42 protein-coding genes, 1 other RNA gene and 2 pseudogenes (1 of these 45 running past the window's edge) are annotated in these 57,671 nt (G+C 65.2%); 10 read left to right on the top strand and 35 right to left on the bottom strand.

The features are described from left to right. The 13 genes and pseudogenes from BBIA_RS00005 to mraZ all read right to left on the bottom strand — a co-directional run. On the bottom strand, window positions 1-2,036 hold a 2,036-nt coding region (locus BBIA_RS00005), incomplete at its 3' end, for a glycoside hydrolase family 38 N-terminal domain-containing protein (protein WP_476559201.1). A 270-nt stretch (window positions 2,037-2,306) separates the two neighbouring features. Further along, window positions 2,307-2,703, bottom strand: a transfer-messenger RNA (tmRNA) gene (gene ssrA, locus BBIA_RS13615). A 108-nt stretch (window positions 2,704-2,811) separates the two neighbouring features. After that, window positions 2,812-5,685, bottom strand: a complete 2,874-nt coding sequence (gene murC, locus BBIA_RS14730; RefSeq protein ID WP_238548372.1) for a UDP-N-acetylmuramate--L-alanine ligase — start codon at window positions 5,683-5,685, stop codon at window positions 2,812-2,814. A gap of 60 nt (window positions 5,686-5,745) precedes the next feature. After that, window positions 5,746-6,918, bottom strand: coding sequence for a UDP-N-acetylglucosamine--N-acetylmuramyl-(pentapeptide) pyrophosphoryl-undecaprenol N-acetylglucosamine transferase (locus tag BBIA_RS00015; protein ID WP_033495091.1), 1,173 nt, complete (start codon window positions 6,916-6,918; stop codon window positions 5,746-5,748). Between the two features lie 81 nt (window positions 6,919-6,999). After that, entirely contained in the window at window positions 7,000-8,196 is a 1,197-nt protein-coding gene (locus BBIA_RS00020) for a peptidoglycan glycosyltransferase FtsW (RefSeq protein WP_152600614.1), read from the bottom strand. Window positions 8,197-8,299: 103 nt separating this feature from the next. After that, the gene (gene murD / locus BBIA_RS00025) at window positions 8,300-9,730 is read right to left on the bottom strand and encodes a UDP-N-acetylmuramoyl-L-alanine--D-glutamate ligase (protein WP_033495093.1); all 1,431 of its coding nucleotides are present in this window, start codon (window positions 9,728-9,730) and stop codon (window positions 8,300-8,302) included. 113 nt (window positions 9,731-9,843) lie between these two features. Beyond that, window positions 9,844-10,944 (bottom strand): phospho-N-acetylmuramoyl-pentapeptide-transferase, encoded by a 1,101-nt coding sequence (gene mraY, locus BBIA_RS00030; protein WP_033495095.1) that lies wholly within the window; start codon window positions 10,942-10,944, stop codon window positions 9,844-9,846. Window positions 10,945-11,011: 67 nt separating this feature from the next. Further along, window positions 11,012-12,520 carry a UDP-N-acetylmuramoyl-tripeptide--D-alanyl-D-alanine ligase gene (locus BBIA_RS00035; RefSeq protein WP_033495096.1) on the bottom strand — a complete coding sequence of 503 codons (1,509 nt, stop codon included), beginning with the start codon at window positions 12,518-12,520 and terminating at the stop codon, window positions 11,012-11,014. Between the two features lie 115 nt (window positions 12,521-12,635). Further along, window positions 12,636-13,541: a hypothetical protein gene (locus tag BBIA_RS00040; RefSeq protein WP_033495097.1), complete on the bottom strand. Its 906-nt coding sequence runs from the start codon at window positions 13,539-13,541 to the stop codon at window positions 12,636-12,638. A 39-nt stretch (window positions 13,542-13,580) separates the two neighbouring features. Continuing rightward, window positions 13,581-15,344, bottom strand: a complete 1,764-nt coding sequence (locus tag BBIA_RS00045; protein WP_051923587.1) for a peptidoglycan D,D-transpeptidase FtsI family protein — start codon at window positions 15,342-15,344, stop codon at window positions 13,581-13,583. A gap of 38 nt (window positions 15,345-15,382) precedes the next feature. Further along, entirely contained in the window at window positions 15,383-15,856 is a 474-nt protein-coding gene (locus BBIA_RS00050; protein ID WP_033495099.1) for a hypothetical protein, read from the bottom strand. Then, window positions 15,856-16,925: pseudogene (gene rsmH / locus BBIA_RS00055) on the bottom strand (16S rRNA (cytosine(1402)-N(4))-methyltransferase RsmH). Before rsmH ends, BBIA_RS00050 begins: the two are co-directional and overlap by 1 nt. Then, window positions 16,925-17,431: a division/cell wall cluster transcriptional repressor MraZ gene (gene mraZ, locus BBIA_RS00060; protein ID WP_081891742.1), complete on the bottom strand. Its 507-nt coding sequence runs from the start codon at window positions 17,429-17,431 to the stop codon at window positions 16,925-16,927. The pseudogene rsmH and the gene mraZ overlap by 1 nt, the downstream one beginning before the upstream one ends. A gap of 369 nt (window positions 17,432-17,800) precedes the next feature. Here mraZ and BBIA_RS00065 point away from each other — a divergent pair, with 369 nt between their 5' ends. Then, entirely contained in the window at window positions 17,801-20,080 is a 2,280-nt protein-coding gene (locus BBIA_RS00065) for a HelD family protein (RefSeq protein WP_033495101.1), read from the top strand. A 10-nt stretch (window positions 20,081-20,090) separates the two neighbouring features. Further along, complete coding sequence (serA, locus tag BBIA_RS00070; protein ID WP_033495102.1) at window positions 20,091-21,290, top strand: phosphoglycerate dehydrogenase; 1,200 nt, start codon at window positions 20,091-20,093, stop codon at window positions 21,288-21,290. 194 nt (window positions 21,291-21,484) lie between these two features. On the opposite strand, the pseudogene nrdR reads toward serA, so the two are convergent. Together nrdR and BBIA_RS00080 are read right to left on the bottom strand one after the other, a co-directional pair. Further along, window positions 21,485-21,928: pseudogene (gene nrdR / locus BBIA_RS00075) on the bottom strand (transcriptional regulator NrdR); the annotation flags it as partial. 137 nt (window positions 21,929-22,065) lie between these two features. Next, window positions 22,066-22,404 (bottom strand): LysM peptidoglycan-binding domain-containing protein, encoded by a 339-nt coding sequence (locus BBIA_RS00080; protein WP_051923579.1) that lies wholly within the window; start codon window positions 22,402-22,404, stop codon window positions 22,066-22,068. Window positions 22,405-22,555: 151 nt separating this feature from the next. Here BBIA_RS00080 and lexA point away from each other — a divergent pair, with 151 nt between their 5' ends. Continuing rightward, a complete protein-coding gene (gene lexA, locus BBIA_RS00085) occupies window positions 22,556-23,278 on the top strand; it encodes a transcriptional repressor LexA (protein WP_033495103.1) in 723 nt (240 codons plus the stop codon). Between the two features lie 149 nt (window positions 23,279-23,427). Here the strand turns inward: lexA and BBIA_RS00090 are convergent, their stop codons facing one another. From BBIA_RS00090 to hflX, 3 genes are all read right to left on the bottom strand, one after another. Beyond that, entirely contained in the window at window positions 23,428-24,393 is a 966-nt protein-coding gene (locus BBIA_RS00090; protein WP_033495105.1) for a cation diffusion facilitator family transporter, read from the bottom strand. Window positions 24,394-24,695: 302 nt separating this feature from the next. Further along, window positions 24,696-25,658, bottom strand: a complete 963-nt coding sequence (locus tag BBIA_RS00095) for an L-lactate dehydrogenase (protein WP_033495107.1) — start codon at window positions 25,656-25,658, stop codon at window positions 24,696-24,698. Window positions 25,659-25,910: 252 nt separating this feature from the next. Then, window positions 25,911-27,395, bottom strand: a complete 1,485-nt coding sequence (gene hflX, locus BBIA_RS00100; protein ID WP_152600615.1) for a GTPase HflX — start codon at window positions 27,393-27,395, stop codon at window positions 25,911-25,913. A gap of 187 nt (window positions 27,396-27,582) precedes the next feature. Here hflX and BBIA_RS00105 point away from each other — a divergent pair, with 187 nt between their 5' ends. The 3 genes from BBIA_RS00105 to BBIA_RS00115 all read left to right on the top strand — a co-directional run bounded on the left by BBIA_RS00105 (window position 27,583) and on the right by BBIA_RS00115 (window position 33,732). After that, window positions 27,583-28,239, top strand: coding sequence for a class I SAM-dependent methyltransferase (locus BBIA_RS00105; protein ID WP_051923580.1), 657 nt, complete (start codon window positions 27,583-27,585; stop codon window positions 28,237-28,239). Between the two features lie 55 nt (window positions 28,240-28,294). After that, window positions 28,295-32,446, top strand: a complete 4,152-nt coding sequence (locus tag BBIA_RS00110; RefSeq protein ID WP_033495111.1) for a DUF3418 domain-containing protein — start codon at window positions 28,295-28,297, stop codon at window positions 32,444-32,446. Between the two features lie 425 nt (window positions 32,447-32,871). Continuing rightward, window positions 32,872-33,732 (top strand): hemagglutinin, encoded by an 861-nt coding sequence (locus tag BBIA_RS00115; RefSeq protein ID WP_238548378.1) that lies wholly within the window; start codon window positions 32,872-32,874, stop codon window positions 33,730-33,732. Between the two features lie 20 nt (window positions 33,733-33,752). On the opposite strand, the gene BBIA_RS00120 is transcribed toward BBIA_RS00115, so the two are convergent. Then, complete coding sequence (locus tag BBIA_RS00120) at window positions 33,753-34,961, bottom strand: MFS transporter (protein WP_033495113.1); 1,209 nt, start codon at window positions 34,959-34,961, stop codon at window positions 33,753-33,755. Between the two features lie 10 nt (window positions 34,962-34,971). After that, entirely contained in the window at window positions 34,972-36,309 is a 1,338-nt protein-coding gene (gene glnA, locus BBIA_RS00125; protein ID WP_033495115.1) for a type I glutamate--ammonia ligase, read from the bottom strand. A gap of 77 nt (window positions 36,310-36,386) precedes the next feature. Between glnA and BBIA_RS00130 the strand changes: the two genes are divergently transcribed. Next, on the top strand, window positions 36,387-37,835 hold the full coding sequence (locus BBIA_RS00130) for a DUF2252 domain-containing protein (protein WP_033495188.1): 1,449 nt from the start codon (window positions 36,387-36,389) through the stop codon (window positions 37,833-37,835). Window positions 37,836-38,149: 314 nt separating this feature from the next. Here the strand turns inward: BBIA_RS00130 and priA are convergent, their stop codons facing one another. The 13 genes from priA to BBIA_RS00195 form a co-directional block, all read right to left on the bottom strand. Further along, entirely contained in the window at window positions 38,150-38,875 is a 726-nt protein-coding gene (gene priA / locus BBIA_RS00135; RefSeq protein WP_033495117.1) for a bifunctional 1-(5-phosphoribosyl)-5-((5-phosphoribosylamino)methylideneamino)imidazole-4-carboxamide isomerase/phosphoribosylanthranilate isomerase PriA, read from the bottom strand. Window positions 38,876-38,932: 57 nt separating this feature from the next. Then, a complete protein-coding gene (gene hisH, locus BBIA_RS00140; protein ID WP_033495119.1) occupies window positions 38,933-39,580 on the bottom strand; it encodes an imidazole glycerol phosphate synthase subunit HisH in 648 nt (215 codons plus the stop codon). A gap of 43 nt (window positions 39,581-39,623) precedes the next feature. Further along, a complete protein-coding gene (locus tag BBIA_RS00145; RefSeq protein WP_033495121.1) occupies window positions 39,624-40,457 on the bottom strand; it encodes a hypothetical protein in 834 nt (277 codons plus the stop codon). Continuing rightward, the gene (hisB, locus tag BBIA_RS00150; RefSeq protein WP_033495123.1) at window positions 40,457-41,059 is read right to left on the bottom strand and encodes an imidazoleglycerol-phosphate dehydratase HisB; all 603 of its coding nucleotides are present in this window, start codon (window positions 41,057-41,059) and stop codon (window positions 40,457-40,459) included. The genes BBIA_RS00145 and hisB overlap by 1 nt, the downstream gene beginning before the upstream one ends. An 84-nt stretch (window positions 41,060-41,143) precedes the next feature. Then, window positions 41,144-42,316: a histidinol-phosphate transaminase gene (locus tag BBIA_RS00155; protein ID WP_033495125.1), complete on the bottom strand. Its 1,173-nt coding sequence runs from the start codon at window positions 42,314-42,316 to the stop codon at window positions 41,144-41,146. 156 nt (window positions 42,317-42,472) lie between these two features. Continuing rightward, window positions 42,473-43,870 carry a histidinol dehydrogenase gene (gene hisD / locus BBIA_RS00160; protein WP_033495127.1) on the bottom strand — a complete coding sequence of 466 codons (1,398 nt, stop codon included), beginning with the start codon at window positions 43,868-43,870 and terminating at the stop codon, window positions 42,473-42,475. A 176-nt stretch (window positions 43,871-44,046) separates the two neighbouring features. Beyond that, complete coding sequence (locus tag BBIA_RS00165; RefSeq protein WP_033495129.1) at window positions 44,047-45,546, bottom strand: xylulokinase; 1,500 nt, start codon at window positions 45,544-45,546, stop codon at window positions 44,047-44,049. A gap of 108 nt (window positions 45,547-45,654) precedes the next feature. Beyond that, window positions 45,655-46,191 (bottom strand): GNAT family N-acetyltransferase, encoded by a 537-nt coding sequence (locus BBIA_RS00170; RefSeq protein ID WP_238548376.1) that lies wholly within the window; start codon window positions 46,189-46,191, stop codon window positions 45,655-45,657. A 131-nt stretch (window positions 46,192-46,322) separates the two neighbouring features. Further along, window positions 46,323-47,696 carry an aspartate aminotransferase family protein gene (locus BBIA_RS00175; RefSeq protein ID WP_033495131.1) on the bottom strand — a complete coding sequence of 458 codons (1,374 nt, stop codon included), beginning with the start codon at window positions 47,694-47,696 and terminating at the stop codon, window positions 46,323-46,325. A gap of 318 nt (window positions 47,697-48,014) precedes the next feature. After that, the gene (locus BBIA_RS00180) at window positions 48,015-49,142 is read right to left on the bottom strand and encodes an ABC transporter substrate-binding protein (RefSeq protein ID WP_033495133.1); all 1,128 of its coding nucleotides are present in this window, start codon (window positions 49,140-49,142) and stop codon (window positions 48,015-48,017) included. Window positions 49,143-49,151: 9 nt separating this feature from the next. Continuing rightward, window positions 49,152-50,111, bottom strand: a complete 960-nt coding sequence (locus tag BBIA_RS00185) for an ABC transporter permease (RefSeq protein ID WP_051923582.1) — start codon at window positions 50,109-50,111, stop codon at window positions 49,152-49,154. Then, the gene (locus BBIA_RS00190) at window positions 50,111-51,112 is read right to left on the bottom strand and encodes an ABC transporter permease (protein WP_081891734.1); all 1,002 of its coding nucleotides are present in this window, start codon (window positions 51,110-51,112) and stop codon (window positions 50,111-50,113) included. Before BBIA_RS00190 ends, BBIA_RS00185 begins: the two co-directional genes overlap by 1 nt. After that, window positions 51,109-52,227 carry an ABC transporter ATP-binding protein gene (locus tag BBIA_RS00195; RefSeq protein WP_033495135.1) on the bottom strand — a complete coding sequence of 373 codons (1,119 nt, stop codon included), beginning with the start codon at window positions 52,225-52,227 and terminating at the stop codon, window positions 51,109-51,111. Before BBIA_RS00195 ends, BBIA_RS00190 begins: the two co-directional genes overlap by 4 nt. Window positions 52,228-52,483: 256 nt before the next feature. On the opposite strand from BBIA_RS00195, the gene BBIA_RS00200 reads away from it, so the two are divergent. Then, window positions 52,484-52,999: an Lrp/AsnC family transcriptional regulator gene (locus BBIA_RS00200; protein ID WP_033495137.1), complete on the top strand. Its 516-nt coding sequence runs from the start codon at window positions 52,484-52,486 to the stop codon at window positions 52,997-52,999. Between the two features lie 375 nt (window positions 53,000-53,374). Here the strand turns inward: BBIA_RS00200 and BBIA_RS00205 are convergent, their stop codons facing one another. Next, on the bottom strand, window positions 53,375-55,252 hold the full coding sequence (locus tag BBIA_RS00205; protein ID WP_033495139.1) for an oleate hydratase: 1,878 nt from the start codon (window positions 55,250-55,252) through the stop codon (window positions 53,375-53,377). Between the two features lie 254 nt (window positions 55,253-55,506). Between BBIA_RS00205 and BBIA_RS00210 the strand changes: the two genes are divergently transcribed. Together BBIA_RS00210 and BBIA_RS00215 are read left to right on the top strand one after the other, a co-directional pair. After that, window positions 55,507-55,812: a YhbY family RNA-binding protein gene (locus tag BBIA_RS00210; protein ID WP_033495141.1), complete on the top strand. Its 306-nt coding sequence runs from the start codon at window positions 55,507-55,509 to the stop codon at window positions 55,810-55,812. Between the two features lie 46 nt (window positions 55,813-55,858). Continuing rightward, window positions 55,859-57,202 (top strand): metal-dependent hydrolase family protein, encoded by a 1,344-nt coding sequence (locus BBIA_RS00215; RefSeq protein WP_033495143.1) that lies wholly within the window; start codon window positions 55,859-55,861, stop codon window positions 57,200-57,202. 98 nt (window positions 57,203-57,300) lie between these two features. Here the strand turns inward: BBIA_RS00215 and BBIA_RS00220 are convergent, their stop codons facing one another. Continuing rightward, window positions 57,301-57,671, bottom strand: partial view of an aldo/keto reductase gene (locus BBIA_RS00220; RefSeq protein ID WP_420796668.1) — the 3' portion only. The gene runs 541 nt beyond the window's last position; 371 of the gene's 912 nt are visible here — the last part of the coding sequence; the start codon falls outside the window, past its right edge; it ends in the stop codon at window positions 57,301-57,303.

The following is a 57,671-nucleotide window of genomic DNA, read 5'->3' on the forward strand; positions in this document are numbered from 1 at the left end:
CCGTGCGCGGCCTCGCCGTCGTAGCCGGTGGCAAGGTCGGCCGGCAGCACGCGCCACGACGATCCGTCGGCGCGGTACTGGCTGATGCGCGCCTCGCGCAGCACGTCGGCGTTCGGATTGGAACGGCGCAGGGCTGCGCACGCATCGGCGGCGATCTCGGCGAGGCGCTTGAGGTCGCGAGCATAGTCCTCGCGGGCTTCGCGGTGCACCCACGAAATGCCGGAACCGGGCAGGATGTCGTGGAACTGGTTGAGCAGCAGCGTCTTCCAGATGCGGTCCATGTCCTCGCGCGGCCACGCATAGAACGGATCGGCGATCGAGGCGGCGGCGCCGAGGTATTCGACCGTGCGCAGCAGCGATTCCTCCCGGCGACAGCCGCGCTTCATGTCCTGCTGCGAGGTGAGCGTGCCGCGGTGCAGCTCGAGGTACAGCTCGCCCTGGTATTCGGGCATTTCCTCGCCGGCGTTCGCCTCGAGCTGCGTGCGCGCCTTGGAGAAGAACTCGTTCGGGCTTTCGACGCTCACGCGGGAGACGCCTTCGAGGTTCTCGTAGCGATGCAGGTGGTCCATCATGTCGCGCGTGGGGCCGCCGCCGCCGTCGCCGAAACCGAAGAGCAGCAGCGAACGGTCGGCGAGGTCCTTGTCCTGGAAGTTCTTTTCCGCGTAGTCGAGCTCCTGCGCCTTGCACCATGCGGCATACGTGTCGGACGGCGGGAAGTGCGTGAAGATCGGCGTGCCGTCGATGCCGCGCCACAGGAACGAGTGGTGCGGGAATTTAGTGGTGTCGTTCCACGAGATCTTTTGGGTCAGGAACCACTCGTAGCCGGCACGGCGCGCGATCTGCGGCCAGGCGCCCGTGTAGCCGAAGCTGTCGGGCAGCCAGATGCCCTTGGGCTCGATGCCGAGCTTCTCCTTGAAGTAGCGCTTGCCGTAGGAGACCTGGCGGATGAGCGATTCGCCGCCGGGCAGCATGCCGTCGGCTTCGACCCACATGCCGCCGACCGGAATGAACCGGCCTTCCTTGATGCGTTCGAGCATGCGGGCGAAGATGTCCGGATGGTCCTCTTCGAGCCACTCGTACTGCTGGGCGGAGCTCATCGCGTACTTGAAGTCCGGGTCGGCGTCCATGAGGGCGAGCGCGTTGGAGACGGTGCGGGCCACCTTGCGGCGCGTCTCGCGCACCGGCCACAGCCATGCGGAGTCGATGTGCGCATGGCCGATGGCGCTCACCTGCATGGCGGACGCGTTGGAGGGCTTGGCGAGCACGCCGGCGAGTTCGGCTCGGGCCGTCTCGACCGTGCCGCTGATGTCGCGCTCGTCATAGGCGTTGAGCGAGCGCTGGAGCGCCTTGGCGAGCTGCCAGTAGCGCGGCGACGACTTGTCGGCGAGTTCCATGAGCTGGCATGCGACGTCGAGGTCGATGCGGTATTCGTCGAGCTCGCGGTTGAACGAGGTCAGGTCGGCGGAACGGAACACGTACGGTTCGTCGGGCTCGCCGGTGGCCTTCTCGCCGAGTTCGGTTTCGATGAACGGCGGCACGCCGAGCAGCAGCGGGTTGCTCGCGGCTTCGAGGTAGAGGGTGAACGTGCCGTCCTCGGCGACGGGCGTGTGCGCGGTGCCGTCGGCGTCCATGAACGGCACCCAGATGTTGAGCGGGTGCACGGCCTTGAGGGCGGTGCCGTCGGGACGGTAGACGAGGCCTTCGATGTGGCCGCCGCAGGAGTGCTCGTACCAGCCGAGGTCGAGGATGAGTTCGAGCGCCTCGCCGTGCTTCGGATAGCCGGCGGGCACCTGACCGGTCAGGCGGAACCAGACAGTGCCCCAGGTGGTGCCCCATTCGTGGCCGAGTTCGAAAGGCTTGAAGTCGATTTCGCCGCGGTTGAGCTTGGCGAAGAATTCGGCGGACGGCATGGGTTCGCCGGGAATGTCGAACGCCTCGACCGTAAGGCGTGCGACCGACGGGTGAATGTGCGGGTTGACGCGCTGCCGCAGGACGCGCTTGCAGCGTTCGAGCTGCTGTTCGGGTTTCAGAAACATGGTTGTCTGTCTTCACTCCCCTTGGTTGCTGGTGTCGCAGGCCGTTCGGCCACGTCGTTGTGTCCCCTGTGCGAGGGCTGGGCTGCCGCGCCTCGATCGTGCTGCGCGTCTCCGCCGCCGTAACTAAAGCGCTTTAGTACCATTCTGTCCAAGGAGCGGCGGCCTGTCAAGTTCCCCGCCGTCGCGCGTGTTTCGGGTCTCGACGGCATTCATGCCGGCATGAGGGCGGATACGAAAAAGCGCCACCCCTTGTGGGAGTGGCGCTTTTGTTGGTGGAGTCGCGGGGAATTGAACCCCGGTCCGGTGACCGAGCCCGCAGTCTTCTACGTGCGTAGTCTGCTGGCCGTTTGGCAGCTTTTCTGCCCCCGCCTATGTCGCAGACAACGGGCGGCGGGCATATTCGCAGTTAAAGTCCCGATGCAGCCCTGCAACGCAGCTGCATCAGCAAGTCTTCTTAACGACGCTCAGCATCCCCCCAAAGACGAGAGGGAGTGAACGGAGCGGCTGCTCACTGGTTAATCCTGGCGCGAAGCTCAGGCAGCGAGAGCGAACTCAGTGCGGTTAGATTTAGCACTTATTCTTTTGCCGGGGGCATCCACGAGCGGACCCGGCGTTCTCGGCACGCTTCCCTGCGACGAACAGGTCACCGTCGAAACCGATCGACCCCAATCTTGATTTATCAAGCTTCCGCTTGCGCGGATTTTTCAATATACGTCCGCGCAAGCGAAACGGCAAGTTTTCGCGCACGGCATAGCGTGTCGCGCGGCGCCGCCCGTCACTTGATGATCGGACGCGACGGCGCGGACACGTCGACCTGCGTCTTGTCACCAATCACGTTCGGAGCGGACAGGATCTTGTCGACGATCGCCACCTTGAGCTCAAGATCGGACGAATCACCCCACACCACCACGTGTTCGCCGCCGTTGAATTCAGTGGTGATCGAATCCTGCGTGCTCGCGGTCACCTTAGTGATCGACGTGCGCATCGCATCGGGCAGCCCGCCGAGCACTTTGAGCGCCTCCTTGACCGACTTGTTCTCCAGCGACGCATCAACGTCCTTCACCTCGATCACGGGAATGCCCTTGGTGGATGTGTGCCCCACCGTGTTGAGCACGCGCGCCTTGCTGTCCACGGCCACCATCTGCGAATCGGATGTCTTCAGCATGGCGGCGGGCTGTTGGGCGCTGATCTTGACGGCCATACCGTGCGGGTAGCGTTTGGTCACGTCCGCCTCGGTGACGCCCGGAATGTTCGTCAGCTGCGCCTTCACGTCTTTCGCGGAGACGAGCAGCAGCGACTTGCCGGACTGCTTGTCGGCAATGGCGAGGATCTCGCTGCGGCTCACCCATTCGTTGCCGCCGGTCACGCTGATCTCCCCGGTTTCCAGCCGGAGCACGGGAGAGAAGAACAGCAGCCACACCAGCGAGCACACGGCCGCGACGACGGCGACGGCCGCGGCCGCGCGCAGCGCGATCACGCGAGTGCCCGCCTTGCGCTTCTCTTTGAGCCGGGCGTTGAAGTCGATAACCTTCGGACGCGTGGGGATGCCGAGCACGCCGGACGTTTCCCGCAGCGTCTTGGTGACCACGTCCTCGCTGGGCATACGCCGCGCGTCAACGAACCCCCGATCGTCGCGCCGGATGCGACCCGGTTTGCCGGGCGCAGCAACGGACCGTCCGCCGTTCGCCCGTTTGGCACCCGACGTCTTACGCCCGGTCGCCGAGGATGCCGCGCGCGCGGCCGCCGTCCGGTGCTTCGCCGGCATCGATTTGCGGATGGACGGCGACGTTTCCGCGCCACCGTGCGCCGCACGGGAGGCGGATGACCTGCTGACCGGCATGGAACCGGTCGCCGGCGGCTTGCCCGAACCAGACGAGCCGGATACCGATCGCGCGGTGCGGGCGGCATGCGCGTTGCCGCCGCCCCGTCCCAGACCCGCCGACGAAGCCGTGCGGGAGACGCCGTTGCGCGGTACTCCTCCCTTGACGGCCTTCGAGGCTCCGCCCGACGCGGAACGGGCGACGCGGCGGCCCGCGCCGGTCGCGCCGGCGTCTTCGCCGCTGGAACTGACGACCCGTCGCGCCATCAGCGCCCGTCCGCCACSGCGATGCGCTTCAAGCGCGTGCAGCAGCACGTCGTCCATCTGCGTGACGTCGCCGGCGCCCACGGTGAAGATCACGTCGCCGTGATGCGCGCGCATGGCGAGCATCTGCGCCGCGACGCGCATGTCGTCGACCGCGCGGATCCACTGCCCGGCGGGTTCGTGCGCAAGACCGGCGGCCGCGTCGACGATCGTCTGCGCGGTGACGTCCGGGAAATCCTCCTGCTTTTCGCGTGCGGGGAAGATGCCGGTGACGATCACGTCGTCGGCTTTGGCGAGCGCCGCCGCAAACTCCCCGGCGAAGAACTTGGTGCGCGAGAACAGGTGCGGCTGGAACAGCACGCGGATCACCGACTCCGGGTAGCGCCGGCGCGCGGCGTCGAGCAGAGCGGCGATTTCGGTCGGATGATGCGCGTAGTCGTCCACCACGGTCACGTCGGCCACGGTGCCGCGCACCTGGAAGCGTCGGGCCGCGCCAAGGAACGTGCCGGCCGCCTCCGCCGCGCGGTGCGGGTCCATGCCGAGCAGCGTGGCGGCGGTGATGGCCGCGGTCGCATTGCGCGCGTTGTGCACGCCCGGCACGATCAGCGAGACGGGCAGGCGCAGGTCGTCGCCGCCGAGCAGCGTGCCTGGCAGCACGATCGTGAACCGTTCGGCGCCGCTGCCGCTAGCTTCGGTCTCCGATTCGATACGCACGAACGTCGCGCCGTTAAGATCGCCGAGCGCTTCGCGCGGCTGCGTCGAATACGCGATCGCGCGCGCGGCGACGGCCGGGGCGAGCGAGCGCAGCACGCCGAGCGCACCCTCGTCGTCGACGCAGATGATCACGTGTTCGCGTGCGTGGCCCGCGTGTTCGGCGAACGCGGCGTGATAGTGGGCCGCGTTGCCGTAATGGTCAAGATGATCCGGCTCGGCGTTGGTGATGATCGCGATGGCCGGACGGTATTTTTCGAAGCTGCCGTCCGATTCGTCCGCTTCGGCGACGAGCACGTCGCCGTGGCCCGCGTGTCCGCCGTCGAGCGTGGCACCGTCGGGCCCCTGGATGGAGCCGCCGATCGCATAGCTCGGGTCGGCGAGCGCGCCTTCGCCCGCATGTACGAGGATGTGCGCAAGCAGCGAGCTGGTGGTGGTTTTGCCGTGCGCGCCGGCCACGGTCACGGCCCGGCGGCCGTTCATGAGCAGCGCGAGGATGTCGCTGCGGTGCACGATATGTGCGCCGGCGGCATGCGCGGCGACGATCTCCGGATTGCTCGGCTTGATCGCGCTCGAGTAGACGACCGTGCGCGCGCCGGCCACGTTGTCGGCCTGCTGGCCGATTTCGACGCGGATGCCGAGCGATTCGAGGCGGTCGGTTTTGGCACCGCGCTCGCGGTCGGAGCCGTCGACGTCGACGCCTTGCTCGTGCAGCATTTCGGCGAGCACGCTCATGCCGGCGCCGCCGATGCCGATGAAGTGGGTGCGGCCCAGTTCGCCGGCCGTCTGTACTTCACCGAATGCGGCGTGCGTGGGATCAAGGACGATGGTTTCGTCCGTGGTGGTTTCTGACAACGTTTTCTCCTTGGTTTCTGTCATAGGCGACGTGATGGGACCTGAACGTCGTGGCGTGCGTCACCGCGCGATGTCGAGCACAGTGCGGGCCATCCGGTCGGCCGCGTCGCGAATGCCGTACCCCCACGCCTTTTCGCCGAACTGGCGCAGGCGGATCGGGTCGTCCAGCAGGGCGGGGACGTGCTCGTGCACCCAGTCGGCGGTGAAGTCGCGGTCGGCGACCATGAGCCCGCCGCCCGCCTCGACGACGGGCTGCGCGTTGAACCGCTGTTCGCCGTTGCCGATGGGCAGCGGCACGTAGACGGCGGGCAGGCCGAGCGCGGCGAGTTCGGACACGGATCCAGCGCCGGCGCGGCAGATCACGAGCGCGGCGCACGCGAACGCGAGATCGATGCGTTCGAGATATTCGGCGACGTGGTAGTCGCCGCCGGATGCCGCGTCGTCGAACAGTCCCGACAGCGCGTTCTCGCCGGCCTCGCGCGCGACGGTGGCGCGTACCTCGTCGATTTTGCCGCGGCCGGTCAGGTGGATCACCTGCGCGGATTTGAGCAGGTCGGCGGATGCCTCGGACACGGCGCGGTTGAGGCTGAGCGCGCCGAGGGAGCCTCCGGTGACGAGCACGAGCGGGCGCTTCGGGTCGATGCCGAGTCGGGCCGCGGCCTCGTCGCGCACGGCGACGCGGTCGGTTTCCAGTTTCCTGCACAGCGATGCGATGGCCGGGCGCAGCGGCAGGCCGACGCGTTCGATCGTCGCGCCGGGCGCCGGCTTCAGCCCGGTGTTGGCGTACGCGGTGCCGATGTAGGCCGCCCAGCGGGCGCCGAGCTTGTTAGCCATGCCGGCGCGCGCGTTCTGCTCGTGGATGACGATCGGAATGCCCATGCGGTGCGCCGCGGCGTACACGGGCGCGGAGGCGTAGCCGCCGAATCCGACCACCACGTCGGCGTGGCGGGCCTCGAGGATGGAACGCACCTTGTCACCTTCCCGCTTCCAACGCATCGGGAAGCGCAGCGCGTCAAGATTGGGCCTGCGCGGGAACGGCACCTTGTCGATGGTGTCCAGTTCGTAGCCGGCCTGCGGCACCAAATCGTGCTCGAGGCCGACGGCGGTGCCGATGACGCTCACGCTGGCGTTCGGTTCGATGCGGCGGATGGCGTCGGCCACCGACAGCAGCGGATTGACGTGTCCGGCGGTGCCTCCGCCGGCAAGTACGACATTCACGGTTTTCTTGCTCATATTCATCGTCTGCCAGTCTACGTTCCCTTATACCCATACGCGTCCGCACGCTGCCTGATGGACGGCGTTGCGGATGGCGCGTCACGAACGGCGCGTTTCGGCTTTGATCTGCGGTTGGCTGCGCATCATGCCCACCGCCACTCCGGCCGCGGACAGACACATGAGCATCGACGATCCGCCCGCCGAAACGAACGGCATCGGCACGCCGAGCACCGGGAACAGGCCGACGACGACGCCAATGTTGACAAGCGCTTGGCCGACGATCCAGATCATCACGCACATCAGCACCATCGACACGTACCGGTCCTTGATCTGCAGCGCCACGACGAGCAGGCACCAGCCGATCGTCACGAACAGCAGCACGACGATCATCGTGCCGACGAATCCGGTCTCCTCGCCGATGATCGCGAAGATAAAGTCGTTGTGCGCGGCCGGCAGATAGTTCCACTTCTCGCGCGAATTGCCGAGTCCGACGCCGAGCAGGCCTCCCGACGAAAGCGCGTACCGCGCGTGGACCGACTGGAAGCACAACGTGACCTGCGTGTCCGTGTCGGAGCACGAGTACGCGGCGAACACGCGTTTCAATCGGTTCGAGCTGGTGATGACGAGCACCAGCACCAGCACCGACAGGGCGCCGGCCAGCATGGCCATGTATTTGAGCGGGAAGCCGCTGATCATGAACGCAACCACGCCGATGAACACGATGATCATAGCAGTGCCGAGATCCTTGCCCAGCAGCACAAGACCCAGGCTGGACGCGTACACGCCGCCGGGCACGATATACGCCTTCCATCCTTCGCGGCGGAATCGCTTGGCGGCCAGTTGCAGCGCCCCAGGCAGCCAGATGCACAGCGACAGCTTGATCAGCTCAGCCGGCTGGAAGGTGATCACGCCGCGAATGCCGATCCAACCACGGTTGCCGTCCACGTCGATGCCGAGCGGCGTGAGCGTGAGGAACTGCAGGAACATGGCGGCGAACACGGCCGCACCGCCTACCTTGCGGTAGAGGCGCGCGCCGCAACGCGACAATCCCAGCGCGCACAGGAAGCCGCCCACGCAGTACACGCCCTGGCTCATGGCCTGCTTCCACGGAGCGTATCCGCGGGCCACCATGTCCACCGACGAACTGGAGAACACCATGATGACGCCGAACACAGAAAGCGCGAGCACCGCCACCACGAATCCGTGGTAGCACCACAACGGGTTGAGCAGGCCCGCAAGCCCGCCGAACCCGGCGAAATCGCCACGGTCGGGCTCCCGCAGGGGGCGCATCGGCATTCGCCGGTTCCCCGGGCCATCACCGGTGCGGACGCGTCCGGCCGCGTCCCCCGCACCCTTGACGGATGATCCGGGGGACGTCTTATCAGAGGAGGCGATGCGTCTAGCCTTCGGCATGCTCGCTCACCCAGCGGCGCGATTCGGCCGCAAACTGGTCGCCGCGATCCGCGTACGACTTGAACTGGTCCATCGAGGCGCATGCGGGGGCCATGAGCACCACGTTGCCGGCCTCTGCGTAGGAACCGGCCGCGTTGACCGCACGCGCCATGACCGTGGCGTTGTCGGCCGGGTCGATGACGGTGAGCGGGATTTCCGGCGCACTGGCGGCGAACGCGTCGAGCATGGGCTGCTGGTCGCGGCCGATGATGACGGCGGCCTTGATGGTGTGCGCCTGATCGGCCACGAGCTTCTCGAACCGGCTGCCCTTGGCGAGGCCGCCCGCGATCCACACGACGGACTTAGCACCGAAGCTGTTCAGCGACGCGTTGGCGGCGTGCGCGTTGGTGGCCTTGGAGTCGTCGACGAAGCGGATGGCCTGCGCGCCGCTGCCAGCCGTGGCGACAGTCTGGATGCGGTGGCCGCCGGGGGCGAACGCCTGCAGCGCGCGCACGGCCGTGTCGCGGTCCGCGCCGTAGCCGAGCGCGAGCGACAGTGCGGTGAGCGCGTCGGCGAGCAGATGCGGGTAGACAGTGCCGTCCGGCTCGGTCAGATGCGTGAATTCGGCGACCGGCGCGACCTTGGTCGCCTCCCCCGGCGTGCCGCCGGCGACGCCGCTCATGTCGACGATCCAGCCGTCCGCCACGCCGATCTGGCCGGCCTTGGGCGCGCCGAGCGTGAAGCCGACCTTGCGGCAGCCGTCCGCGGTTTCAGCCTGCTCGGCCAGACCGGTCACGCGCGCGTCGTCGGCGTTGTACACGAGCGTCTTCTTCACGCCGTGGAACACCTTGGACTTGTCGGCCGCGTAGTTTTCGATGCCGCCGTGCCAGTCGAGATGGTCGTCGGCGATGTTGGTGATCGCCGCACAGTCGAGCGCCAGCGAATATGTGAAATGCAGCTGGAAGGAGCTCAGCTCGACGCACAGCACGTCGTTGGCCGCGTCGATGGCCGCGTGGGAGACGGCCTTGCCGATGTTGCCGACCGCCGGGGCCTTCAAACCGCACGCGGTGAGCATTTCGGAGGTCATCTCCGTGGTGGACGTCTTGCCGTTGGTGCCGGTGATGCCGATCCAGCCGGCGTGCGCGCCCTTGCCGTCGCGGTCGGCGCGCAGCCACCAGGCAAGCTCCACCTCGCTGATCACGGGGATGCCACGACGCTGCGCCTCGAGGATGAACGGGGTGCGCGGGTTGAACACGGGCGACGTGCACACCAGATCGATCGCATCCCAGTCGACGTCGTCGAAGGATTTCAGGTCGGCGTCCTCGCACCGCTCGTCCACGCCGATCGCCTTCGCGCCGTGCGCGCGCAGCACGTCCATCATGCTGCGCCCGGAAATGCCGAGTCCCGCGACCAGCGCGGTCTTGCCGTTAACGTCCATATCCGCTCCTTACCGAATGATCGGAACCGCAAACGGTTCCCTATCGTATATCCGCTTTGTGTCCTCGCGATCGCGCCTTCCGCGGCGTCGGCGTCGCACAACGCCGACCGTCGTCACAGCAGTCCGGAACGCGCGGCCCAGTCCGCGTAGAAGACCATGAGGCCGCACAGCACGAACAGGAGCTCGATCATCCAGAAGCGCACCACGACCTTCGTTTCGGTCCAGCCGCACAGTTCGAAGTGGTGGTGGATGGGGGCCATCTTGAACACGCGCTTGTGCGTGGCCTTGAAGTAGCCGACCTGGATCACGTCGCTCATCGCCTCGATCACGTACAGGCCGCCCATGATCACGGCGAGGAACTCGGTGTGCGTGGCGATGGAGAGCGCCGCGAACAGGCCGCCGAGCGCGAGCGAGCCAGTGTCGCCCATGAAGATCGTGGCCGGGTTCGAGTTGTACCACAGGAATCCGAAGCAGGCGACGGCCGCGCACACGGCGATGACGGTCAGGTCGAGCGGGTCGGACACCGCATAGGAGAAGCCCTGGTGCGTGCCGCCCTTGATGTGGTACGCCTCCCAGAACGCGATGATCGCGTAGCCTGCGAACGAGATCATCGACGAGCCAGCCGCCAGGCCGTCAAGGCCGTCGGTGAGGTTGACCGCGTTCGTCCACGCGGCCATCAGGAAGTTCACCCACACGACGAAGAGGATGATCGAGATGAGCCGGCCGGCGAATTCGAAGCTGATGAACGGCGTCTCGATAAAGCTCATACCGGCCTGCGCGCTCGGGAATCCTGACTTGGTGGGGATAATCAGGGCGAGCACCGCGTAGATCGTGGCCAGGATGAACTGGCCAATGAACTTGCCGCCGACGGTCAGGCCCTCGTTCTGCTTCTTGCGCACCTTCGCGAAATCGTCGACGAAGCCGAGGCAGCCCATCGACATCATGGCGAACAGCACGAGCACCGCCGACCACGAGGGCACGCTGCCGGAATTGAGATACCGGTACAGCGCCGAGGCGGCCCAGCCGAGCAGCACCGCGAAGTTGATCACCACACCGCCAAGCGTCGGCGTGCCGCGCTTGATCTGGTGGGACTTGGGGCCGTCCTGCCGGATGTACTGCCCGTAGTGCAACTTGTGGACCAGTCTGATCAGCATCGGGGTGCCGACCATGGTGACGACCAGCGACACCAGGATGCCAATGATGAGCGAAATCACGATTGCTTCTCCACTCTCGTTTCCGTATGGGTTGTCGTATCGGGTATGCCGTCGTGCGGCGGGAACGTCACGCCGTCGGGTTCCAGCGCGATGCGAGCGCGCTCAGCCCGGACGCGTGCGATCCCTTGAGCAGCACGAGCGCGTTGGCATGGTTTCGGACAAGGTCCGTGGCCAGATGGTCGGCCTCGTCGGCTCCATGCGCAAGCTCGACCGTCGCGCCGGATCCATCTGCCGCGGACTCGTCCCGCGCGCCTTGCACCAAATCGGCGGCCAGCGCGTCCAGATGCGGGTCGTTCGCCGAGCTGACCGCGATCACCGCGTCGATGCCGGCGCGTACCGCGTCCGCGCCGATACCCCGGTGCAGCTCGCCTTCGTCGCCGCCGAGCTCGAGCATCGCGCCGAGCACGGCGATGCGGTACGGTCCGGCAGCCTGCGCCTGTTCCGTCTGCGGTTCGCGGGCCGTCTTCCCCCACGATGCCAGCGCGTTGATGCCGGCGCGCATGGAATCCGGATTGGCGTTGAACGAGTCGTCGATGAGCGTGAACGAGACGCCGTCGCGCGTCACCGTGGACACGGCCATGCGGTGCGCGCTGATATGCGTCTGCTCGCCCAGCACGCGGGCGATGTTAGCGAGTCCCAGTCCGCAGCGGCGAGCGACGCTGGCGGCGGCGAGCGCGTTCATCACGTTGTGTTCGCCGCGGATGCCGAGCGTGACGTGCACGGTTTCCGTACCGTCGGTCATGTCGAAATACGGATGGTCCGTGGCGTCCTGTCCGATGTTCCGGGCCGTCAGTTCGCCCGGATGCGCATGGTCGGGGTCGATGCCAAACCACAGCACGTCGCCGGGCACGAGCGGCTCCATGGCGGCTACGTGCGCGTCGTCGGCGTTGAGCACGCCGGTGCCATCCGCCACGAGTCCGCGCACGATCTCGCTTTTGGCCTGCGCGATGCGTTCCACCGAGCCGAATTCGCCCAGATGCGCGCATCCGACCTTGAGCACCACGGCGATGTCCGGCGGCGCGATGGTGGTCAGTCGGGCGATTTCGCCGACGTGATTGGCGCCCATTTCGGCCACCAGGAACCGCGTGGAGGCTCCCACCTTGAGCGCGGTCAGCGGCAGGCCGATCTCGTTGTTGAATGAACCGAACGGGGCGACGGTCGGTCCCAGTTCACCCAGCAGCGCCTTGAGCAGGTCCTTCGTGGTGGTCTTGCCGACCGAGCCGGTGATGCCGACGATCGTGAACGGATCGGCCTCGGCGCGGCGGCGTTCGAGATTGTGCCGGGCGAGCAGGCCCAGCGCTTCGACCGTGTCCGGCACGAGGATCTGCGTGATCGGCGCGTCGACCTCGTGGCCAACCAGCGCGCACACGGCACCGCGGGCGGCCACGTCGGCGAGGAAGTCGTGCCCGTCGACGCGCTCTCCGGCGATCGCCACGAATACGGAGCCCTCCCCCGCTTCGCGCGAATCGCTTACGGCCGACGTCGCGACCGGTCGGTCCGGGTCGAATCCGGGCTGCACGTGAATCAGCGCGCCTCCCGTCGCTTCGGCTATCTCGTTGGGGGTCATCGGCATCATAGCCGCTTCGCTCGTCACTGTCTGTACCTTTCCTTGCGAACACAATCTCATTTGTCGTCGTTCCGCGCCGCATGTACCGTCCGCGCCTGTCTGCGGGGCGGGAGTCGTTCCTCGGCTACCGGTTCAGGTCGTGGTTGACCCGCAGCGCGTTCCTGATGTTGTTCTTGCGCACGCCGGCGGCCATCACCATGGCGATCGCCAGCGACGAGCGCTTGACGTCGGCCATGTCCGCATCGGCCAGGGGCGAGAACTGCATGGCGATCTGGTCCGATTCGCCGGTCCGGCCGATCAGATGCGTCTGGTCGTCCATCACGAACCCGTATTTCGACTGGTCGGCGCGCGCGATCGCGCCCTTGCGCGGATCGCTGTCCATGCCGTCCACGCCGAGCACGTCAATGTTGACGCCGCTGAGCGCGCCGTCGCGGAACGTGTCGTCGTCGAGCGCGACGATCACGGCCGCCGCGCCGTCCTCCTGGCACACGCCGAGCGTGCGCTGCACGTCGAAGATGCCGAGCGGATAGTCGAGCGCCAGCTGGCGTTCCAGCGATTGGGATCCGAACGAGCCGATCACGCTGACCGGATTGCCGAGCATGTGCAGCAGCCGCGACAACTGGCGTACGTTGGCTGCGACGTCGCTGCTGGCCGGTCCCGCCACGGCGAAGACGGCCAGCATGCTTGCCGGCGCGCCAGACATTTCCGTGGACAGTTCGCCAATCTGCGCGTCAGTCAGGTCGCCGAACAGCAGCGGCAGTTCGCAACCGTCGAGTTCGTCGCGCATCGCCGCTGGCACGAGCGCCGCGTACGCACCACGTTCCAGCGCCTGCTCCATCATGTTCTTCGGATTGCCCTCCGCCATGTCGCGCGGCACAAACAGCGCGCCGGCGGACACAGATTCCACGTCGTCGGCCAGCGACGTGACGGTCACGTTCGACGCGAACGACGGCTCCAGCTCGCATCCGTAATGGTCGGTCAAGTATCCCAGCGTCATGCGACGCGCCACGGCCTCGCTCACCGAACTCATCCGATCACCTGTCCTTTTTCCCTGTCGCGCATGTCCCGCTCACCATTCCACCGGGATAGCATCCGTGCGCTTGGCCGAAGTCGGCACATTGTATTTCTGCATAAGGAATTCACCGATGTCGGCGAACACCGGGCCCGCGGTCAGACCGCCGAACGAGCCGACCTTGGCGTCCTTCATCACCACCGTGATGACGAAGCGCGGATTGTCGGCAGGAATGATGCCCGACCAGTCGGAGATGATCGACGAAAGCGTGCCGTCGTCGCCGGCGACCTCGGCGGTGCCGGACTTCGCCGCGATGCGGTAGCCGGGCACGGACACCATGTTGCTGTACAGGTCGGAGACGGATTCCATCGCGTTGAGCACCTGCTTGGCCACGTCCTCGTCGACCACGCGGGTCGAGGCGCCGGTCTTGGCTTCGGTGACATGCCCCTGCGCGTCGGTGACGGACTGGACGAGCTTGAGCGACGGCATCACACCGCCGTTGGCGATGGTGGCAATGGCGCGCGTGATCTGCAGGGCGTTCATCGTGTAGCCCTGGCCGAACAGCACGGTGTTGCGCGTGCGCAGGTCCCAGTCCTGCCAATTTCCGAGCATGCCGGCGGATTCGCCCGCGAGGTCGAGGCCGCTGAGCGTGCCGACGCCGAACTTCTTCAGGTATTCGTGGCGCTTCTCATCGCTGTAGTTCGTGGCGGCCATGATCATGCCAACGTTCGACGAGTTTTTGAGGATGCCCGCGTACGTCCACTGCTCCGCGCCGTGCGTCTCCGCGTCCTTATACGTCTGCCCGTCGGACGTGGTGATCGTGTCGGGCACGGTGAACCTGTCGGTCGCCTTGTGCAGGCCCTCCTGCAGTTCGCCGGCCATGGAGAACACCTTGCCGATCGAGCCGGGTTCGAAGGTCGAGCTGACCACGCGCGACGAATTGAGCTTCGCCGCGTCGGATCCGGCCTCGTACTCGTCGGTGTCCTCAAGGGCGAGGATGCCGCCGGTTTTCAGGTCGTACACTACGCCGAGCGCCCAGCTCGCGTTGTACTTCTTAATGCCGTCGAGCAGCGCCTTCTTGACGTACCAGTCGACGTCGCCGTCGGTGGTGAGCGTCACGTCGGAGCCGTTGACGGCCTCCTTCGATTCGGTGAGCGTGCCGGGAATCTGCTCGCCGACGTTGTTGCCGCGCTGGTAGACCTGATAGCCGTCGGTGCCGTTGAGCGTGTCGTCGAGCGATGCTTCGAGGCCGGCGACGCCCTTGCCTTCGTCGTCGATGCCGCCGAGGATCGGGCCGAGCAGCGTACCGTCCGAGTACACGCGTTCGTTGGTCAGTTCGCCGTAGACGATGCCGCCGAGGTGCAGCGCCGTGATCTTGCGCTTGATTTCGGGCGTCACGTCCTTGGCGAGCACCACGTAGCGGCGGTTGGAGTCGCTCATTTTCGCGCCGAGCTCCATCGCGTTCGTGCCCTTGAGCACGCTGGCGAGCAAGCGCGCGACGGCGGCCGCACCAGTGACGTCAAGCGACTTGCCGTTGATCTGATGGCAGTAGCTTTCGGTCCGTTTCGTGCATTTGACCGGTTCGAATTCGTTGGCCAGCATCGGGTCCGCCACGATGTTGTACCGTTCGAGGCTCTGCGCGAGCACGGTGCCGTTGGTGTCGAGGATGCGGCCGCGCTTCGCGTTGAGCGTGATGCGACTGGTGCGCTCCTGTTCTGCGGCGATGGCGGTGCTGCGTCCGAGCAACTGGACGAACGCCATCTTCGCCACGCAGGCGGAGGCCACGAAGGCCAGCACCAGCGCGATGGCGATGCATCGCATGGCGAACGCCCGCGTCTTGTCGGTTTTGCGAATGCCGTTCACTGCGTGCCGCCCTTGCCGTTCGCGGCGGTCTTGCCGTCGCCCTTGTAGCCGCTCAAATCGATGGTCAGCGATCCCTTTTGCAGGGTCATGCCCATTTTTTCGGCCTTTTCGGGCAGGGACGTCTGCAATTCGTCGAGCTTGGCCTGATCCTCCTCCACGTCTTGGGTGAGGATGGTGATGTTGGCCTGCACCTCGGCCGCCTCGAACGAGTTCTCCACCATCTGCGTGCGCAGCAGCAACGCGCCGATCAGCGTGGCCGCGAGGAACACGGCCGACGCGGCGATATGGAACAGCGACGTGCTGCGCGAGCGCGTCCATACGATGAGGCGGGCCAACCCGCCGGACTGTCCGGCCGGCTTGGCGCCGCCCTCGACCACATGCAGGCTGGGGCGCGTCGGGGCCGCGGCGGGTTCAGGACGCCGGCTTTCGGGCACCGCATTGGAGCGTACGGTTCGTCCACGGCTTGGCATCAGCGATTCCTTCCTTGCCGGCCCTGCTGGCCCTGTCGTCCGCCGCGCCGGCGTTCGGCCGCGCCGCGTCGGGCGTTGTTGTTCGGTTCAAGCTGCTTCATCCTAGATTCGGGAATCGGCCTGACGAGTTCGACGGCGCGCAATCGCACCGACGCGGACCTCGGGTTGGACGCGATCTCTACCTCGTCGGCCTTGACCGCGCCGCGCGTGAGCTCGCGGAAGAACGGCTGTGCCTCCGGGGGAATCATCGGCAGGCCGGCCGGGGCGTCCACCTTCAGCCCCTGATTCATGAACGACTTGACCGTCTTGTCCTCCAGCGAATGGTAGGACTCGACGACCAGACGGCCACCGACGGCCAGATGCGCGGCGATCTGCGGCAGCGTGCGCGCGAGCTTGTCCAGTTCGCCGTTGACTTCGATGCGCAGCGCCTGGAACACGCGTTTGGCGGGGTTGCCGGCGGGACGGTGCGCCTGCGGCACGACCTCGTCGACCAGACGGTTGAGCTGGGCGGAGGTGGCCAGCGGCTCGTGCGCGCGGCGGGCGACGATCTCGCGCGCGATCTGCCGCGCGAAGCGTTCCTCGCCGTAATCGCGAAAGATGCGGGCGAGCGATTCAGCGTCGTAGGTCGCCAGCACGCGTTCGGCGGTCAACGGCTGAGACACGTCCATGCGCATGTCGAGCGGGGCGTCGTGCGAATACGAGAAGCCGCGATCGGTTTCGTCGATCTGCAGGCTGGACAGGCCAAGGTCCATGAACACGGCCTGCACTGCATCGACGCCCTGATCGGCCAGCACGTCCGAAAATTCGTCGAAGGCGGCGTGCACGGGCGTGAACCGGTCCGCCAGCCCTTCGCGCCTCATGCGCTCGGTGGCGAGGCCCAACGCCTCCGTATCGCGGTCGATGCCGATGAGCCATGCCTGCGGCGCGGCCTTGAGGAAATGGGTGGCGTGCCCCGCCAGCCCAAGCGTGCAGTCCACCGCCACGGAGCCCGGCTTCGCGAGCGCGGGCGCGACAAGCTCCACGCACTGCTCGAGCAGCACGGCTGGTGAATGGTCGTGATATCGGTCATCAGAATCCCACCGCCGGTAATACGTCGTCGGCCATGTCGGCATATCCCTGCTCCTGAGCAGCGAGATATTCCTCCCAAGCCTTGCTGTTCCAAATCTCCGCACGGGTGCCCACGCCGATCACCACCACGTCGGTGCCGAGGTTCGCGTAGTCGCGCAGCATCTGCGGCACGAGCACGCGCCCCTGCTTGTCGGGTTCCTGGTCGACGGCGCCGGACAGGAACACGCGCAGGTAGTCGCGCGCGGCCTTGTCACCCAGCGAGGTGCGCTGGATCTGCATGGCGATGCGCCGGAACTCGGCCTGCGGCAGCAGGTACACGCAACGTTCCTGGCCTCTGGCCATGATGAGGCCGGGGCCAAGCTGGCTGCGCAGTTTCGCGGGCAACGCCAACCGTCCTTTCGAGTCGATCTTCGGTGTGTAGGTACCCAGCAGCAGCGGAGGCAATGTCGGCGCAGCCGTCCCCTGTACGGTCTGCGGTGCCGGGGAGGTGGTCTGAACGTCCGCCATGAGCTGATCGTCCATGCATCCACCTCCTTTTCCGGTCATGAGATGCCTCCGGCCACAACTGATTCACCACTTTACCCCACTGTTCCCCATGGAAACCCACTTCTCTACATTTTCCGCGCCTTTTTGCGGTTCCTTCACCCTTGCGGCGCGTTCCAGACGATGACGGCGCGGGCACGCTGGCGGGCGAGTGCTTCAGACGGGCGGCTGTCCTGCGGGATTCCGGGACGGTCTAGGCCGATCTGGGCCGCCCCGGTGACGGCGTTCATCGGAAGTTCACTCTCACCCGCGCGTTCGCCGCCGTACGGTATGGGCCTGGGAGTAGATTGGAATGCCTGAGTTTTTCGGCACTTGCATACGAAACGGAGGGTCATGTCGAGTTACTCGTCGCAGATCCAGGAGGAGCAGCGCGCGGTGGACCGGGCGTACGCGCGCCTCGACGCGCTGCGGGCGCAGGTCAAGTCGCGTCTTGACACGGTGAGGGCCGCCGGTTCGCACGGATCACCCACCCAGCGTACCGAACGCGACTCCTTCGCCACCATGTACGAGGACCGTCTCACGCAGATGCGCGCCGTCGAGGACCGCCTCGTGTTCGGCCGTCTGGACGACTCGCACGGCAACCGGCGCTATATCGGCCGCATCGGCCTGTCCAACGAGAACCACGAGCCGATCCTCACCGACTGGCGCGCGGAGGCGGCCCGCCCGTTCTACGAGGCGACGCCGTCCCACCGTGGAGACATCGTGATGCGCCGTCATCTGACGCTGCGTTTCCGAGAGGTGGTGGGCATCGAGGACGAGGTGCTCGACGTCGATTCGAGCCAGATCGACGACGCGGCCGCCTCCGGCACGCTGACCGGCGAGGGTGCGCTGCTGGCATCGCTCAGCTCGCGGCGCACCGGCAAAATGACCGACATCGTCGCCACGATCCAAGCCGAACAGGACCGCATCATCCGGTCCGATCTCAACCGCGCGGTCGTCGTGCAGGGCGGCCCGGGCACCGGCAAGACGGCCGTCGCACTGCATCGCGCGGCGTATCTGCTCTACACGCACCGGCGCATGCTCGAACGTTCCGGCGTGCTCGTGGTCGGCCCCAGCCCGACGTTCCTGCGCTACATCGACCAGGTGCTGCCGTCGCTGGGAGAGACCGGCGTGGTGAGCCGCACTATCGCCGATCTGCTGCCCGGCTTCTCCATCACGGCCACGGACGAGCCGCTCGCCGCCCAGCTCAAGGGCGACCGCCGCATGGCGCGGCTCGTCGCCGACGCCGTCGCGGCGCGCGTGCGGGTACCGGCCGACCTGCCGACGATCAACGTCAACGGTTTCCCCGTGCCGATGAAGGCGGTCGACATCGAACAGGCGCAGGCCGACGCGCGGCGCACGCATCAGCCGCACAACAAGGCCCGCGAGACGTTCGTCAAGAGCATGCTCTCGTCGCTGCGCGCCCGATATGCGGAGCAGCTGGACTATACGCCGGACGAGTCCGAGATGTCGCGCGTCACGTCGCTGCTGCGCATGAACGACAAGGTGCGCAAGACGCTCAATCTCGCCTGGCTGCCGATGACGGCCACCTGGCTGATCGACCAGCTGTGGGCGCATCCCGAACGGCTGCGCCGGATGGCGCCGTGGCTGACGCAGGAGCAGGCCGACGCGCTCGGCCGTCCGAAGGGCTCTCCGATGACCCGTTCGGACGTGCCGCTGCTCGACGAGGCGATGGAGCTGCTCGGCCCTGATCCGAAGGCCGCGAACCGTGCCGGAGACAAGGATGCGGCGCGTGCCGAGGAGGAGCAGTTCGCTCGTGACACGCTTGCCCAGGCCGGCATCGGTTCGGGCATCGTCACCGCGCAGATGCTGGTGGACAACATCAACGGCGGCGACGTGGAGTTGACCGCGCAGCGCGCGGCGAACGACCGCGAATGGACGTACGGGCACATCGTCGTAGACGAGGCGCAGGAACTCACCGCGATGGACTGGCGCATGCTGGTGCGCCGCTGCCCCTCTCGTTCGTTCACCATCGTGGGCGACGTGGCACAGACCTCCGCGCTCGGCGGCACGCGCACCTGGGCGCGCACGATGAACCGCGTGTTCGGCGAGGGCCGTTGGGATCTCAACGAGCTGACCATCGATTACCGCAACCCGCAGGAGGTTTCCGACCTCGCCTCGCAGTTCGCGGAACGTGAGGGACTGTACATTTCCACGGTCAAGGCCGTGCGCCGCATTCCCGATTCGGTGCGGCGCGTCGTCGTCGAGGATCGTGCCTCGCTGCTTGACGACGTTGCGGCCCGCACCGTGGAGCTGACCCGCGAGTTCGTCGGACGCGACGGCACCGGCCGTGTGGCGGTGATCGCGCCTGATTCGCTGCGCGACGACGTTCGCGCGCACATCCGCGCGGCATTGCGCGGAGCACTCGACGCCGTCGAGTTCGAGCGCCTCGCGGCGCAGAACGCGTGGGATGAACAGGTGACTGTCTGCGACACGCAGGAGGTCAAGGGACTCGAATACGACGCGGTCGTCGTCGTGGAGCCGGGCGCGATCGAGCAGGAGGCCCCCTCGCGTCTGGTCGCCGCCTCGGACCTCTACGTGGCGATGACCCGACCGACCCAGAGGCTGCTTATAGTGCGGACCTCCGATGACGAAAACGATCTGACCATCTAAGGTGGGAACCATGCCCAAAGCACTGTTATTGGAAAATATTCATCCGTTCGCCGCGAAATCGCTGCGCGACCACGGCTTCGAGGTCGAGACGCTCAAGGGCGCACTGGGCGAGGACGAGCTGATCGAGGCGCTTGACGGCGTCGATCTGCTCGGCATCCGCTCGAAGACCAGCGTGACCCGCAAGGTGATCGACGCCCGACCGAACCTGACCGCCGTAGGCTGCTTCTGCATCGGCACCAATCAGGTGGACCTGCCCTATGCCGGCAAGAAGGGCATCGCCGTGTTCAACGCGCCGTACTCCAACACGCGCTCCGTGGTGGAGCTGGTGATCTGCGACATCATCTGCCTGCTGCGCCGCATTCCGGCCCACACGCACCACATGCGCCACGGCATGTGGGACAAGACCGCCACCGGCTCGCACGAGGTGCGCGGCAAGACGCTCGGTATCATCGGCTACGGCAACATCGGTTCGCAGCTGTCCGTGCTCGCCGAGGCTCTGGGCATGCGCGTCGTGTTCTACGATATCGAGGAAAAGCTCGCGATGGGCAACGCCCAGCGCTGCGAGACGCTCAATGAGCTGCTCGAACAGTCGGATGCGGTCACGCTGCATGTCGACGGGCGCAAGTCGAACACCGGTTTCTTCGGCGAGGATCAGTTCGCGCATATGAAGCAGGGCGCGATCTTCATCAACCTGTCCCGTGGTTTTGTGGCGGATCTGGATGCGCTCAAGCAGCATCTGGACTCCGGGCACCTGTCCGGTGCGGCCGTGGACGTGTTCCCGGTCGAGCCGAAGAAGACGGGAGACCCGTTCTCCACGTCGCTGGCGGAGGAGGACAACATGATCCTGACCCCGCATATCGGCGGCTCCACGCTTGAGGCGCAGGAGGCCATCGGCCATTTCGTCGCGCAGCGTCTCGAAGACTACTGGTTCAAGGGCTCCACGATGCTGTCGGTGAACATGCCGCAAATCACGCTCAACTCGCTGCCGGGAACGGCGCGCATCGCGCACCTGCATGCGAACCTTCCGGGCGTGCTGGCCCGCGTGAACCGCGTCCTCGGCGAGGAGAACATCAATATCGCAGCCCAGGCCCTCGGCACCGAGGGCGAGCTCGGCTATGTGGTAACCGATGTCTCGCAGACGCCAAGCCAGGAGGCGTTGGAAGCCCTGCGCAACATCGAGGGCACGATCCGCATGAGGGTCATCAGCTGACCCGGCTGTGTGCGGTCGGCACGCATATATATCCAGGCGAGGGGTGGGAATGTGCGAACATTCCCACCCCTCGCCTGTGTTGACCCGTGTTGAGCCGGTCGCTACGGCCGCGACGCATAAGGCTCCGTGCCGCGCATAGCTGTCCGTGACGTCGCACAGACTGCATCATTCGGTCGCGGGGCGGCAGCCGCGGCCTTTTCGTCCCTGAGTTCGTCGATGGCGTGCTGGAAATCCTCCAGCCCGTTGAAGTTCTGGTACACGCTGGCGAATCGCAGGTAGGCCACCTCGTCGAGCTCCTTGAGCGGGGCGAGGATCGCTTTGCCCACGTCTTCGGAGCGGACTTCGGCGAGGCCGCGCGAGCGCAGGTCCTCCTCCACGCGCTGGCCGAGTGTTTTGAGGTCGTCTTCGTTGATGGGCCGCCCTTGGCATGCCTTGCGCACGCCGGAAATCACCTTGTTGCGGTCGAACGGCTCCATGTTGCCCGATCGTTTCGTCACCAGCAACATGGTGCTTTCCACCGTGGTGAAACGCCGGTGGCATTTCAGGCATTCGCGTCGCCTGCGGATCGAATGCCCGTCATCACTGATGCGGGTATCAACGACTTTGGTATCCGGTTGCTGACAAAAAGGACAATGCATGTTCCCAACAATAGCGTGAAACATGCGAAAAACATTCATGCACGGGGTTTCGCGCCGGCCTCCCGCCGGCGCCGGACCCTTTCCATCCATCAACGGCCCCGCCGTGCGGCGTTCCTCCGGGTCTGTTCCATTCACGCTCATTCCTTCGGCACCCGTATCTGCTGTCCGGGTTCGATCTGCGTGTCGTCCATGTGATTGAGGCGCATGATCAGCTCGACGTTCTCCGCCACGTCGCCTCCCTGCGGCGTGATCCGTTCGGCATACGACCACAGCGTGTCGCCCGGACGCACCGTATAGCTCGTGGTCTCTGATGCCGACAGCGAACGGGGATTCGACGGCATCACCGTCAGCAACACGGCCGAGGCCATCATCACGCACAGGCCGAACGCCGCCACGGTCTGCAACAGCTTCGAGACACGGCTTTCGGCACGGCTTCCCCTGCCGACCGCTCCGGCGGTTCCTGCGATTGCGTTCATGGCGACCACATCCTTTCGAACAGTCGTTCTATCGAACAGTTGTTCCGATTGTGGCACAGCTGTTCGAAAATTGCAACGCGACACGTCGAACAGATGTTTGATTTCGTGTGAAGTTCACGGTATGCTGAGACCAACACGAAAGGAGCCGACCGTGAGCACCATCCCCTTCACCCCCAAACGGCCGCAGGAAAGCACCCTTACCGACCGTCAGCGCAAGGTCTTGGACGCGATCCGCATCCATGTGGCCAACAAGGGATTCGTCCCGTCTTTCCGCGAGATCGGCGAAGCCGCCGGCCTCAAAAGCCCCTCATCGGTCAAGCACCAGCTGCAGGTGCTTGAGGAAAAGGGATTCATCCGCATGAACGCCAACAAGGGGCGCGCCATCGAAATCGTGGCGGACGCCCCGGTCACCCCCGTCGCTCAGCCTTCGCCTTCAAGCGCGACGACCGTGCTGCCGTTCCCCGACCCGCGCGACACCGCCGCCAGCGCGTCAATCCTCCAGTCGCGAGATGTACCGCTGGTGGGACGCATCGCGGCCGGCGTGCCGATCACCGCCGAACAGCATGTGGATGATGTCATGCGGCTGCCCGAGCGTTTGACCGGAACCGGCAACCTGTTCATGCTCGAGGTGCATGGCGATTCGATGGTGGACGCCGCCATCTGCGACGGCGATTTCGTGGTGGTCAGGGAGCAGCAGTCCGCGGAGAATGGCGACATCGTGGCCGCACTGCTGGGTGACGAGGCGACAGTGAAGACTTTCCGCAACGACAATGGCCATGTGTGGCTCATTCCACACAATCCGGCCTACTCCCCTATTGACGGCACCCACGCGCAGATCATGGGCCGCGTCGTCACCGTGCTGCGCAAACTCTAGAGTTCGCGCATCTCCGATCGGCTCGTAGCACTGCCCCGCGCCCGGCCTGGCGCGGGAAAAAGCGAAGGTCAATGCCGCGCATTCGTCGCAGCTGGCGCCGGCAGCCGGTATCCCCCGCGTTCCCGTTCACCGTCTTCCGGAGGGAGCGATCATCGATGGAGTTGTTCGGCGCTTGGCGTGCTGTACCCTTCCGGCTCGATCTGGAAGGTGGTGTGCGGCACGGAAACGGGGAAATGCTCGCGCAGGCAATCCTGCAGCTGGCGCAGCACTTCGGTGGCCTGTTCCATCGTGGTGTCTCGTTCCACCACCACGTGTGCCATGAGAATCGGCATCCCCGTGGACACGGTGCTGGCGTGCAGATCATGCACGGCCACCACTCGGGGCACGTTCTCCATGTGCCGGCGCACCGCGTCCAGGTCCAGGCCCTCCGGCGTTTCCTCGAGTAGCACGCGTACCGCGTTGCGCAGCAGCAGCACGGCGCGCGGAATCATGAGCAGTGCGATCAGGCCGCCGGCGACCGCGTCGAAACCGTCCCAGCCCGTGCTCATCATCACCACGGCGGAAATCACCACAGCCACCGAACCAAGTGCATCGTTCATCACTTCAAGGAACGCGGCCTTCATGTTCATGTTGTCGGCCCGCTGCGAGGCGAGGATGAAGATCGAACCGACATTCGCCGACAGGCCCAGGATGCCGAAGAACAGCAGCAGCCCGACGTCCTGCACGGCCTCGGCACGTCCACCGAAGAGTCTCATGCCGGCCTCCGCAAGCGCATACACACCGACGACGAGCAGCACCAGCGCGCCGCATGCGGCGGTGAGCACTTCGAGTCTAGCCCAGCCCCATGTACGGCTGTTGCTGGGTTTGCGCCGCATGAGCATCGCCGTCACCGTGGATGCGATGAGCACGGACATGTCCGTAAGCATATGACCGGCATCCACAAGCAATGCCAACGATCCGGTGATGACCGCGCCCACGACCTCGGCCACGAACACAGTGCCCGTCAGCGTCAATGTCATGGTCAGCCTCCGCTGATGCGCGCGCGATTCGTCCGCGGCAGTCGAACCGCTCGCCGAACCGTGCCCCGTTTCATGCCGATGATGGTCATACGCCATAATCGTCACCTCCACTGCTCATCAATTCGGCCTGTTTTGCCGAATACCGTACGTTGCGTCGTCCTCAAAAACGGCCGGATTGAGACCGCTTCTCACAACCATTCTCATTTGCCCCAAAACGCAGGAAACCCCGGCACAAGGCCGGGGTTCCAAGCATGATTCTCCGTTACGACCCACTCATGCGGCCGCATCGGAACGAATATCCGACTGACGCGTGCGACTTCAAGGCGCACCGAGGGAAGCGGTACTGAGTACCGCGACCGAGGAGCAACGCGGAAGGCGCTCCGTCAGTCGGATATTCGTCAGAAGCCGAACTGGGCGGCGGTTTCCTTCAGCGTCTCCGCGGAGCGCTTGAGGGCCGCGAGCTCCTTGTCGGAGACCGGGGTGTTGATGGCGGTGTTGACGCCCTGACGGTTGAGGAGGGTTGGCACGGACATGCACACGTCGGAGATGCCGTGGAAGTCCTTGAGCATGGAGGACACCGGCAGGATGCGGTTGGTGTCGTGCAGAACAGCCTCGATGATGTCGACGCCGGACATGCCGATGGCGTAGTTGGTCGCGCCCTTGCCGTTGATGATCTTGTAGGCCGCGTTCTTGACTTCCTGGTGGATGGCTTCGCGCTTCTCGGCATCGAGCGGCTCGTGGCCCGGCAGCGGGGTCCAGTCGCACATCGGAACGCCGCCGATGGTGGCGGAGGCCCACAGCGGGACTTCGGAGTCGCCGTGCTCGCCGGCGATGTAGGCGTGGACGTTCTTAACGTTGACGCCGGTCTGCTGTGCGATCAGGAAGCGCAGGCGGGCGGAGTCGAGGTTGGTGCCGGAGCCGAAGATCTGGTTCTGCGGCAGGCCGGTGATCTTCTGGGCGACGTGCGTGGCGATGTCGACCGGGTTGGTGATGAGCATGTAGATGGCGTTCGGGGCGACCTTGACGAGGTTCGGCATGATGGCCTCGAGGATCTTGACGGTCGCGCCGACGAGCTCGAGACGGGACTGGCCGGGCTTCTGGCGCGGGCCGGCGGTGATGACGATCATGTCGGCGTCGCGGCAGATCTCCGGATCGTCGGAGCCGTCGATGGAGACGGTCGGGTAGAAGCTGGAGCCGTGCTGCATGTCGAGCACTTCAGCCTCGACGCGCTCCTTGGCGATGTCCTCGAGGACGATCTCGCGGGCCACACCACGGTTGGCGGCGGCGAAGGCGAGCGTGGAGCCGACGGCGCCCGCTCCGACGACGGCGAGCTTGGTGGGCTTGATGAGTGATTCAGCCATGTTGTTAGCGACCTCTCTTAAAAATCTGCCGATTGTGTCGGCTTTTTCTCCAAACAACACATTCACTTTATCCACACACGGTGACGTTTCTAAAATCACGTAGTCGACGGATTCTGTGATCTTGCTCACAACGACTATCGACATCGCCGATGACCGGCCATAACCCGAGTCGATATGCAGCCTGTCGTCGGCCGGCCATATCCGGCACGCCGCGATGACACTCCCGAAGCCCTCCCGGACGACTTCCGGCGCTCAGTCAATGGCCTGTTCAACCACCTGCGCGGCAAGCCGGCTGCCGACTTCAGCCTCGACCATCATGCCGTCGTCGCGGTATTCGACGTTGATCACGTGCCCGTATTCACGGATCTTCGACAGCAGCGACCCGGCCGAATACGGCAGTAGGGCCTGCACGTGCACGTTGGGCACGGGCAGCATGGATTCGATCCTGTCTCGCAGCCCGTCGATGCCTTCTCCGCTGAACGCGGAGACGACGTACGCGTCGGGTTCGAGCGCGAGGATGCGTTCGCGCGTCGCCTCGTCCATGCGGTCGGCCTTGTTGAACACGAGGATGCGCGGAATGTCGGCCGCGCCGTCGATGTCGGCGAGCACGTCGTTAACCGCGTCGATCTGCGAGAACGGGTCGGGGTGCGACCCGTCGACCACGTGCACGATCAGGTCGGCTTCGGCGACCTCCTCCAGCGTGGATTTGAACGCTTCGATGAGCTGCGTGGGCAGTCGGCGCACGAAGCCGACCGTGTCGACGTAGGCGTAGAGCCGGCCGTCCTTGGCGCGGGCGCGGCGCACGGCCGTGTCCAGCGTGGCGAACAGCGCGTTTTCGACGAGTTCGGCCGAACCGGTGAGCCGGTTGGTCAGCGATGATTTGCCGGCGTTCGTGTAGCCGACGACGGCGACGGTCGGCAGCCCGTAGCGACGGCGGGAGCCGCGCTTGACCTCGCGCGCCGGCGCCATGTCGCGGATCTGCTTGCGCAGTCGGGCGATGCGCGTGCGGATGACACGGCGGTCCATTTCGATCTTCGTCTCGCCCGGGCCTCGCGAACCGATGCCGGCGTCCGCGCCGGCCGCGCGGCCGCCGGCCTGGCGGGACAGGGAGCCACCCCAGCCGCGCAGTCGCGGCAGCATGTATTCGAGCTGAGCGAGTTCCACCTGCGCCTTGCCTTCGCGCGACGTCGCGTGCTGGGCGAAGATGTCGAGGATCACGGCGGTGCGGTCGACGACCTTGACTTTGGTCGCATCCTCGAGCGCACGCCGCTGGCTCGGCGGCAGGTCGTCGTCGACGATGATCGTGTCGGCCTCCTCGCGCGCTACGATGTCGGCGATTTCGCGGGCCTTGCCGGAGCCGACGTACGTGGCCGCGTCCGGACGGTACCGGTGCTGCAGCAGGCCGTCGCATACGACCGCGCCCGCGGTTTCGGCGAGCGCGGCAAGCTCGCGCAGGGATTCCTCGGCGGCGGCCGCAGTGGTCGTGGCCGACGACCACACGCCGACGAGCACGACGCGTTCGAGGCGCACCTTGCGGTATTCGACTTCGGTGACGTCCTGCAGTTCGCCGAGGCCGGCGACGTGCTTGAGCTGGTTACGGGATTCGCGTTCCTCCCATGCCTCGTTGGACTGTTCGGAGGACGCGACGCCGCGATCGTGCGCGTCGAGCAGCACGTCCGACTGGTCGGCCAGCACGCCGGTCAAGGCGGGTCCCTCCTCCGCGATGGGCTGGTTCACGACGGTCTTTTCGCTGGCGGACTGCTGGCTTTGCTCGCTCAATGGCACCTCTTGACTGGCTCTCTTGACTCACGATTGAACTATGGTGGTCTTTATTATCATCGTTTTGGACGACATGGAGTTCGCGCCGGGCTTCACGGCCGGATGGCCGGCTGGCATGGCGGCGCGCAGGCAGGCAAGGAGAGGCATGGCCGAGCAGTATTTTTCCGCCGAACCCACTTCGAAGGACGTGCGCCGCACGCTGAACGTGACGTTGCAGGGGCGTGAGGTCCCGGTCGAAACGTCAAACGGCGTATTTTCCGGCTCGCGTCTTGACTTGGGCACGTCGGTGCTGCTGCGCGAGGTGCCCGAGCCGCCGTCGTCCGGCACGTTCCTCGACTTGGGCTGCGGCTGGGGTCCGGTGACGCTGTCCCTGGCGCTCGCCGCACCGGACGCCAACGTGTGGGCGGTGGACGTGAACGAGCGCGCGCTGGAGCTGACGGCCGCGAACGCGAGGCGCAACGGTTGCGCGAACGTACATGTGACGCGTACCGACGAGTCGGGCGTTCCCCTGTCCGCGCAGTCGCCGGCCGTGTGCGAGGCGATGCCGGACGATCTCGCCTTTGACGTGATCTGGTCGAATCCGCCGATTCGCATCGGCAAGGATGCGCTGCACGCGCTGCTTATGGCGTGGCTGCCGCGGCTGAAGCCGGAAGGCGGTGTCGCCTATCTGGTGGTGCAGAAGAATCTTGGCGCCGATTCGCTGATCCCTTGGCTGGCCGGCGAGCTCGGAGACGGTTTTGAGGTGTCGAAGTATCATTCGGCCAAGGGGTACCGCGTCATCGAAGTGGTGCACAACAACTAGCGACTAAAGCAACGAGACGCAACGGGACATTCAGACATTCAGTAGTCAGGAACATATGAAATTCGAATATCCGTCCGAATTGCCGGTGTCGGCCGCGCGCGACGAGATCGCCGAGGCCATCCGTCACAGCCAGGTCGTGATCGTGTCCGGTCAGACCGGTTCCGGTAAGACCACGCAGCTGCCGAAGATCCTGCTCGAGCTAGGCCGCGGATCTCACGGCCGTCAGATCGTGCACACGCAGCCGCGTCGTCTGGCCGCGCGCACGGTCGCCGAACGCATCGCCGCGGAGATGGGCGTGCGGCTCGGCGACGAGGTCGGCTATCAGGTGCGGTTCACGGACGAAAGTTCGCCGAAGACGCGCCTGCGCGTCGTCACGGACGGCATTCTGCTCGCGCAGATCCAGCGCGATCCGAAGCTGAACCAGTACGACACGATCGTCATCGACGAGGCGCACGAGCGCAGCCTGAACATCGACTTCCTGCTCGGCTATCTGACGGCGCTTCTGCCGCAACGGCGCGACCTGAAGCTCGTGATCACGTCGGCGACGATCGATTCGGTGAAGTTCAAGGAGCATTTCGAGCACGCGCTGCACGAGAAGGTGCCGGTGATCGAAGTGTCGGGTCGCACGTTCCCCGTGCAGATCGTGTATGAGCCGCTCGGCACCGCGCCGGCGCTCATGCGCAACGTGCCCGGTTTCGAGACCGGCGCAATGCCCGGCGAGGAGGCGTACGCCGCGCTGTCGGCCGCGCCGAGCGCCGCGGAGCGGGGCGGCAATGGGGGTGGCCGCAACACGGACCGCGACACCGACATGGATATGCCGACTGCCGTGGCGCGCGCCTGCGCCGAACTGGTCATCCATTCAAGCCATGAGCGCGGCGCCCGCGACATTCTCGTGTTCGCGTCGGGCGAACGCGACATCCACGAGTTCGAGAACGCGTTGCGCCGCCATTACGGCCCGCGCGCCGACGACATGCGCCGGCCGGACGAGATCGAGATCATGCCGCTGTTCGCGCGTCTTTCGGCCAAGGACCAGCACCGCGTGTTCGAGCCGCACACGCACCAGCGCATCGTGATCGCCACGAACGTGGCCGAGACGTCGCTCACGGTGCCGGGCATCCGCTATGTGGTCGATCCGGGTACCGCACGCATTTCCCGTTATTCGAAGACCGCGAAGGTGCAAAGGCTCCCGATCGAACCGATCTCGCAGGCGAGCGCCGACCAGCGGTCCGGCCGATGCGGCCGTATCGCGGACGGCATCGCGATTCGCCTATATTCGCGCGAGGACTACGAGACGCGCCCGCGGTTCACCGAACCGGAGATCCTGCGCACGTCGCTGGGCGCGGTCGTGCTGCACATGCTGTCGGTGGGAGTTGCGCGCACGGCCGAGGACGTGACGAATTTCGGGTTCATCGACCCGCCGGACATGAAGGCCGTCTCGGACGGCTTCAACGAGCTGACCGAGCTCAAGGCCGTGGCCCGCAAACGCGGCGAGGTGGTGTTAACGCACGTCGGCCGCCAGCTGGCACGCATTCCGATCGACGTCAGGCTTGGCCGCATGGTGATCGAGGCCGCGAAGTCGACCACGCCGGACACACTGGCCGCGGTGCTCGTGATCGTGGCGTTCCTGAGCCTGCAGGATCCGCGCGAACGCCCGGACGAGGCGCGCGACGAAGCCGACCGCATCCACAACCGCTACGCCGACCCGACCAGCGACTATCTGACCGCCCTGAACATCTGGGACCGTATCTTCCAGGCGGACGGCGAACCGAGCAATTCGGCGCTGCGCCGCATCTGCAAGACCGAATACTTCAGCTGGATGCGCGTGCGCCAGTGGAAGGATCTGGTGAACCAGCTCACGGACATGTGCCATGAGCTGAAGTTCACGGTCGGCACGCCGCAGCCGGCGTCACGCCCAGGATTGGAGATCCGCCAGCTGCCGATCAACCAGCAGGCGGCCGGCTCCCTGCGCTGCTCGTGGGACGACCGGGGCATCCACACGTCGATGCTCGCCGGACTGCTGTCGATGATGGGCATGCAGATCGTCCGCGAGCCGAAGGCATCGGATTTCACCGGGCTCAAGGGCGCGGCGCGTGCGAAGGCGATCAAGCGCGCGCAGAAGATGGCGAAGAACGACTATCAGGGTGCTCGAGGCACGCATTTCGCGCTCTTCCCCGCCTCGAGCGTGGCCAAATCCACCCCGCCGTGGGTGATGAGCACCGAACTCGTGGAGACGAGCAGACTGTGGGCGCGCTATTCTGCGGCGATCGACCCGGCGTGGGCGGAGCCGCTGGCCGGCCAGCTCACGCGCATCACGTACGCGGAGCCGCACTGGTCGGGTTCGCGCGGTTCGGCCGTGGCGAGCGCGAAGGTGCTGTTGTACGGCCTGCCGATCGTGCAGGACCGCACCGTGCAGTGGGGACGCATCAACCCGCTTGAGGCGCGCGATTTCCTGCTGCGGCAGGGCCTGGTCGAGGGTGATATCCAGCAACGGTTCAGCTACGACGAGTTCGTGGGGCGCAACCGCGACATTCTCGATGAGGCGGCCGACGACGCGAGTCGCACGCGCCAGCTTGCCGAAACGGTGAGCGACGAGGATCTGTTCGACTTCTACCAGTCCGTTATTCCGAACGACGTGACGTGCGTTGCGGATCTGGCGAAATGGTGGAAGAAGGAGCATGACGAGCATCCGCATCTGCTCGACTTCGACCCGGACAAGGTCGAGCGTCTCGCCGCGGCCGAGTCGGTGAGCCTCGCCGACTATCCGGACCACTGGCACACGCTCGGCACGGACGGCCAGCCGATTGACCTGCGGCTGAGCTACGTGTACGACCCGCACGACCCGCACGACGGCGTGACCGTGCATATTCCACTCAAGGCGCTCTCGCGGCTCACGCCCGCACAGTTCAGCTGGAACGTGCCCGGTCTGCTCGACGAGCTGATCGTGGGGCTGATCAAGTCACTGCCGAAGGCGCTGCGCGTGCAGTTCGTGCCCGCGCCGGACACGGCACGTAAGATCCGCGCATGGATCGACGAGCATTATCCCGACCTGCCTGGTTCGGGCGAACGCAACAAGCCGAACCTGCCGCCGGCCGGCGCGGACGGCGCGACCGGTGACGCGACGTCCGGAGCTGCCGCCTGGCCTGATCTGCCGCACGTGTTCACGCAGGCGGCGATCGCGACCGTCGGCGCGCAGATCCACCCGGAAGTGCTCACCGGCGACCTGTGGGAGAAGCTGTCGCCGTATCTGCGCATGACGTTCGCGGTCGAACAGCAATTGCCCGCGCCGAAAAACGCGCGCGGACGCCGCGGCGGACGCGGGCCGGTCAAGGTACTCGGCTCGGGTAAGTCACTGGTCGAATTGCAGCGCAAATTCGCGGCCGAAGCGGAAGCGTCGGCGCGGCAGATGGTCAAGAAGCAGGCCGACCGGGCCGCCGATCAGGGCAAACTCGTCGAACAGGCGAACCTGCTGCACAAGGCGGGCGCGACCACCGAATCGCGCGCCAACATGCTCTGGCACGGCGCGCTCGACGCGCTGCGGCTGCCGTCCGAACGCGTCTCGTCGCGCTGGCTCGGCGCGGAGGCGCTCATGCTCGCCTCGGCCCCGTACAAGTCCACCAAGGATCTGGTGGAGGATCTGCAGCTGGCTGCTGTCAAGCGGCTGCTGCCGAAGGTGGACACGCTGCCGGACGACGATGCGCTCGCCGACGCCGTGCTGGGCGTCACAGAAGTGTTTGAGGACACCGTGTACGCGGTGGCGCACGACGTGATCGCGATTCTCAAACGCTACGCGGAGGTCGACAAGGCCGTGTCCGGTAAGGCTGATCTGCCGATGCTGTCGGTGCTGCAGTCGGTGCGAGAGCACATCACGACGCTCGTGTTTCCCGGATTCGTTGGCGCCGCTCCCCCGGACGCATTGGCGAACATCCCGCGCTATCTGCAGGCGGACATGATGCGCCTGGCTAAGGCGAAGTCGGATAAGAACCGCGACGTGCGCTGGGCGTGGGAGGCCGACGAGGCGAGGCAGCTGGTAGACAAGGCCAAGGCCCGCGCCAAGGCCGAACCAGCCGGGCCGCGGCACGAAGAACTGGCTAAGAAAGCGGACGCCGCGCGCTGGATGCTCGAGGAGTTCTACGTGTCCCTGTGGGCGCAGGAGCTCGGCACCGCCAAGCCGGTGAGCCTCAACCGCATCAAGAAGGCACTGGCCTAGCGCCTTGCGGAAGACGAAACCGTCACCTCAGCAATCAAGTGACGGTTTCGTCTTGTCTTGAAGCGTATCGCCGCCGGCCAAACCGAGACGACTACAATGTCGCTGCGATGACACAGCAGAAGCATACGGATCACACATCGCACGACGATACGACAGGCAAAAGCGCATACCGGCGCAACAACAACGGCAGCACAACGGGCAAGAATCGCAGCAACGCAACCAAGAAAACCGGAACATCCCGAAAAAACGCCACCGGCAAGACGTCCGCCAAGCGAGGCGGCGGCAGCCGTCGGCCACATTCAGCAGCCCAATCAACACGGCCCGCACAAACAGCACAGACACAACAGACAAAGGCACGCGCAACGGACAAGGCGACCGGCAACAGCCGCAATCGCAGACAGTCCAAACGCTCCAAACGCTCCCCCATCGCGCGATGGAAGCGCCGCTGGCATGCGCTCAAACCGGCGCAACGCGTCAAAACCATCGTCGTAACGCTGACGGCCGCCATCTGCGTCGTCGCACTGTCCGTGCTCTCCGTGCACTTCGTCCAGTGGCGCATCGCCGTGCGCGCGGCCGAGGCGCGACAGCTAGCACTGACGCAAACCTACGACTTCGACCCGGGCGACATCATCTCCGACGGCCAGTTCTTCAACGCGAACGCGATGAGCGAAGCGGAAATCCAGTCGTTCCTCGACGAGCAGGGTGCCAGCTGCTCCGGCAACCAGTGCCTCAAAAGCAAAACGTTCGACACGTCCAGCAAACCGGCCGACGAGTATTGCTCGGCCTACGAGGGCGCCAAGAAGGAAACCGCCGCGGCGATCATCGCCAAGTCGGCGCAGGCGTGCGGCATCAGCCCCAAAGTGCTGCTCACCGTATTGCAAAAGGAGCAGCAGCTCGTCACCGCGGCCAAGCCGACCGCGTTCCAGTACAAGGCGGCCATGGGCTTGAGCTGCCCGGACGACGACAGCTGCGACCCGAAGTACGCGGGCTTCTTCAACCAGGTGTACGGTTCGGCCGCACGCTACCGGTACTACGTCGCGCACGAGGACCGGTACGGGTATCACGCGAACGCGCTCAACTACATCCAGTACCATCCGAACGCAAGCTGCGGCGGCACGAACGTGTTCATCCGCAACAAGGCGACCGCCCTGCTGTACATCTACACGCCGTATCAGCCGAACGACGCCGCGCTCAAGGCCGGGGCCGGCGAGGGCGACGCCTGTTCAAGCTACGGCAACCGCAATTTCGCGATCATCTACCAGAGCTGGTTCGGCGCGATGCGCTAGCCGGCCCCGCTTGGACTCCTCTAGTCTTTCTTGAGATAACGCCCCATCGCGAACGTCGTGGCGACCGCGCACAGCGAGAAGACCGCGCCGAACGGGCCGATCCACGTCAGGCCGAGATGGTCGTTGACGAGACCGCCGACGGCCGAGCCGATCGCGATGCCGATGTTGAACGACATGGAGTTGAGTGAGGCGGCCAGGTTCATCGAACCGGGGTGCGCTTCGGCGGCCACGTCCATGTACAGCACCTGCGAGGATGCGTTGAACAGGTACATGAACATGCCGAGCGCGACGAGCAGGATCGCGCCGTAGACCGGAATCACGCGGGCCAGCGCCAGCGAGCACAGCAGCACGCCGTGCGCGAGGAACACCCAGCGCAGATGGTAGAGCGGCTCCACTCCCCTGCCGCGCTCGGCGAGCTTGCCGGCATGCAGGTTGCTCCACAGGCAGGCGACGCCGTACACGACGAGGCCGATGCTCAGATACTGTTCGGGCACGTGGATTTCGTCACGCATGATCGGAGTCAGATACGTGTAGAACACGTAGCTGGAGCCCGCGCCGAACACGACCGCGAGCACGCCGAGCCAGATGCGCACGTCGAAGAACAGGCGGAACTGCGGCAGGAAGCCGACCTTCATCAGATGGCTGTTGCGCGGCAGCACGAGCAGCATCAGCACGATGAGCGCGACGGTGAGCGCGTCGATCAGATGGAACGACCAGCGCCAGCCGAACGTGTTCGCGATCCACGTGCCGACCGGCACGCCCACGACCGACGCGATCGAGAAGCCGGAGAACACCCACGCGATGAACTTGGTGCGGTATTTGTCGGTCGTCACGTCGGGCGCGTACGTCATGGCGATCGCGACGAGCGTGCCTGAGACGAGCGCGATCATGATGCGCGCGACGACGAGCACGGCGTAGTTCGGTGCGAACGCGCACAGCACGTTGCCAGCCAAGAACACGCCCATGAGCGTCAGGTGCGTAGCGAAGCGCGGGAAGCGCGCAGACAGCGCGGAGCCGAGCGGCGTGACCGGCGCGTACACGAACGCGAACAGCGACACGAGGTTGCCGACCGTCACTTCGGACACGGACAGGCCCTTGGCGATGTCCGGCAGGATGCCGACGACGATGAACTCACTCATGCCCAGCATGAAGCTGATCGCGACGAGCGTGATTACGGGAAGCGTAAAAAAGCGGGTGCCGACGGCACCCGCGTTCTTGGTTGAGGTCATGGAGACGATACTACAACTTGGGCAGGTACGTCTTGAGCTCGTACGGCGTGACCTGGCTGCGGTACGCCTCCCACTCCCGCCGCTTGTTGCGGATGAAGTACTCGAAGGCGTGCTCGCCGAGCACGTCGGCCACGAAGTCGGACTTCTCCATGATCTTGAGCGCTTCGTCGAGGGATTCCGGCAGCGGCTGGATGCCCATCGCCTGGCGTTCCTCGTCCGTGAGCTCCCACACGTCGTCGCTGGTTGGCTCGCCGAGTGTCATCTGCTTGTCGATGCCGTCGAGGCCGGCGGCCAGCAGCACCGAGTATGCGAGATACGGGTTCGCGACCGGGTCGAGCGCGCGGAACTCCATGCGCGCCGAATTGCCCTTGCCGGGCTTGTACTGCGGGATGCGCAGCAGAGCGGAGCGGTTGTTGTGACCCCAGCAGATGTAGCTGGGAGCCTCGTTACCGCCCCACAGGCGCTTGTACGAGTTGACGTACTGGTCGGTGACCGCGCAGATTTCGGCCGCGTGGTAAAGGATGCCGGCCGCGAACTGGCGGGCCGTCATCGACATGTTGAACTCCTGCCCGGCCTCGTAGAAGGCGTTCGCGTCGCCTTCGAACAGGCTCAGGTGGGTGTGCATGCCGGAACCCGGCGCGTCGGCGAGGGGCTTGGGCATGAAGCTGGCGTGGATGCCGCGCTCCAGCGAAATCTCCTTGACCACCGTGCGGAAGGTCATGATGTTGTCCGCCGTTGTCAATGCGTCGGCGTAGCGCAGATCGATCTCATTCTGGCCGGGGCCGGCCTCGTGATGCGAGTATTCCACCGAAATGCCCATCTGCTCAAGCATGTTCACGGTGGCGCGGCGGAAGTCCATGCCGGGGCTGCGCGGCACGTGATCAAAATAGCCACCCTCGTCGATCGGGGTCGGGGCCTTGGACCAGTCGTCCTGGGATTCGAACAGGTAGAACTCGATTTCGGGGTGCACGTAGAACGTGAAGCCCTTCTCCTTCGCCTTGGCGAGCGCACGCTTCAACACGTGACGCGGGTCGCCGAGCGACGGTTCGCCGTCCGGAGTGAGGATGTCGCAGAACATGCGCGCGGTACCCTGCGGGCCGCCGCGCCACGGCAGGATCTGGAAGGTCGACGGGTCGGGCTGGACGATCATGTCGTCCTCCGAAACGCGCGTCATGCCTTCGATCGCCGAACCGTCGAAGCCGAGCCCCTCCTCGAACGCGGCTTCAAGCTCAGCCGGCGCGATGGCCACGGATTTCAGCGTGCCCAGAACGTCGGTGAACCACAACCGAATGAAGCGCACGTCGCGTTCCTCGACCGTGCGCAGCGCAAACTCCTGCTGTTTATCCATAACGCCCTATGGTTCCATCGCCGTGTTACGACGTTCGTTAACACAAGCCGTTCGCGGTATGGTAGTGGATTATGAGCGTGAATGAGAGCAATATCCTGGCCTCGGCCAATGCCGACCGGCCGATCATCGACATGCGGTCGTGGCAGCAGGCCGACACTCCGGACGAACGCGAACAGGCGGGGCTCGAACGCCGGTTCCGCATGCCGCTGGAAAGTCACGCGCTGTGGCAGGTGCGCGAAGGCCGCCGCGACGTGATCGGCCTGCTGGAGGAGCAGTCGCGCGTGCGCGTGCAGGATCTGATCCCGCTGCGCTACCAGCGCATGAGCGTCTCGCCGTTCACGTTCTACCGCGGCACGGCGCTCATCATGGCGAACGATCTGGCGCGCACGCCGGTCACGGGCATTCCGGTGCAGGCCGTAGGCGACGCGCACATCGGCAACTTCGGCATGTTCCGTTCTCCGTCAAACCGTCTCGTGTTCGACATCAACGACTTCGACGAGACGACGACCGGACCGTGGGAGTGGGACATCAAGCGTCTCGCCGTGTCGGTGGAGATCTGCGGACGCGCGAATGGCATCCGCAAGCTGGAACGCCGGGCTGCGGTTAAGCGCTGCGTGCACTCGTACCGCGATCATCTGATGCAGTACGCGCAAATGGACTATCTGGACGTATGGTACGACCACATCGACGTGGAGGCGGCGCTCGACCATTACGAGCGTACAATGAACGGCCGGCGCAACCGCACGCTGCGCGACGCGGCCGACAAGGCGGCCGTCAAGGATTCCAACCGCGCCGCCGCGAAACTCACGTACCGCGACGGAGACAAACTGCGTTTCCGATCCAAGCCGCCGGAGCTGACGCCGATCAGCGAACTGCACGACTACGCTGATCTGGAGGCACTGCAGGGACGTCTGGAAACGTTGTTCAACAGCTACCGTCATTCGCTGTACGAAGATCGCCGGCATGTGCTCAGCCATTACACGTATCACGACACGGCCCGCAAGGTGGTGGGCGTCGGTTCGGTGGGCACGCGCGCGTGGGTGTCGATCATGACCGGGCGCGACATCAATGATCCGCTCATGCTGCAGATGAAGGAGGCGAACGAGTCTGTGCTGGAGCGGTTCGTCGGCCGCTCCCCCTACGCCACGCACGGTGAGCGCGTGGTGCAGGGCCAGAAGCTGATCCAGTCGACCGCGGACGTGCTGCTCGGCTGGGCGAGCTTCATGGCCGAGGACGGTCACCCGCGCGACTATTACGTGCGCCAGTTCTGGAACGGCAAGGGGTCGATCGACATCGACCATCTCAACGATCTGGCGCTGTCCGATCTGGGGCGCATGTGCGCTCGCTGCCTGGCGCACGCGCACGCGCGCACCGGCGACCGCATCGCGATCGCGTCCTACGTGGGTGAAGACGAATCGTTTGACGAGGCGATCGCCTCGTTCGCGAGCGCCTACGCCGATCAGAACGACGCCTACTACGCGCTGTTCAAGCAGCTCATCGACTCCGGCGAGCTGCCCTGCGCATAGCATTCACGCCGTGCCATGGCGTGACCACGTGTAATTCCCATCGTGTAATCATCCCCATCGTGTGACAGGTCACGCGATGGCAATATGAACGTTGTTGCCATCGCGTGCAAAGATCATTCCTCATGCGATGGAAGGCAAACGATGCACATCCATCATATGAGTCGAAAATGAGGACACGGGATGGAAAAGGCGACTCTTTTTCCATCCCGCGAGAAAACGGTTCCGCACGGGATGGAAAACTCGACGTATATTCCATCCCGTGCGGAACGTCATGCAGCACCGAAAACAGCGCCGCGTGACTATGCGATCGACTATTACTTAGCGACTTCGAGCGCTTCCTGCAGGGTGAAGGCGCGCGCGTAGAGGGACTTGCCGAGGATGGCGGAGTCGACGCCGAGGTCGGCGAGTTCCTTGATGGCGCGCAGATCGTCGAGCTTGCTAATGCCGCCGGACGCGGTCACCTTGGCGTCCGTGCGTTCGGCGACCTCGCGCAGCAGGTCGATGTTCGGGCCGCTCATCATGCCGTCGCGGGCCACGTCGGTGACGACGTATCGCGAACAGCCGACGGAGTCGAGGAACTTCATCGTCTCGAACAGGTCGCCGCCTTCCTTGACCCAGCCGCGCGCTGCGAGCGTGTGCCCGCGCACGTCGAGGCCGACGGCCACGCGATCGCCGTATTTGCGGATCACGGACGCGGTCCAGCCGGGGTTTTCCAGTGCGGCGGTGCCGATGTTCACGCGGGCCGCGCCGGCGTCCAGCGCCGCGTCGAGCGAGGCGTCGTCGCGCACGCCGCCGGACATTTCGATGTTGACGCGGTCGCCGAGCTCGTGCACGATCTCGCGCAGCTGGGCGCGGTTGTCGCCCGTGCCGAACGCGGCGTCGAGGTCGACGAGGTGGATCCATTCAGCGCCAGCTTCGACCCACGTGCGGGCTGCTTCGAGCGGCGAGCCGTAATCGGTTTCGGATCCGGATTCGCCCTGGCGCAGGCGCACGGCCTTGCCGTCGCGCACATCGACGGCGGGCAGCAGTGTAAGGGACATGATGATCAGCCTTTCTTGTTCGCGGATTGTCGTGCAGGTCGGAGTGCCGGCCGGAATCTAGAACGTGGACACCCAGTTGCGCAGCAGCTGCGCGCCCGCCTCGGCGGACTTCTCCGGATGGAACTGGGTGGCGAACAGCGGTCCGCGCTCGTAGGCGGCCACGAACCGGCTGCGGCCGTAATCGCACCATGTCACGCGTTCCGGCGCGTCGCCGAAGTCGATCTGAAGCCGGCTCAGGTCGGCCGGACGCACGTCCATGGCCGCATACGAGTGCACGAAGTAGAAGCGCTCGCGCTCCACGCCGCGCATGAGCACGGAGTCTTCGGCCGCGTCGACCGTGTCCCAACCCATGTGCGGCACCACGTCGGCGTCGAGCAGGTCGACCGTGCCACCGATCAGTCCGAGGCCCGCGGCCTCGTGGCCACGCTCCAGGCCGCGCTCGAACATGATCTGTTCGCCCACGCACACGCCGAGCACAGGCCGGCCAGCGCGCAGTCGATCGGCGATCACACGGTCGCCGGACATCTGCTTCAGGCCCTCCATGCACGCGGCGAACGCGCCCACGCCGGGCACGACCAAGCCGTCGGCTTCGAGCGCCTGCCGGTAGTCGGAGGTCAGTGTCACGTCGAGATCGAGGTTGGCGAGCGCGCGCACCATGGAGCGCACGTTGCCGAATCCGTAGTCGAATACCACCACCGATGTCATGTTTGGTTCCTCTCGAAAAAGTGTCGTTGGACGGCCGAAAGCGTTACTGAATGCTGCGCGAGCCGCCGCGGCCGAAACGCGTATGTTCGGCGAGCACCTGCATGGCCTGATCGTGAGTCAGGCTGGAGGACGCGACGATGGTCGTGCCCTGGGCCTTGAGACTGTCGAGGCCGCCGATGCCGAGCATCAGGTCCTCGACGAACGGCGCGGTGGCGTTGAACAGGATCGGCGGCGCGAACGTTTCGCCCGGCTTGCCACGCAGGTACATGGTGGCTTCGAGCTTGTCGGCGCGGTTGACGGCGAGTACGACGGCCATGCCGTCGACCACGGTGGTCAGGTCCTTCGCGGCGGCTTCCGGACCGTCGCCGTCGAGGCTGCGCAGCACGGCCACGGCGCCTTCCGGCGCTTCGACGCAGTCGGCGGAGATGTCTGACAGCTGGCAGAACGCGGCGAGCAGCTGCGCGGAGGCGACGCGCGTGATGATCACGGCCGCTTTTGCCTTGTTGCCGAGTAGACCGGCGAGCTCGTCCTCGAATTGGGAGGACAGATCCGCAGGCTGACCATCCTCTCCCTGCGCGCCGGTGTCCGTCGCGTCGGTATCGGCGGCGGCGTCGAACTGCGCGGACAGGTCGGCAAGTTCGGCGTCCAAGTCCTTGTCTCCGTCATGCGCGGCGTCGGCCGAATCCGCAACTGCCGAACCGACGTCGTTCCCTGCGTCGCCGTGATCGGCGTTGCCGTCGGAGTCCTTGAATTCCTGCTCGAATCCGGCGAGCGCGGCTTCCAGCTCCTCGTCACTAAAATGCGCGTCGTCCGAGCTGAAATCGTCCGAGTTTAGATTGTCTGGCTTATCGGCGTCGTTATTGCGATCGTCGCTCATCACAGCGCGCCCTTCGTGCTCGGGATCAGGCCTTCGATGCGCGGGTCGGGTTCGATCGCGAACCGCAGCGCGCGCGCCAGTGCCTTGAATTCGGCTTCGGCGATGTGGTGCGGGTCGCGGCCGGCGAGCACCTGCATGTGCAGGCAGATGCCGGCGTGGAATGCGATCGATTCCATGACGTGGCGCACGAGCGAGCCGGTGAAGTGGCCGCCCATCATGCAGTATTCGTAGCCGGCCGGTTCGCCGGTGCACACGCAGTACGGGCGGCCGGAGATGTCGACGACGGCCTTGGCGAGTGCCTCGTCGAGCGGCACGGTCGCGTCGGCAAAGCGGCGGATGCCGCGCTTGTCGCCGAGCGCCTGCTTCAGTGCCTCGCCGAATACGATGGCCGTGTCCTCGACAGTGTGGTGCACGTCAATGTCGGTGTCGCCCCACGCCTTGATCTTGAGGTCGATGAGCGAGTGCTTGCCGAGCGCGTTCATCATGTGGTTGTAGAACGGCACGGACGTGTCGATGTCGGTTTTGCCTGTGCCGTCGAGGTTGAGTTCGAGGTCGATGTGCGATTCGCTGGTTTCGCGGATGATGTGCGCGGTGCGTGCCATATGATGCTCCTTACGCTGCAGTATGTCTGGTTCAGGCCGGTCGGCCGGATTGTCCGGTTCTCCCGTACCGCCCGTGATGCTCGGCTATTCGGCTTCCACGATACGCAGCACCTCACTGAGTGCCTCGCGGAAGCGGGCCATCTCGTCGTCGGTGCCCATGCACACGCGAAGCCAGCCGTCCGGGCCGACGACGCGGATGAGGATGCCGCGGTCAAGCAGCGCCTCGAAGATGCGGTCGCGCTTGTCGAAGTGGCCACCGAACAGCAGGAAGTTCGATTCGGATGCGGCGACTTCGAGCGGCTGGCCCTTATACGTCTGGCGCTTGAGCCATGCGGCGGTCTGTTCGCGGATTTCGCGCAGGTGCGCGACCTGGCTGAGCTGTTCGTCGGTGTGTTCGAGCGCGGCGAGCGCGGCGGCCTGCGTGACGGCGGACAGGTGGTACGGCATGCGCACGATGCGCACGCAGTCGATGATGTCCTTAGACGCGGCGAGATAACCGACGCGCGCCCCGGCAAACGCGAACGCCTTGCTCATGGTGCGGCTGACAGCAAGGTTCGGATGCTTGTCGATGAGCGTGACGGCGCTCGGCGTGCCCGGATTGCGGAACTCGACATACGCCTCGTCCACGACGACGATCGGATGCACGCCTGCGGCGGCGCCCGCCACGTCGGCGGTTTCGCACACGTCGAGGATGCGTTCGAGGTCAGCGGGCGGCAGCGGCGTGCCGGTCGGGTTGTTCGGGCTGGTGAGAATCACCATGCTCGGCTTGATCTCGTGGATCGCCTTGATAGCCGCGTCCACGTCGAGCGTGAAGTCGGCGTTGCGGTGGGCGAGCTTCCAGCCAGTAAACGTGTCGCGCGCGTATTCGGGGTACATGGAGTACGTCGGATCGCAGCCGAGCGCGGTGCGTCCCGGTCCGCCGAACGCCTGGAAGAGCTGGAGCATGATTTCGTTGGAACCGTTCGCGCCCCACAACTGGTCGACGGCGAGACGCGCGCCGGATTCCTTGGCGAGGTAGTCGCTGAACGCCTTGCGCAGCGCGATGTGCTCGCGGTCCGGGTACCGGTTGAGCGTATGCGCGATTTCGCCGACGCGGCGTGCGATGGTGGCGCATACGTCGGGGTTCGGCTCGTACGGGTTCTCGTTGACGTTGAGGCAGACCGGCACGTCGAGCTGCGGCGCGCCGTACGGCGTCTCGCCGATCAGGTCGTTGCGCAGCGGCAGGCTTGCCGGGATCGCGTTGGTTTCTTCAGTCATGCTTTTCTCTCCTATTGATGCGGTGACGCACCGCGCGCATGCCATGTCATTTCGAGCGAGGCGAAGCCGAGTCGAGCAATTGTTCACAACATCATGCCGTGAAGGATTTCTCCACTCGCTGACGCTCGGTCGAAATGACAGGGTTGAACATATGCCTTACCGCAGGCCGGCTTCCTGCTCCTGCTCGCGCAGCGTGGCCTTGTCGTACGGGTCCTTGACGAAGCGGGACAGCACGCACTCGCCGTGGGCCGGCAGGTCTTCGGACACGGCGAACGCGTTGATGCGCGCGGCGAGGGCCTTCAAACCCTCCTCGTCGTATTCGATGACTTCGACGGGCTTCATGAACGTGTGCACACCGAGTCCGGCGGCGAAGCGCGCGGTGCCGCCGGTGGGCAGCACGTGGTTGGAGCCGGACATGTAGTCGCCGAGCGGGACCGGCGAATACGGTCCGCGGAAGATCGCACCGGCGTTCTTGATGCGCTTGACGACGGCGTCCGCGTCGGCGGTCTGGATTTCGAGATGCTCGGCCGCGTACGCATTGGCCGCGTCGATCGACTGGTCGAGGCCGTCGGTGAGCACGATTGCGGACTGCGTGCCGGACAGGGACGTGTGGACGCGCTCGGCGTGCTCGGTCTTCGGCACGCGGTAGTTGAGGTTCTCCTGGACTTTGTCGGCGAGTTCAGGATCATCGGTGAACAGCACGGAGCCGGCGAGCTCGTCGTGTTCGGCCTGGCCGATCAGGTCGGCGGCCACGAGGCTCGGGTTGGCGGTTTTGTCCGCGATGATGCCGATTTCGGTCGGGCCGGCGACCGCGTCGATGCCGACGAACGCGGAGACGAGCGACTTGGCGGTGGCGACGAAGATGTTGCCCGGGCCGGTGATCTTGTCAACCGGATCGCACAGCACCGCGCCGTCCTGCGGTTCGGACCCCTTGGCGCCGTAGGCGAACATGGCGATGGCCTGCGCGCCGCCGACCGCGTACACCTCCTTGACGCCGAGGATGGCACACGTGGCGAGGATGGTCTTGTTCGGCAGACCCTTGTCGTTGTCACGGGCCGGCGGGGTGGCGATGGCGAGCGATTCAACGCCGGCGGCCTGAGCGGGCACGGCATTCATGATGACGGAGCTCGGGTAGACAGCCTTGCCGCCGGGCACGTACAGGCCCACGCGCTGGATCGGGATCCAGCGTTCGGCGACGCGCGCTCCGGGCGCGAGATCGGTGTGGAAGTCCTGCGGCACCTGGTTCTTGGCGACGGCGCGGGCGCGGCGCACGGATTCCTCGATGGCGGCGCGCACTTCGGGGTCGAGCGTGGTCAGCGCGGCTTCGATCTCCTCCTCGGGCACGCGCAGGTGCTCGGGGCGCACGTGGTCGAACTTCTCCTCGAAGTCGCGCAGGGCGGCCGCGCCGCGTTCCTTCACATCGTCAAGGATCGGGCGCACCAGATCAGTGGCTTCGGAGGTGCCCATCGCGGCGCGCGGCATCGCGGCCAGCAGTTCGGCACGGGACAGTTTGCGACCGCGAAGGTCGATGATTCGCATGATGTTCTCGCTCATACCGCCCCATCGTAACAACGTCGCCTCACGAACCGCCGCCCAATGTCCGTTTTCACCCAAATCGTGAGATATCGCGTGCGTTTCACCGGTTTTCGGCTGGAATCGTCCACCCTGAGCGCGGCCAATACGGGAATATGCACCCGCTGGCCGCACGGGTACGCGCGCATGGCAAGCAGTCAGTTTAGCGAGGCAATGGCTGGGTAGAGGGCTGCGAAACGGGGATAGAGGGCGTCGTAGATTCTAGCGGCGTCCGGGTCGGGTTCGTACGTGGCGGTGTCGGCGACGGTGGTGACCAGATCGGAACGGTCGAAGACGAGCGAGGCGAGCGCGACGGCGGGCAGGATGTCGGCGTTGGCGAACACCTCGATCGGGTGGCGCAGCATGGAGGCCAGGATCCGGCACCATGCGGTTTCTCGCGCACCACCGCCGATCAATGAGATCGAAGTCGGCGGTTCGTCAAAGCTTGTCATACCCTGCCGAATGGAGAATGCGACGCCTTCGAGCGCGGCGCGCAGCATGTCGCCCGCACTCGTGGCCGGCGACATGCCGACGTAGGCGCCGCGTACGGCCGGGTTCATCACCGGGAACCGCTCCCCCACTAGATACGGCAGGCACAGCACGCCGTTCGCGCCCGGCGCGGACGCCTCGATCAGCGTATGCGCCCGATCGTAGTCGCCGTCCGCCAGCAGTTCAGCCGCCCAGCGGTGCACGTCGCCGGCGTTGAGGAACGGCACCGCGTTCACGTATCCGTCCGCCGCACCGAATCGCAGGTTCGCCGCGCCCGGCTTATCGACGAATGGTTCGTTCGACACGGTCGCGATCCAGCCGGACGTGCCGAGGTTGATGTTGTACTGTCCGGGTTTGCCGGCGCCGCTGGCGAGCGTGGTCGCGCCCGCGTCGCCGATGCCGGCGTATACCGGCGTGCCGACGGCGAATCCGGTCTCTTCGGCCGCCGCGGCCTTCACCGCGCCAACGATATCTTGCGGACGGTGCAGTTCGGGCAGCAACGCCATGTCGATACCGGCCGCGGCGCACAGTCCGGCGTCCCAATGTCCGGTGCGGATGTCCATTGCGCCGGCCGTGGAGCAGGCGGCCACGTCGCCGACGCACACGCCGACCAGTCGTGCGATGAGATAGTCCTTGGAGCTGATGAGCACATGCGCGGTCCGCGCGAACGCGTCTGGCTCACGGTCGCGCAGCCACATGAGTTTCGGCAGCGGCAGGCAGCCTTCGAGCCGGTTGCCGACCGTCGCGAGGAACCGCCGTGTGCCGATGACGTCCGACGACGCAGCATCGTCCCGAACGCCGCCGAGCGTGCGTGTCAGCCGTTCGGCTTGTTCTTCCGCCCGGCCGTCCGAATACAGGATCGCGTTGCGCACCGGCCGCAAACTTGCGTCAAGCGCGATGACGTCCTGCATTTGACCACTGCAGATGATGCCGCAGATACGACCGGTCTCGAAGTCGGGCTCGGATTGCGCGGCGTCATGCAGCATCGCACGGGCGACGTCGCGGAACGTGCTCCACCACTGGTTCGGGTCCTGTTCGCGTGCGTCGCCGTCGACGATCAGGTCAAGACCGCCGTTCGCCGACGCGACGACACGGCCGCCCTCGTCGACCAGCGCGCCTTTGATCGCCGTCGTGCCGGCGTCGAACGTCGCCGCATACTGTCGCATCATCTTCCCTTCTTTCGTCATCAGTCGCCCGTCGCAGCCACCATCGCACAGTCAATCGCGCTCAACCACAGTCAATCACCGTCACACATCATCACGCATCGCACGCGACGTTCAGAACGTCAGCCGCATCTGGTGCCAAACGACGCCACCGTGGGTCGAACCGGAAACACCTTCATCCACGTACCCGAATCGCGCGTAAAAACCGACAAGCCGGTCCTTGCAGGTGAGCACCAGACCGCGCCGTCCAGCCGCGCGCGTGTCGGCAATCACGCGACGCATGAGCAGGCTGGCATAACCGCGATGCTGGAATGCCGGTGCCGTGTCCACGCCGAAGATCATCTGCCATGCGCCGTGCGGATCGTGCTGGGACGCGTCATCGTACATGTCGTCAGTCAGGTCGCGCCGGTCGGTGGCGAATCCGTTGATGAACGCGACAATCACGCCGTCGTCTCCCGCATCGTCGCACAGCAACCAGAAGCATTCGGGATAGGCGGCCAACCGCGCGCGAATCGCGTCCGAACTCGCCGCTTCGGCGGGAGGAAAGCACTCGGCTTCGATCGCGGCGAGCTCGTCCGCATCGTCTGCGGTCGCGTGCCGTATCGTCACATTTCTGCCATCAATCGTCGAGTCGGTCATGCGTCCAGTCATACCATCATTGATCGGCGGCCGCATGTCGTTCCCCGCAAAAAGCCGAAGAAAAACAGGGCGGCGAACATCATCGTTCATCGCCCCGCACGCGTTCGGCGGTCGCCTCATCGCCACCGCCGAACCGCCGACCGCTACTTGGTCAGGTCGTGCGCCATTTCCTCAAACGCGGCGAGATACGTGTCGCACGCCTTCTCGTCGTGGAACACGGACAGCGTCCACTCCTCCTCGCGGCCCGGCGCCATGTAGACGCCGCGGTTGGCCTGGTAGAGCCATGCGAGCTGGTTGAGCGCCGCATTCTGGCCCTTGCGGAAGGAGACGTAGTCGGTGATCTTGTGCGGGGAGAACGTCACACAACCCTTGGCGCCGAAGCCCTGCGCGTAGCCGGGGAAGTCGTACTTCTTGATGATCTCACGGCAGCCGTCCATCAGGCGCTGGTTCATGCGGTCGAGGTGCTCGTACGCGGCCGGGGTGAGGACCTTTTCGAGGCTGGCGCGTGCGGCAGCCATGGACAGCGGGTTGCCGGAGAACGTGCCGACCTGGTAGACCTCACCGTCCTCGACGACGTGCATGACCTCGTTGGTACCACCGATCGCACCGGAGGGCAGGCCGCCGGCGAGCGACTTGGCGATGGTGACCATGTCGGGGGTGACGCCGAACAGCTTGGTGGCGCCGCCGGGGCCGACGGTCAGGCCGGTCTTGACCTCGTCGAAGATGAGCACGATGCCGTGCTTCTTGGTGACTTCGCGCACGCCTTCGAGGTAGCCGGGCTCCGGCGGCACGATGGACATGTTCATCAGGCAGGCTTCCATGATCAGACAGGCCGGCGAGTTGCCTTCGGCCTCCATTTCCTCGATGCGGTGCTCGAGCGCGTCGAGGTCGTTGAACGGCACCGGCACGGTCAGGTCAACGGTGGCCTGCGGGATGCCGGCGCCGTACGGCAGGGACTTCAGGTGGTAGCGGTCGCCAATGTTGTTGTAATCGGCGTAGATGGAGATCATAACCGCGTCGTGGTGGCCGTGGTAGGAGCCGAAGATCTTCATGATGTGGTCGCGGTGCGTGTAGGCGCGGGCGATGCGGATGGCGTCCATCGTGGATTCGGAGCCGGAGTTGTTAAAGCGCCACTTCGGCAGGCCGAAGCGCTTGGCGAGGTTTTCGGCCACGACCACGTCGTCCCAGTCGGGCATGGCGAAGTGGGAGCCCTTGGAGAAGCGGTCGTTGACGGCGGCGGCGATGTCCGGGTTGGCGTGGCCCTGCAGCATGGCGCCGAAGCCGTTGTTGAAGTCGTAGTATTCGTTGCCGTCGACGTCCCACATCTTCGAGCCCTGGCCGCGGTCGACGTAGATCGGCCACGGATCGCGCAGTTGGTAGGAGGATGCGACGCCGTTGCACAGGTGCTCGCAGGCGCGCTTGTACATCTCGTGCGACTTGCCGAGCTTGGCGTTGAGCTTGTCGCCTTCTTTCTCGGTGAGTTCCTTGATCTTGGTTTCGTCGATGGTCGTCGCCATGATGTCGCTCCTTAGTGGTGGCCGGTGTGATGCGCATCGTGTGCGGATGCCGCCGATCCGATCGCGTGCGTGTGGTGCGCGTTTCGCAGGATCGTGCGGTCCGTACTGCGTTTTTCCCAACGCCTATAGATAATCACCTGTTTATTTCGTAGCGATTACCGTAATATGCCACGATTTACTCACTCATGTTGCGCGTATGTTGCGAAATACGCAATACGATATGCGGTGCAGGACGAACGCAACGAGATACGAAAAAGCCGCGCAGACGACATGCCCGCGCGGCTTAGCGTGTTCGATTCAGCGCTCGACGATCCGCCGTCAGCTGCGGAAATCCTCGAACATCATCGTGTAGTTGTCGTTGAGCTTGTTCGAGCAGCGTTTCTCGAGAATCGCATGCTTCTCCTCCTCGGCCGAGGGCACGATCACGTTGAGCTTGCGCATGGAGGCCGGCAGCAGTTCGTCGCCGCCCCTGAGCACGCTGCCCGCGCCCGCGTTGCGTTCGACCGCGGTTTTATTGGCCGGGTCGAGCATCCAGTTGATGAACGTCTTGGCTTGTGCGATGTTCTTCGCGCCGCGCGAAATCGCCACGTTGTCGACGAATTTGTTCGCCCCGTCGCTCGGGAAGACGAATCGCAGGTTCGGATTGCCGCTCATGGCCTGGTAGGCGTCGTAGCTCCACGCCATGCCGACCTTCTGCTCGCCCGAGGCGAGGCGGTCGGCCACGCCTTCTGAGCTCATCACGCCGAGCTTGCCCTTGTACTGTTCGAGCAGGTTCGCCGCGTCCTGATAGTCCTGGGGGTTGGTGGCGCACTGGTCGGAGCCGACGGCGCGCAGGGCCGCGTTGACGACTTCGATCTGGTCGCCGAGCAGCTGGGTCTTGCCCCACGACGCCTTGGGATGGAAGAAGTCGTTCCACGACGTGGGCGCGTCGGAGGCGGGGATCGCCTTCGCGTCGTAGACGATGCCCGTGTAGCTGACGATGTAGGGGATGGAGTATTCCATGTTCTTGTCGTAGTACGGGTTGCGGAATTCGGCTTTGATGTTGCCGGCGTTCGGCAGCGTGCTCACGTCGAATTTGACGAGCAGGTGCTCGTGGATGAGCTGTTCGACCATGTAGTCGCTGGGCATGACGATGTCGTATCCCTCGCCGCCCGTGGACTGCAGCTTCGCTTCGAGCGCCTCGTTGCTGTCGAACGTGTCGACGGTGAGCGCGATGCCCGTGTCCTTCTCGAACGCCTTGACCACGTCGTCAGGCATGTAGCCGGCCCACGTGTAGACGTGCAGTTCGCCGCCGGTCGCCGCCCGGTACTTGCCGACCGCGCTCACGGTCGCGCCGGACGCGACGTCGCTCACGCCGCCGGAGCAGCCGGCGAACGAGACGGCCGCGAGTCCGGCCATCGCGAGCGCGAGTCCGCGCGTCATCGCATGTTTCGCATGTTCCATCATCGCTCCCCCTTACTTGTCCTTGCGGTTCGTCAGCAGCGTGGACGTGACGGTCACGATCACGGCCAGCAGCAACAGCAGCGCGGCCACCACGTTCACGCTCGGGTTCACGCCCTTGCGGATGAGCGAGAAGATGTAGATCGGCAGCGTGGTGGTGCCGGCCGTGGTCAGGAAGTTCGAGATCATGAAGTCGTCCATCGACACGACGAACGCCATGAGTGCACCGGAGACGATGCCGGGCACGAGCAGCGGCAGGGTGACGCGCATCACCGTGGTCGCGCCGGACGCCCCGAGGTCTTCGGCCGCCTCGAAGCAGGCGTGATCGATGGTGGCGAGGCGCGCACGGATCGGCATGACGACGAACGGGATGCAGAACGTGGTGTGCGCGAGCACGAGCGGCACGAAGCCGGGCGCGAGCCCGATGAGCCGAATGAACGCCATCGTCGCGACGCCGAGCACGATTTCGGGGATCAGCATGGACGCGTTGATGAGCATGGACGCGAGCGCCGAGCCGGCGCGCGACATGTGGTCGACGGCGAGCACGTACATGACGCCGAGCGCGGTGGACAGCACAGTGGCGATCACGGCGACGATCAGCGACGTTTCGGTCGCGTTGACGATCGCGCCGTTGGTGAACACGCTGCCGTACCAGCGCAGCGAGAATCCCTGCCACAGCAGCGCCTGCTTGCCGCCGTTGAACGAGAAGAACACGACGATCATCATCGGCACGTACAGGAACGCGAGCACGGCGACGCTCAGGAACCCGACGAACGGGAATCGTTTGAGCTGGTTGTCCTGCCGGCCGGATCGGCGCGTGCTCCACGCACGGTCGGGACGCTTGTTTTCGAGCCCTTCGGGCATGCGCACGCCGTCGTTGCCGGCCGCCTGCACACGGGCGACTTTCGCGCCGAATTCGCTGGCGTTGCCGTATCGGATCGCGGACGGATCGGTGTCGTGGTTGATCATGCTCATCACGCACCCGCCTTTCTGGAGGCCATGCCGCCCATGATGGACGCAGCGAGCGCGCCGAGCAGCGTCACGGCAAGGATTACGGTGGATAGGGCTGCGCCGAACGGCCAGTTGCGCGCTTCGGCGAACTGGGAGGCGATCAGGTTGCCGACCATGAGAACGCGTCCGCCGCCGAGCAGCACGGGCTGCACGTAGGAGCCGAACGCGGGGATGAAGCACAGGGCGATGCCGCTCATGACGCCCGGCATGGCGGCGCGCAGGATGACGCGGCGCATGACGGTGGGCTTGTGCGCGCCGAGATCGTAGGCCGCTTCGACGAGCCGGAAGTCGAAGCCGGACAGCGCCGAATACATGGGCAGGATCGCGAACGGCAGGAACGTGTAGATCAGGCCAATCACGGAGGCGAACGACGTGTACAGCAGCTGCTGCGATCCCATGCCGAGCAGGCGTAGCAGCCAGTTGACCGGGCCGTTTTCGTTGAGGATGAGCATCCACGCGTACGTGCGCACGATCAGGTTCGTCCAGAACGGGATGGTGACCAGCAGCACGAGGATCTGTTGGACTTTCGCGCTTTTCATCGACATCCACAGGGCGATCGGGAAGGCGAGCGCCACGCAGATCGCGGTGGTGAGCAATGCCTGCCACAGTGATGTACCGAACACGGCGAGATAGCGCGCGTCGAATGAGCGGTTGCCGAAGTAGTCGTGGCGGAACAGGAGTTTTTCGTAGGCGTCCGTGGAGAAGCGGAACACCACGCCGCCGCCCATGTCAGGCCGGCTCATGAACGAGAACGCGACGATCACGCCGATCGGGCCGAGCGTGAACAGCAGACCGATGAGAATGGACGGCACAGACCACAGACGGTTCAGCATGCCGGGCTTGACGGGGTGCGCGGAGGCGAACCAGCGCGTCCACGCCGGGCGTTCGCCGTGTTCGTCTCGTTTGTCGTGTTCGCCGGCAGGTTGCGTGGTCGCGGTCTTCGAATTCGGGGTCGCGCCGCTCATCGTTCCACCACCCTGATGTGCGCCGCCTCAACGTTCACCGACACGGTGGCCCCCTGATGGAGCACGGCCGTGTCGTAGGGCGGGGAGAGTCGGACGAGCAGCTTGGTGCCGTCAGTCAGGCGCACTTCGCAGCGCACGTCCGCGCCCATGAACATGAGCGTTTCGACGGTGCCTTTGAGCGCGGTGTCGCGCGGCGCGGTCAGTTCGATGCGTTCGGGACGAATGGCGGCGCTGATTTCGGCACCGGTCGGCCATGCGGACAGGTCCTGTTCGACCTTGAATGGCACGCCTTCGACGGTGATGCCGTTCGCGCCGGTTGTGACCGCGTCGACGAAGTTGATGTCGCCGATGAAGTCGGCGACGAATCGGTTGGCCGGCTCGTTGTAGATTTCTTCGGGCGTGCCGATCTGTTCCGGCTTGCCTTTGGAGAAGACGGCGATGTGGTCGCCCATCGACAGGGCCTCTTCCTGATCGTGGGTGACGAAGATGAACGTGATGCCGGTTTCGCGCTGGATGCGCTTGAGTTCGATCTGCATCTGCCGGCGCAGCTTGAAGTCGAGCGCGGAGAGGGATTCGTCGAGCAGCAGCACTTTGGGCCGCTTGGCGAGGGAGCGGGCGAGCGCGACGCGCTGCTGCTGGCCGCCGGACAGCTGGTTGGGCCGTCGTCCGCCGAATTCGCCGAGATGGACGAGGTCGAGCATCTCCTGCACAGTTTTCTTGATTTCATCCTTGGGCTTGTGTTCCATTTCGAGGCCGAAGGCGACGTTCTGCGCGACGGTCAGATGCGGGAACAGCGCGTAGCTTTGGAAGACGGTGTTGACCGGGCGATCGTAGGGCGCGAGCTGGTCGATGCGCTGGTTGCCGAGGTAGATTTCGCCCGCGTCGAGCGATTCGAGGCCGGCGATGGAGCGCAGCAGCGTGGTTTTGCCGCAGCCGGAGGGGCCGAGCAGGATGAAGAACTCGCCTTGGCGGATGGCGATGCTCACATCGTCGATGGCGTGGACTTCCTTGCCTTCGGCGGATCGGAACGTTTTGCGCGCACGGTTGATCGTCAGTCCGGATTCTCGTCGTTCCACTTCGGGATCGCGCGCCACCAACGGCTTCGCACTGTTCATCGCGTCTCCTTTTGCTTGGCTCGTCACATCACACTGGACAGTGAAGAAGACCACGATTTCCATAAGGTAAACGCAACATTGCAGTTTATTTCGCCACGAAACCGAATGATTACATTGAAAACCGAAATAACATACCCTTGACACAACGAAAACCGCAACTTCACATCGGCCCGTGCATAATAGGAACCCACAGACAACGAATATCGCAGCGAACATCGCCGCGACTCATGCAGCACACGAAACCCGAGGTGGTCACATGGGCACGATCAGAACCGGCAGGGCGGACCGGACGGACGCGGACGGCGCGGCGCAGGACGCGCAGCCGGCCGTCATGGACGCGACGAACAAGCGCATCATCGCGCTATTGCAGGAGGACGGCCGTCGTTCATACGTATCGATCGGCAAGGAGATCGGCCTGTCGGAGGCGGCCGTGCGTCTGCGCGTGCAGCGCATGCTCGACGACGGGATCATGCAGATCGTCGCCGTCACCAATCCGATGGACATGGGCTTCCGCCGGCAGGCGATGGTCGGCATCACGGTCGACGGCGACATCGAGTACGTGGCGAGCGAACTCAAGGAAATCGCGCACATCGACTACATCATCATCACGGCCGGCCGTTTCGACATTCTCGCCGAGATCTTCGCCGAGGACGACGAAAGCATGCTCGAACTCGTCAACCGCCACATCCGCAAGATCGACGGCATCGCCCGCACCGAACTCTTCACCTACATGCGCCTCGAATCCCAGCGCTACGACTGGGGCGTGCGCTAAGCACAAGGTCTGGCTGTGGGGCGGCGTACATGATGCTCGACACACTCAAGGCCGTTCGGCCAAGCCTACGGTCGAGCACCATGCACGCCGCCCCACAGCTGTGTATATCGCAACGCCGATCCAACAAGTCTCGTTTATCGCAAAAAAGTGACACTTGTACCAAACGAGGCTGGAGGCCGGCATATGCAATGTGCGACCGTATGACTTGGCTGCTGAGCCGTTAAACGGGGAGTCCAGTGGACTCCCCGTAGGCGAAGTGAGCAGCGAAGCTGCGAAGCCGACGAAGTCGGCATGCCCGGAGCGTGTCGAACATCGTATATGCCGGCCTCCAGCCGGACACCAGCAAAACGTAACTGAATCAGCGATCAATCGCCGTCAGATCACGTGGTATTCGCGCAGGAGCGTGGCGATGTCGGTGCCATCGAGCTTCTTGAGGATCTTGCCCAGCACCGCGCGCTCCACGAAGTTGAGCTTCATGTCCGTGACCGGCTTGCCGTCGCGCAGCTTGACCGTCGCGTTGAGGAGATTGCGCACGTCGTAAACGCTGCCCCACACCTCCGGTACGCCGCGGTCCACGTCGAGCAGCGTGTAGACCGCCTCCATGCCGGTGCGCATCGAGTATTCGGTGGTGAAGATCGTGTCGCGAGGAGTCTCGGCGAACTGGCCGAGGAACGCGAAGTTGACCGCGCCGTCCGGCACGACGTCCGGGCGGTCGCCGGCGGCGCGCGGCATGAAGAACGCGGTGATGTACGGCATCATGACCGGCACGGTGTTGGCGTGGCTCTTGGCGAGCGCCTCGATCTTGTCGGTCGGCACGCCCATGTGGTAGAGCCATTCGGCGCAGATCTCCTCGCCCGTGCATTCGGTCATCGGCTTCTTGACGTAGTTGCCGGGCTTGTCGGGGAACAGTCCGTACACCCACACGCACAGCTGGTCCTTGGGCTGGTCGCGGAACTGCTGCTGGCGGTTGAGCGTCCAGCTCATGAGCCAGTTGGAGTCGGTGACGGTGACGATGCCGCCGGTGACGACGTGTCCGGTGAACGGGTCGCGCTTGCAGATGCGCTGGATGTACGGCGGGATTTCCTTGTCGAGCGTGGTGACGGTGGCGCTCATCCACTTGGTGGCCTGCGGGTCGGAGCAGAACGTGTCGGGGTGGCCGAAGCTCGGATCCTGCTTGGCGATGCGCCGCCACATGTCCCAGCCGCCGCCGGGCTTGATGTCGGGGTTCCATGGGGCGGGCGCGTGCTGCGAGCCCATGGTGGAGTTTTCGACACAGCCGCCGTTGGTAATGAACACGTAGTCGTCGGGGGTCAGGTCGATGGACGACTTGTCGCCTTCGTGGTCGAGGTCGATGCGCACGGCGATTTTCTTGGTCAGCGTGGAGTACGGGTTGCGCTTGAACACGCCGGACGTGGCCTGGATTTTGAGGATCGTGTCTTGGCCGACGCCGGTGTGCTCACGCTTGGGACCGTCTCCCCCACCGATCGCGAATTCGACGTTGTCGACCTTGGTGTTGTAGTGGAATTGCACGCCGTTCGATTCGAGGTACTTGACCATCGGCAGGATCATGGATTCGTACTGGTTGTAGCGGGTGAAGCGCAGCGCGGAGAAGTCCGGCAGGCCTCCGATGTGGTGGATATAGCGCTTGATGTACAGCTTCATTTCGAGCGCGGAATGCCAGTTTTCGAACGCGAACATGGTACGCCAGTACATCCAGAAGTTGGAGTTGAGGACCTCGTCGTCGAAGAAGTCGGTGATCGGCTTGTCGTACAGGTCCTCGTCGGGCATGAAGAACAGCTTCATGATTTCCATCGACGCCTTGTCGGAGAGCCCGAACTTGCCGTTCGTTTCGGCGTCCTTGCCGAGGTCCTTGGTGGCGCGGCACAGCGAGTAGTTGGGGTCTTCCTTGTTGAGCCAGTAGTATTCGTCGAGCACGGAGACGCCGGGCGTTTCGATGGACGGGATGGAGCGGAACAGGTCCCACATGACTTCGAAGTGGTTGTCCATTTCGCGTCCACCGCGCATCACGTAGCCGAGGCCGGGGATTTCGGCGCCGTCGCATGCGCCGCCGGCGACGGGGTCCTTTTCGAAGATATGGATATTCTTGCCGGGCATTTGCGCGTCGCGCACGAGATAGCAGGCCGCGGAGAGGGCCGCGAGTCCGGTGCCGATGATGTACGCCGACTTGCCGTCGACGCCGGCGGGCTTCTTCGGGCGGGCGAACGCTTCGTAGTTGCCATTGGAGTAGTACATGTTCCGCCTCCTTGACGGTGGAGTTGACATGGTGTCAACTTTGTCTTGCTAGACATGATGTCGCATTTATGCGGCTCCCGCTATAGACACTAGACCGTGTTGTGTCGAAAATCCAGAGCGGGCGGCGGACACGCGCGCTCATCTGCCCGCGCCGGTATGCTCGTATGAGGCATTCGCATGCACGCCGCCGGCTCGTCGCAGGCGCGCGCCGCATACGCGATATAGCAAAGCACAATAGACCAGTAAGGAACACCATGGCACTGACCAAGAAGCAGACCAAGCAGCTGCGCGCGATGGCAAACCAGCTCAAACCTCTGCTGTACATCGGCAAGAACGACCTGACCGACGCGGCCGTCAAGCAGGCGTCCGAGACGATGGACAGCCACGAGCTGCTCAAGATCGCGGTCCAGGACGGCTCCGGCCTGACCGCCAAGGAAGCCGCGGAGAAGCTCGCCGGCCAGATCGGCGCCGAAGTGGTGCAGGTCATCGGCAACCGTTTCGTCCTCTTCCGTCGCTCCAAGCGCGACGACGTCGAGCACATCCAACTCGTCCGCGAGTAATCCGCTCCCCACGCAACCACACATATCACATAAGGAAGCACCGCACATGGCCGCCATCGCACCGCGCGAACCGTTCGCCATCACCCACGCCACCATCGTCACCGCAGACGCGATCGGCACCACGCTCGAGGACATGACCATCCTCGTCAGCGCGGACGGGCGTATCGAACAGGTCGCTCCCAGAGCGCAAGCACCGGTGCGAGACGGCCGCCGCGTCATCGACGCGACCGACCAATTCGTCATGCCCGGCCTGATCAACGCGCACACGCACCTGTTCTCCGACGGCAAGCCGCTCAACCCGAAGATGGCGACGCCGCGCGGCCAGCGCGTCACCGCCGCGATCATGCATTCGCCGTTCGGCCAGCCATATCTCAAGGCGCGGGCCAAGGCCAGCGTGCAGACGCTGCTCAACTCCGGCGTAACGACCATACGCACGCTCGGCGACGTCGAATACGAGGCCGTCGACTTGCGCGACCGGATCGGCGAGGGCAAACTCGTCGGCCCGCGCATGCTTGCGTCCGGACCGCTGCTGGCGATCCCAGACGGCCACGGCGCACCGCTCATCGCATTGACCGGCACCACGCCGGACGACATGGCGAACAACACGCGGCTCAATCTCGAGCACGGCGTGAACGCGATCAAAATCGCCGCGACCGGCGGAGTCACGGACGCGCAGCGGGCCGGTGAGGCGGGCAGCCCGCAGATAGGCGTCGAGCAGATGCGCGCGATCTGCGACACCGCGCACGAGGCCGGCGTGATCGTCGCCGCGCACGCGCAAAGCCCCGAAGGCGTCAAACGCGCGCTGCTCGCCGGCGTGGACACGATCGAGCACGGCAGCGCGCTCGACGCGGAGATGATCGAACTGTTCCGGCATAATCCGCATTCGCTGCGCGGATGGTCGGCGCTGATCCCGACACTGTCGGCCGGTCTGCCGCTCACGGAGCTCGACCGGTCGGTCACCGGCATCACCGACGTACAGCTGTCGAATTCGCGCAACGTGGTCTCCGGCATGATCTCCGGCGCGGACGAGGCGCACGAGGAAGGCATTCGCGTGGGCGTCGGCACGGACACGGCGATGACGTTCGTCACACAGTACAACACGTGGCGCGAACTCGACCTGCTGGTCAAGCGCGCCGGCTTCTCGGCCGCGGAGGCAATCCACGCAGCCACGCGCATGAACGCTGAGATTCTGGGCGTGGACGGCGTGACCGGCGCGATCGAGGTCGGCAAAACCGCCGATCTGCTGGTGCTCGACACCGATCCGCTGCTCGATCTGCGCGCGCTGCGCCAGCCGGCGATGGTGGTCGCGGCCGGACACGTGATCGACGATCCGAAGGTGCACCGCTTCGACGACATCGACGATCTGCTCGACCGCGCGTTCAACGAATAGGCTCTTCGCCAAGACAAAAAACGGTTGTGCATCCCGCGTTCGGCAATACGGACGCAGAATGCACAACCGTTTTTGCGGTTTATGCGATCGTCACCGGTTCAGATGTTGCCGCGCACGTGCTGGTCGGCCCACGACTGCGAGTGCGTGAAGGTCGCCGGATCGGCGCTCACGTTCGCGTGCGGGTCGTCGAGCGCGTCGATGGCGGCGAGTTCGGCCGGAGTGAGGTCGAAGCAGGCGCTGGCGAGGTTCGCCTTCATACGTTCGACGTGCTTGGACTTGGGGATGACGATGCGGCCCTCCTGCGTGTGCCAGCGCAACACGACCTGCGCCGGAGTGACGCCGTGCGCCTTGGCCGCGGCGACGACCGGCTCGGATTCGATGTCCTTGCCATGGCCGAGCGGGCTGTATGCTTCGGTGACGATGCCGTGCGCCGCGCAGAACGCGAGATTGCCCGGCTGGCTGAACCGCG

Origin of the sequence: Bifidobacterium biavatii DSM 23969 (genome assembly GCF_000741165.1) — a bacterium.
GTDB lineage: Bacteria > Actinomycetota > Actinomycetes > Actinomycetales > Bifidobacteriaceae > Bifidobacterium > Bifidobacterium biavatii.

What these genes read in the sequence shown, in the direction of transcription:
- BBIA_RS00015 (WP_033495091.1), bottom strand. Translation starts at nt 6,918, where the DNA reads ATGAGCAAGAAAACCGTGAATGTCGTACTTGCCGGCGGAGGCACCGCC.
- BBIA_RS00020 (WP_152600614.1), bottom strand. Translation starts at nt 8,196, where the DNA reads ATGCCGATGCGCCCCCTGCGGGAGCCCGACCGTGGCGATTTCGCCGGG.
- murD (WP_033495093.1), bottom strand. Translation starts at nt 9,730, where the DNA reads ATGGACGTTAACGGCAAGACCGCGCTGGTCGCGGGACTCGGCATTTCC.
- BBIA_RS00035 (WP_033495096.1), bottom strand. Translation starts at nt 12,520, where the DNA reads ATGATGCCGATGACCCCCAACGAGATAGCCGAAGCGACGGGAGGCGCG.
- BBIA_RS00040 (WP_033495097.1), bottom strand. Translation starts at nt 13,541, where the DNA reads ATGAGTTCGGTGAGCGAGGCCGTGGCGCGTCGCATGACGCTGGGATAC.
- BBIA_RS00045 (WP_051923587.1), bottom strand. Translation starts at nt 15,344, where the DNA reads ATGCGATGCATCGCCATCGCGCTGGTGCTGGCCTTCGTGGCCTCCGCC.
- BBIA_RS00050 (WP_033495099.1), bottom strand. Translation starts at nt 15,856, where the DNA reads ATGCCAAGCCGTGGACGAACCGTACGCTCCAATGCGGTGCCCGAAAGC.
- mraZ (WP_081891742.1), bottom strand. Translation starts at nt 17,431, where the DNA reads ATGGCGGACGTTCAGACCACCTCCCCGGCACCGCAGACCGTACAGGGG.
- BBIA_RS00065 (WP_033495101.1), top strand. Translation starts at nt 17,801, where the DNA reads ATGTCGAGTTACTCGTCGCAGATCCAGGAGGAGCAGCGCGCGGTGGAC.
- serA (WP_033495102.1), top strand. Translation starts at nt 20,091, where the DNA reads ATGCCCAAAGCACTGTTATTGGAAAATATTCATCCGTTCGCCGCGAAA.
- BBIA_RS00080 (WP_051923579.1), bottom strand. Translation starts at nt 22,404, where the DNA reads ATGAACGCAATCGCAGGAACCGCCGGAGCGGTCGGCAGGGGAAGCCGT.
- BBIA_RS00090 (WP_033495105.1), bottom strand. Translation starts at nt 24,393, where the DNA reads ATGGCGTATGACCATCATCGGCATGAAACGGGGCACGGTTCGGCGAGC.
- BBIA_RS00095 (WP_033495107.1), bottom strand. Translation starts at nt 25,658, where the DNA reads ATGGCTGAATCACTCATCAAGCCCACCAAGCTCGCCGTCGTCGGAGCG.
- BBIA_RS00105 (WP_051923580.1), top strand. Translation starts at nt 27,583, where the DNA reads ATGGCCGAGCAGTATTTTTCCGCCGAACCCACTTCGAAGGACGTGCGC.
- BBIA_RS00110 (WP_033495111.1), top strand. Translation starts at nt 28,295, where the DNA reads ATGAAATTCGAATATCCGTCCGAATTGCCGGTGTCGGCCGCGCGCGAC.
- BBIA_RS00120 (WP_033495113.1), bottom strand. Translation starts at nt 34,961, where the DNA reads ATGACCTCAACCAAGAACGCGGGTGCCGTCGGCACCCGCTTTTTTACG.
- glnA (WP_033495115.1), bottom strand. Translation starts at nt 36,309, where the DNA reads ATGGATAAACAGCAGGAGTTTGCGCTGCGCACGGTCGAGGAACGCGAC.
- priA (WP_033495117.1), bottom strand. Translation starts at nt 38,875, where the DNA reads ATGTCCCTTACACTGCTGCCCGCCGTCGATGTGCGCGACGGCAAGGCC.
- hisH (WP_033495119.1), bottom strand. Translation starts at nt 39,580, where the DNA reads ATGACATCGGTGGTGGTATTCGACTACGGATTCGGCAACGTGCGCTCC.
- BBIA_RS00145 (WP_033495121.1), bottom strand. Translation starts at nt 40,457, where the DNA reads ATGAGCGACGATCGCAATAACGACGCCGATAAGCCAGACAATCTAAAC.
- hisB (WP_033495123.1), bottom strand. Translation starts at nt 41,059, where the DNA reads ATGGCACGCACCGCGCACATCATCCGCGAAACCAGCGAATCGCACATC.
- BBIA_RS00155 (WP_033495125.1), bottom strand. Translation starts at nt 42,316, where the DNA reads ATGACTGAAGAAACCAACGCGATCCCGGCAAGCCTGCCGCTGCGCAAC.
- hisD (WP_033495127.1), bottom strand. Translation starts at nt 43,870, where the DNA reads ATGAGCGAGAACATCATGCGAATCATCGACCTTCGCGGTCGCAAACTG.
- BBIA_RS00165 (WP_033495129.1), bottom strand. Translation starts at nt 45,546, where the DNA reads ATGATGCGACAGTATGCGGCGACGTTCGACGCCGGCACGACGGCGATC.
- BBIA_RS00170 (WP_238548376.1), bottom strand. Translation starts at nt 46,191, where the DNA reads ATGACTGGACGCATGACCGACTCGACGATTGATGGCAGAAATGTGACG.
- BBIA_RS00175 (WP_033495131.1), bottom strand. Translation starts at nt 47,696, where the DNA reads ATGGCGACGACCATCGACGAAACCAAGATCAAGGAACTCACCGAGAAA.
- BBIA_RS00180 (WP_033495133.1), bottom strand. Translation starts at nt 49,142, where the DNA reads ATGATGGAACATGCGAAACATGCGATGACGCGCGGACTCGCGCTCGCG.
- BBIA_RS00185 (WP_051923582.1), bottom strand. Translation starts at nt 50,111, where the DNA reads ATGAGCATGATCAACCACGACACCGATCCGTCCGCGATCCGATACGGC.
- BBIA_RS00190 (WP_081891734.1), bottom strand. Translation starts at nt 51,112, where the DNA reads ATGAGCGGCGCGACCCCGAATTCGAAGACCGCGACCACGCAACCTGCC.
- BBIA_RS00195 (WP_033495135.1), bottom strand. Translation starts at nt 52,227, where the DNA reads ATGAACAGTGCGAAGCCGTTGGTGGCGCGCGATCCCGAAGTGGAACGA.
- BBIA_RS00200 (WP_033495137.1), top strand. Translation starts at nt 52,484, where the DNA reads ATGGGCACGATCAGAACCGGCAGGGCGGACCGGACGGACGCGGACGGC.
- BBIA_RS00205 (WP_033495139.1), bottom strand. Translation starts at nt 55,252, where the DNA reads ATGTACTACTCCAATGGCAACTACGAAGCGTTCGCCCGCCCGAAGAAG.
- BBIA_RS00210 (WP_033495141.1), top strand. Translation starts at nt 55,507, where the DNA reads ATGGCACTGACCAAGAAGCAGACCAAGCAGCTGCGCGCGATGGCAAAC.
- BBIA_RS00215 (WP_033495143.1), top strand. Translation starts at nt 55,859, where the DNA reads ATGGCCGCCATCGCACCGCGCGAACCGTTCGCCATCACCCACGCCACC.